General features: G+C 52.9%; 48 protein-coding genes (1 of these 48 only partly in view). 36 read left to right on the forward strand and 12 right to left on the reverse strand.

Features of this window, described 5'->3' with window-relative positions; translation table 11 throughout:
* From GX030_05020 to GX030_05080, 13 genes are all read left to right on the forward strand, one after another.
* Window positions 1–795: the 3' portion of a monovalent cation/H+ antiporter subunit D family protein gene (locus GX030_05020; protein ID NLV91742.1), read on the forward strand. The gene continues 699 nt to the left of window position 1, outside the view; only the last 795 of its 1,494 coding nucleotides appear in the window; the start codon falls outside the window, past its left edge; its stop codon occupies window positions 793–795.
* 23 nt (window positions 796–818) lie between these two features.
* The gene (locus GX030_05025) at window positions 819–2,264 is read left to right on the forward strand and encodes a monovalent cation/H+ antiporter subunit D family protein (GenBank protein ID NLV91743.1); all 1,446 of its coding nucleotides are present in this window, start codon (window positions 819–821) and stop codon (window positions 2,262–2,264) included.
* 19 nt (window positions 2,265–2,283) lie between these two features.
* The gene (locus GX030_05030; GenBank protein NLV91744.1) at window positions 2,284–4,209 is read left to right on the forward strand and encodes an NADH dehydrogenase; all 1,926 of its coding nucleotides are present in this window, start codon (window positions 2,284–2,286) and stop codon (window positions 4,207–4,209) included.
* A gap of 455 nt (window positions 4,210–4,664) precedes the next feature.
* Window positions 4,665–5,894: an MFS transporter gene (locus GX030_05035; GenBank protein NLV91745.1), complete on the forward strand. Its 1,230-nt coding sequence runs from the start codon at window positions 4,665–4,667 to the stop codon at window positions 5,892–5,894.
* A 52-nt stretch (window positions 5,895–5,946) separates the two neighbouring features.
* Window positions 5,947–6,378, forward strand: a complete 432-nt coding sequence (locus GX030_05040; GenBank protein NLV91746.1) for a GNAT family N-acetyltransferase — start codon at window positions 5,947–5,949, stop codon at window positions 6,376–6,378.
* A gap of 31 nt (window positions 6,379–6,409) precedes the next feature.
* Window positions 6,410–7,144 (forward strand): hypothetical protein, encoded by a 735-nt coding sequence (locus GX030_05045; protein ID NLV91747.1) that lies wholly within the window; start codon window positions 6,410–6,412, stop codon window positions 7,142–7,144.
* A 154-nt stretch (window positions 7,145–7,298) separates the two neighbouring features.
* Window positions 7,299–8,879 (forward strand): hypothetical protein, encoded by a 1,581-nt coding sequence (locus GX030_05050; GenBank protein ID NLV91748.1) that lies wholly within the window; start codon window positions 7,299–7,301, stop codon window positions 8,877–8,879.
* A gap of 230 nt (window positions 8,880–9,109) precedes the next feature.
* Complete coding sequence (locus GX030_05055; protein ID NLV91749.1) at window positions 9,110–9,934, forward strand: AAC(3) family N-acetyltransferase; 825 nt, start codon at window positions 9,110–9,112, stop codon at window positions 9,932–9,934.
* A gap of 33 nt (window positions 9,935–9,967) precedes the next feature.
* On the forward strand, window positions 9,968–10,348 hold the full coding sequence (locus tag GX030_05060; GenBank protein ID NLV91750.1) for an HIT domain-containing protein: 381 nt from the start codon (window positions 9,968–9,970) through the stop codon (window positions 10,346–10,348).
* Window positions 10,349–10,362: 14 nt separating this feature from the next.
* Window positions 10,363–11,421: a tartrate dehydrogenase gene (locus GX030_05065; protein NLV91751.1), complete on the forward strand. Its 1,059-nt coding sequence runs from the start codon at window positions 10,363–10,365 to the stop codon at window positions 11,419–11,421.
* A gap of 191 nt (window positions 11,422–11,612) precedes the next feature.
* Window positions 11,613–12,395, forward strand: a complete 783-nt coding sequence (locus GX030_05070; GenBank protein ID NLV91752.1) for a MerR family transcriptional regulator — start codon at window positions 11,613–11,615, stop codon at window positions 12,393–12,395.
* Window positions 12,388–13,323: an ATP-binding cassette domain-containing protein gene (locus tag GX030_05075; protein NLV91753.1), complete on the forward strand. Its 936-nt coding sequence runs from the start codon at window positions 12,388–12,390 to the stop codon at window positions 13,321–13,323. Before GX030_05070 ends, GX030_05075 begins: the two co-directional genes overlap by 8 nt.
* Window positions 13,320–14,090, forward strand: a complete 771-nt coding sequence (locus GX030_05080) for a hypothetical protein (protein NLV91754.1) — start codon at window positions 13,320–13,322, stop codon at window positions 14,088–14,090. The genes GX030_05075 and GX030_05080 overlap by 4 nt, the downstream gene beginning before the upstream one ends.
* A gap of 354 nt (window positions 14,091–14,444) precedes the next feature.
* Here GX030_05080 and GX030_05085 read toward each other — a convergent pair whose 3' ends face one another.
* The 5 genes from GX030_05085 to GX030_05105 all read right to left on the reverse strand — a co-directional run bounded on the left by GX030_05085 (window position 14,445) and on the right by GX030_05105 (window position 18,222).
* The gene (locus tag GX030_05085) at window positions 14,445–15,182 is read right to left on the reverse strand and encodes a type II toxin-antitoxin system prevent-host-death family antitoxin (protein ID NLV91755.1); all 738 of its coding nucleotides are present in this window, start codon (window positions 15,180–15,182) and stop codon (window positions 14,445–14,447) included.
* Window positions 15,183–15,350: 168 nt separating this feature from the next.
* Entirely contained in the window at window positions 15,351–16,412 is a 1,062-nt protein-coding gene (locus GX030_05090) for an undecaprenyldiphospho-muramoylpentapeptide beta-N-acetylglucosaminyltransferase (protein NLV91756.1), read from the reverse strand.
* A 158-nt stretch (window positions 16,413–16,570) separates the two neighbouring features.
* Window positions 16,571–17,407 (reverse strand): Mrp/NBP35 family ATP-binding protein, encoded by an 837-nt coding sequence (locus tag GX030_05095; GenBank protein NLV91757.1) that lies wholly within the window; start codon window positions 17,405–17,407, stop codon window positions 16,571–16,573.
* 90 nt (window positions 17,408–17,497) lie between these two features.
* Entirely contained in the window at window positions 17,498–17,839 is a 342-nt protein-coding gene (locus GX030_05100; GenBank protein ID NLV91758.1) for a dinitrogenase iron-molybdenum cofactor biosynthesis protein, read from the reverse strand.
* Window positions 17,840–17,871: 32 nt separating this feature from the next.
* The gene (locus tag GX030_05105) at window positions 17,872–18,222 is read right to left on the reverse strand and encodes a DUF134 domain-containing protein (GenBank protein ID NLV91759.1); all 351 of its coding nucleotides are present in this window, start codon (window positions 18,220–18,222) and stop codon (window positions 17,872–17,874) included.
* A gap of 371 nt (window positions 18,223–18,593) precedes the next feature.
* Here GX030_05105 and GX030_05110 point away from each other — a divergent pair, with 371 nt between their 5' ends.
* Together GX030_05110 and GX030_05115 are read left to right on the forward strand one after the other, a co-directional pair.
* Window positions 18,594–19,493, forward strand: coding sequence for a polysaccharide deacetylase family protein (locus GX030_05110; protein ID NLV91760.1), 900 nt, complete (start codon window positions 18,594–18,596; stop codon window positions 19,491–19,493).
* Window positions 19,494–19,518: 25 nt separating this feature from the next.
* Complete coding sequence (locus GX030_05115; protein ID NLV91761.1) at window positions 19,519–20,181, forward strand: GNAT family N-acetyltransferase; 663 nt, start codon at window positions 19,519–19,521, stop codon at window positions 20,179–20,181.
* A gap of 516 nt (window positions 20,182–20,697) precedes the next feature.
* Here the strand turns inward: GX030_05115 and GX030_05120 are convergent.
* Both GX030_05120 and GX030_05125 read right to left on the reverse strand, forming a co-directional pair.
* Complete coding sequence (locus GX030_05120; protein NLV91762.1) at window positions 20,698–22,410, reverse strand: dihydroxy-acid dehydratase; 1,713 nt, start codon at window positions 22,408–22,410, stop codon at window positions 20,698–20,700.
* Between the two features lie 127 nt (window positions 22,411–22,537).
* On the reverse strand, window positions 22,538–23,230 hold the full coding sequence (locus GX030_05125) for a M15 family metallopeptidase (protein ID NLV91763.1): 693 nt from the start codon (window positions 23,228–23,230) through the stop codon (window positions 22,538–22,540).
* 162 nt (window positions 23,231–23,392) lie between these two features.
* Between GX030_05125 and GX030_05130 the strand changes: the two genes are divergently transcribed.
* The 5 genes from GX030_05130 to GX030_05150 all read left to right on the forward strand — a co-directional run bounded on the left by GX030_05130 (window position 23,393) and on the right by GX030_05150 (window position 27,559).
* Complete coding sequence (locus GX030_05130; GenBank protein NLV91764.1) at window positions 23,393–24,313, forward strand: DUF1861 family protein; 921 nt, start codon at window positions 23,393–23,395, stop codon at window positions 24,311–24,313.
* 20 nt (window positions 24,314–24,333) lie between these two features.
* Window positions 24,334–24,903, forward strand: coding sequence for a GNAT family N-acetyltransferase (locus GX030_05135; GenBank protein ID NLV91765.1), 570 nt, complete (start codon window positions 24,334–24,336; stop codon window positions 24,901–24,903).
* A gap of 89 nt (window positions 24,904–24,992) precedes the next feature.
* The gene (locus GX030_05140; GenBank protein ID NLV91766.1) at window positions 24,993–25,829 is read left to right on the forward strand and encodes a DUF3298 and DUF4163 domain-containing protein; all 837 of its coding nucleotides are present in this window, start codon (window positions 24,993–24,995) and stop codon (window positions 25,827–25,829) included.
* A gap of 249 nt (window positions 25,830–26,078) precedes the next feature.
* The gene (locus GX030_05145) at window positions 26,079–26,918 is read left to right on the forward strand and encodes an AAA family ATPase (protein ID NLV91767.1); all 840 of its coding nucleotides are present in this window, start codon (window positions 26,079–26,081) and stop codon (window positions 26,916–26,918) included.
* Window positions 26,919–26,935: 17 nt separating this feature from the next.
* Entirely contained in the window at window positions 26,936–27,559 is a 624-nt protein-coding gene (locus GX030_05150; GenBank protein ID NLV91768.1) for a chloramphenicol phosphotransferase, read from the forward strand.
* 114 nt (window positions 27,560–27,673) lie between these two features.
* Here GX030_05150 and GX030_05155 read toward each other — a convergent pair whose 3' ends face one another.
* Together GX030_05155 and GX030_05160 are read right to left on the reverse strand one after the other, a co-directional pair.
* Entirely contained in the window at window positions 27,674–28,876 is a 1,203-nt protein-coding gene (locus GX030_05155) for a starvation-sensing protein RspA (protein ID NLV91769.1), read from the reverse strand.
* A 5-nt stretch (window positions 28,877–28,881) separates the two neighbouring features.
* On the reverse strand, window positions 28,882–29,703 hold the full coding sequence (locus tag GX030_05160; protein ID NLV91770.1) for an SDR family oxidoreductase: 822 nt from the start codon (window positions 29,701–29,703) through the stop codon (window positions 28,882–28,884).
* A gap of 129 nt (window positions 29,704–29,832) precedes the next feature.
* Between GX030_05160 and GX030_05165 the strand changes: the two genes are divergently transcribed.
* The 5 genes from GX030_05165 to hcp all read left to right on the forward strand — a co-directional run bounded on the left by GX030_05165 (window position 29,833) and on the right by hcp (window position 36,759).
* Complete coding sequence (locus GX030_05165; GenBank protein NLV91771.1) at window positions 29,833–32,136, forward strand: glycosyl hydrolase; 2,304 nt, start codon at window positions 29,833–29,835, stop codon at window positions 32,134–32,136.
* A gap of 145 nt (window positions 32,137–32,281) precedes the next feature.
* Complete coding sequence (locus tag GX030_05170; GenBank protein NLV91772.1) at window positions 32,282–33,529, forward strand: LysM peptidoglycan-binding domain-containing protein; 1,248 nt, start codon at window positions 32,282–32,284, stop codon at window positions 33,527–33,529.
* 146 nt (window positions 33,530–33,675) lie between these two features.
* The gene (locus GX030_05175; protein ID NLV91773.1) at window positions 33,676–33,951 is read left to right on the forward strand and encodes a TMEM165/GDT1 family protein; all 276 of its coding nucleotides are present in this window, start codon (window positions 33,676–33,678) and stop codon (window positions 33,949–33,951) included.
* Between the two features lie 18 nt (window positions 33,952–33,969).
* Window positions 33,970–34,791: a TMEM165/GDT1 family protein gene (locus GX030_05180; GenBank protein ID NLV91774.1), complete on the forward strand. Its 822-nt coding sequence runs from the start codon at window positions 33,970–33,972 to the stop codon at window positions 34,789–34,791.
* Window positions 34,792–35,109: 318 nt separating this feature from the next.
* Window positions 35,110–36,759 carry a hydroxylamine reductase gene (gene hcp, locus GX030_05185; GenBank protein NLV91775.1) on the forward strand — a complete coding sequence of 550 codons (1,650 nt, stop codon included), beginning with the start codon at window positions 35,110–35,112 and terminating at the stop codon, window positions 36,757–36,759.
* Window positions 36,760–36,994: 235 nt separating this feature from the next.
* Here the strand turns inward: hcp and GX030_05190 are convergent, their stop codons facing one another.
* The 3 genes from GX030_05190 to GX030_05200 all read right to left on the reverse strand — a co-directional run bounded on the left by GX030_05190 (window position 36,995) and on the right by GX030_05200 (window position 38,693).
* On the reverse strand, window positions 36,995–37,528 hold the full coding sequence (locus GX030_05190; GenBank protein NLV91776.1) for a hypothetical protein: 534 nt from the start codon (window positions 37,526–37,528) through the stop codon (window positions 36,995–36,997).
* A 270-nt stretch (window positions 37,529–37,798) separates the two neighbouring features.
* Window positions 37,799–38,302 (reverse strand): hypothetical protein, encoded by a 504-nt coding sequence (locus tag GX030_05195; protein ID NLV91777.1) that lies wholly within the window; start codon window positions 38,300–38,302, stop codon window positions 37,799–37,801.
* 52 nt (window positions 38,303–38,354) lie between these two features.
* Window positions 38,355–38,693 (reverse strand): MGMT family protein, encoded by a 339-nt coding sequence (locus GX030_05200; protein ID NLV91778.1) that lies wholly within the window; start codon window positions 38,691–38,693, stop codon window positions 38,355–38,357.
* Window positions 38,694–38,937: 244 nt separating this feature from the next.
* On the opposite strand from GX030_05200, the gene GX030_05205 reads away from it, so the two are divergent.
* From GX030_05205 to GX030_05255, 11 genes are read left to right on the forward strand one after another with little or no spacing between them, the layout of a single operon-like run.
* Window positions 38,938–39,525: an HAD family hydrolase gene (locus GX030_05205; protein NLV91779.1), complete on the forward strand. Its 588-nt coding sequence runs from the start codon at window positions 38,938–38,940 to the stop codon at window positions 39,523–39,525.
* The gene (locus GX030_05210) at window positions 39,522–40,544 is read left to right on the forward strand and encodes a carbohydrate kinase (protein NLV91780.1); all 1,023 of its coding nucleotides are present in this window, start codon (window positions 39,522–39,524) and stop codon (window positions 40,542–40,544) included. The genes GX030_05205 and GX030_05210 overlap by 4 nt, the downstream gene beginning before the upstream one ends.
* Before the next feature lie 17 nt (window positions 40,545–40,561).
* The gene (locus GX030_05215; GenBank protein ID NLV91781.1) at window positions 40,562–41,038 is read left to right on the forward strand and encodes an adenylyltransferase/cytidyltransferase family protein; all 477 of its coding nucleotides are present in this window, start codon (window positions 40,562–40,564) and stop codon (window positions 41,036–41,038) included.
* A 48-nt stretch (window positions 41,039–41,086) separates the two neighbouring features.
* Complete coding sequence (locus GX030_05220; GenBank protein NLV91782.1) at window positions 41,087–42,826, forward strand: ABC transporter ATP-binding protein; 1,740 nt, start codon at window positions 41,087–41,089, stop codon at window positions 42,824–42,826.
* A gap of 30 nt (window positions 42,827–42,856) precedes the next feature.
* A complete protein-coding gene (gene lpxK, locus GX030_05225; protein NLV91783.1) occupies window positions 42,857–44,002 on the forward strand; it encodes a tetraacyldisaccharide 4'-kinase in 1,146 nt (381 codons plus the stop codon).
* A gap of 51 nt (window positions 44,003–44,053) precedes the next feature.
* Entirely contained in the window at window positions 44,054–44,785 is a 732-nt protein-coding gene (gene kdsB, locus GX030_05230) for a 3-deoxy-manno-octulosonate cytidylyltransferase (protein ID NLV91784.1), read from the forward strand.
* A gap of 35 nt (window positions 44,786–44,820) precedes the next feature.
* Window positions 44,821–45,651 (forward strand): 3-deoxy-8-phosphooctulonate synthase, encoded by an 831-nt coding sequence (gene kdsA, locus GX030_05235; protein ID NLV91785.1) that lies wholly within the window; start codon window positions 44,821–44,823, stop codon window positions 45,649–45,651.
* Window positions 45,652–45,676: 25 nt separating this feature from the next.
* Window positions 45,677–46,672 (forward strand): KpsF/GutQ family sugar-phosphate isomerase, encoded by a 996-nt coding sequence (locus GX030_05240; protein ID NLV91786.1) that lies wholly within the window; start codon window positions 45,677–45,679, stop codon window positions 46,670–46,672.
* A gap of 30 nt (window positions 46,673–46,702) precedes the next feature.
* Window positions 46,703–47,188, forward strand: coding sequence for an HAD hydrolase family protein (locus GX030_05245; protein NLV91787.1), 486 nt, complete (start codon window positions 46,703–46,705; stop codon window positions 47,186–47,188).
* A 10-nt stretch (window positions 47,189–47,198) separates the two neighbouring features.
* Window positions 47,199–48,089: a lysophospholipid acyltransferase family protein gene (locus GX030_05250; protein NLV91788.1), complete on the forward strand. Its 891-nt coding sequence runs from the start codon at window positions 47,199–47,201 to the stop codon at window positions 48,087–48,089.
* Between the two features lie 55 nt (window positions 48,090–48,144).
* Entirely contained in the window at window positions 48,145–49,347 is a 1,203-nt protein-coding gene (locus tag GX030_05255; GenBank protein NLV91789.1) for a hypothetical protein, read from the forward strand.
* The last annotated feature ends 179 nt before the right edge of the window (window positions 49,348–49,526 follow it).

Raw genomic sequence — 49,526 nt, forward strand, 5'->3', positions numbered from 1 at the left:
GCGTTATTTCCTCTACATGTTTGGCTGCCTGACGCGCATTCCAGTGCGCCAACTCCTGCCAGTGCCATCCTCTCGGCTTTGGCCGTTAAGGGATATGCCCTATGTCTGATGAAAATCTTGTACGGTGTCTTCGGTGCTTCCTTGATTACCACCCTAGGGGTGAACCGGATTTTGGTTATCTTGGGGATGGTCGGAACTATGGCGGCATCGATTCTGGCCTTGGGCCAGGAAGAGCTCAAGCGTCGGTTGGCCTTTTCAACGGTGGCTCAAGTGGGTTATGTCTTCTTGGGTTTGGGACTGGTGAATGTCACCGGTCTGACCGGTACTCTCTATCACATGGCTAGTCACGCCATGATCAAGTCCAGTCTGTTCTTGGCGGCCGGAACGATAGTTACTACCACAGGGAAGACCCGAATTAGTGAGCTGGCGGGCATCGGCAAGAAGATGCCGGTCACAATGGCGGTTTTCACCATCGCTAGTCTTGGCCTCGTTGGCATACCCCTGTTTTCAGGTTTCGTAGGCAAATGGTATCTACTGCTGGGAAGTCTGGAAGTCGGGGGGGTCCTGGCAGCGGCGGTGATTATTCTTGGCAGCGTTCTCTGTGCCGCGTATCTCTTTCCCATTATTCGGGTGGCTTATTTTGAGCCTGCCCCTCAGGAAGATTGGCAGGATCCCGGTGTACTAGAGAAGATCGCTATGATTGGACTAGCCGTTGGAGTACTAGTCCTTGGCACTGTTCCAGGATCATATTTGGAGATGGCTGTACAAGCTGCTTCGGAACTACTGTTCAAATAAACCGGAAAGTGGAGGTGGGGTAGGTGAGCAACTTAACTTTGGCTCTGCTCAGTGGGGTCCTGGGAGCGGTGGTTTTGTCCTTCACGGACCGAGTCAGGAGCGGGATACGCAATACACTGACATTGGCCTTTGCACTTTCCGGCGCTTGGTTTACTTGGCAGGTGGCCCTAGCTGTAATGGCCGGGGAGTCGGTGGGTCTGACAATGAGGTTGGGTGGGCTGACCTGGAGTCTTCGGGCTGATCCACTGGGCGTAGTCTTTGGTCTTATAGTCTCATCCCTGTGGGTACTGGCTACCGTCTATTCCTTCGGATATATGAATGGCGAACCCAGGCAACGCACTTATTATACATTCTTCCTGTTATCCTTTGCTGTGACTTTGGGGGTGGCCTTTTCTGGCAACTTGTTGACTCTGTATTTGTGTTATGAGTTGTTAACCTTTGCCACCTATCCCTTGGTGATTCATCAGCGGGATGAGGAAGCGGTTAAGGCAGGATCCAAGTACATTATCTATAGTCTATCCGGTGCTGGAGCGATTTTGGTAGCGATGGTGGTTACCTATCTCTTGGCAGGTAGCCTAGAATTTACCGGTAGACCTCTATTGGCAGCGGTGGGATCCCGGCGGGGCCTGGGCTGGCTCTTGGCTCTGTTTGTCGCAGGATTTGGAGTTAAGGCTGCGCTGATGCCCTTGCATCGGTGGTTGCCCGCAGCCATGGTGGCTCCCACTCCAGTAAGCGCTTTGCTCCACGCCGTGGCTGTAGTTAACTCTGGGGTTTTTGGTCTACTGCGGGTAATCTATTCCATCTTTGGCCCTGAGCTGGTGTCACAGCTGGCCCTGGGACGATGGTTGCCCTGGATCGCGGCCTTTACAATCCTGGCCGGTTCTGTGATTGCCCTGCGGCAGGACGTTCTAAAGAGAAGACTGGCGTATTCCACCATCAGTCAACTGTCCTATATTCTCATGGGGGCCTTTATCCTACATCCCTGGGCTCTGGCTGGGGCTCTGATCCACATGGTGAGCCATTCTCTTTTGAAGATGGCACTGTTTTTTGGGGCAGGGATTGTCGCCAAGGGGACGGGCAGGGTGAATGTTAGCCAGATGCCGGGTGTCGGTTGGCAGTTTCCCTTGACCTTTGGTGCCTTTGGTGTGGCTTGTCTTGGTATGATCGGTATGCTGCCCCTTAACGCCTTCTGGGGCAAGTATTATCTGATGAAGGGCGGCATCGCCAGCGGAAGTTGGCCCCTAGCTTTGGTGTTGATTGTCAGTGGTCTATTGAACGCCTGCTACTTTGTCCCCATTGTGGTCTCAGCCTTTAGCGGCGAGGCTTCTGGTAGAAAGTTGGAAAGGGGCGGGCAGGTTGTTTGGATGTTGGCTCCGACCCTTGGTTTGGTGGTAGGGGCATTGGTCATGGGTGTAGCGCCAGGAATTGTCTGGCCGGCTATTACAGCTATCGTTGATGCTTTCTTCTAAAATAAAGGGGTGAAACAGCATGACTTGGATGGCTCTTCCCCTCATACCGGCCTTGGCAGCTGTCCTCTTGGCTCTGAGGCCAAGGGCGGGCAGGTATCTGCCCTTTGCAGCCAGTTCCTTGGTATTGCTTTTAAGTGGGTGGAAGTTAGGCGGCATTTTGGGTGGTGAAGTGTTCACATATCAATGGAATTTGGTGGGTCCCTTCAGCCCCAGCCTACGGGTTGACCCACTATCGGGGATTTTTCTCCTGGTGACGGCCTTTGTGTGGTGGGTGGCTTCCCTGTATGCACCGGAGTACATGAACCACGAGGGCAGGGAAGGGAGATTTACTCTCTGGCTGTTGCTGACTCAGACAGCGGTCCTCGGGGTATTTTTGGCTGGGGACCTTTTGACCCTGCTGCTTTGTTTTGAGTTAATGACCATTACTTCATGGTTTTGGGTAATTCATCGGGGTAATCAAGAGGCCCTGAGAGCCGGGTATTTCTACCTGTTCTTTAGTATAGCTGCCGGGTTATTTGTCGCCATTGGTGCTGTGCTCATTGGGCAAGCCGGTGGAACCCTGACCATCGGATTGGGTACCCTAGCTCAGTTACTTCCCAATACCCATGTGGTTTGGGGTCTGGTGGCTGTTGCCCTAGGGTTTGCAGTTAAAGCCGGGATGGTACCCCTGCATCTGTGGCTTCCTCATGCTCACTCGGTGGCTCCGACACCGGCCAGTGCTCTCCTTTCCGGTATCTTGATCAAGGCCGGGGCCTATGGTTTGCTTCGGGTGGGTCAGGTGGTGGGCTGGGATTCTGCGCTGCTTAGCGGCACCAAGGGATTGGGTCTTTGCCTTACAGTCTTGGGCGCGGCCACTATGCTGGTGGGCGTCGGTGCTGCCTTGCTGCAAAGTGATGCCAAGCGCCTATTGGCCTATCACAGCGTCAGCCAGATGGGATATATCCTCCTGGGATTAGGCGCAGCCTGGTTCCTCGGTCAATCCGGGGGGATGGCTCTGACGGGAGCGATTTATCATGTGATTAACCACGCCCTCTTTAAGGCCGCTTTGTTTCTCGGGGTTGGCGTTGTCTATGTGCGCACCAAGGAAACCAACCTATACAATCTCGGGGGTCTGTGGCGTTCCTTCCCGATTACCGCGGTGCTGATGTTTCTGGCGGTTTTGGGGATTACTGGGGCACCGGGACTTAATGGATACGCCAGTAAGACTTTGTTACATCATGGGATAAGTCAGGCTGCCGGTACCGGTTTGCCGTTAATGATTTGGATAGAAAGATGCTTCCTTCTGGTGGGAGTAGGTACTGCTGCTTCCTTTGCAAAGCTCTACTGCCTGATGTTTCTCAGAAAAGGGAAATCCACGGGTATTGTCCGGGGTGAGACTTGGCAGTTTAGCACCGCGATGGCTTCGCTGGCTGCGGTCATGCTTGTGATTGGATTACGGCCAGAGCTTGTTTTGAGAAGGTTTGCAATTCCGGCGGCTAGGGTGCTGGGGATAGAGCAGGTCGAAGGATTGATCATGGGCTTTTCCTTCTGGTCTGGGGCCGATGTCATGGGGATGGTAATTACTCTAGGCCTAGGGATAGTCGTAGCTTGGCTTGGCCTAACCACTGGAGCCTTCCACTGGCAGCCTCCCAAGGTGCTCACTTTGGAGGGCTTGATGGGAAGTATCCTCCGTGGGTTACTCATCCTGGGGCGAAAAGCCGAGGGTGTATACCACAGTGTGGTAGGCGCACTGTCTGGGCAGTTGAGGATGGGAGCCCGTAACCTGTGGGTTGCCTGTCAAAGGCTAGACCGATCCGGCGGAGTGACCATTGCCGGTGGGTTCCTCTCTGAACTGAGTGCCAATGTGGGTTTGATCGTGGTGGTTCTGATCACCCTACTTGTTGGTTATATCTGTGTCGAACTGATTACCCGTGGTCTGAGTGTACCACTGGTTATGATGAAGTAGGGAAAGAAGAGTTCAAATAGTAAGTCGTGTTTGCTTTCTGGCAAATGTAACTTGGCTCCTTAGGGTATCGCTCCCGGTGAATCAGCCTATCTATCCTCCTAGAAGCTGAATGATGTCGTACCAGTCCATCAAGCAGAGTCACATTAACCCGGGGGCGACGCCTTCACATATTTCCGTCAAGCAGAGGTAGATTTTGCTCTAGTGGATTACGTAGATCGATGGATCTAGCGAAATGTCTATTTAAACTAGCGATTAAATCTTGCTTGCTCCTCTTCCTTCAGCAGCAAGTGCCTAGGAAATCAGCCAGTCTGCCGCCTTGGGGCGGTGGGAGCTGGCTGATTTTCCATAAACAGGAAATTGTTAACCCTCGGTGAAGTCAAGAAGGGGAAGGGTTCACCTTCGCAATCAAGACCATGCTTAAGTATTAGCCTCAACAGGGATAGGAGGAATTATGGTTGTCATCGGATTCGAAACGGGTAGATGAACCAAGACGAGAGCAAGCCTTCACACTACTACTGATTTGTATCGGTTCAGCATTGGCCTTCGCCTCCTTGGGGATGACTCGCCCCTTGGTAGTATTGCTGGCCAACAATTTGGGTGCTTCGTCCCTTTGGATTGGGATTATCGTGGCCTCCTACGCCTTTATTCCCTTCTTTCTTGCCCTCCATGTGGGAGCAGCTACTGATCAGTATGGACCACGCCTGTTGATCATCATCGGCAGCCTGGGGTTTGCCGCAGCCATGGTGATTATCGCGGTTTTTCCCAGTGTGTCGGGAATTCTAATTTCGCAGACCCTCGCGGGTATCTGTCAGCTTTGTTCCGTCGTCGCCTTCCAAACCTATGCCTCATCCATTGGCAGCTCCCAGGACCTAGAGTCAAACTTTGGGTGGTATACCGCGGCCGGTAGTGTCGGACAACTGACCGGGCCTATCTTAGGTGGACTGATTGCAGACCACATCTCCTATCAGGCTACCTTCTGGATTAGTGCCTTGTTGAGCGTTGCTACCGCGGTGGTTATTAGCATCTTACCTAAGGTCAAACCGATAATGAGGGGCAACGAAGGGCTCTATATTGATAAGCCCCTGGTCAGGGATCTGCTTCGTCGGGGTGGCATCAAGGTCGCGATGTTGTCCAGCTTTGCGGTGTTGTTTGCCATGGGAGCCAGGGATGCCTTTTTTCCCCTGCTGCTCCAAAGTCTAGGTTACCAGGCAACCCAGGTGGGTCTGCTTAACTCCATTCAAGCGGGAGCAGGGCTTTTGGCTCGCCCCTTCATGGGACAAGCTGTTAAGCTCATCGGTAATCGGCTAAACACCCTAGTGGTGATGATTTCCTTTGCCGGAATCGGGTTGCTTCTCATTCCTGTCGGACAAAGTCTTCTTTTTTTCACCTTCGTATCCCTTCTAATCGGTGTTGGGACTGGACTTGCCCAGCCCCTTAGTATGCTGATCGTAGCCGACAACTCGGGATCCCAGGAGCGGGGTCTGGCCATGGGACTGCGCTTGATGGGCAATCGACTGGCGCAACTGGTCAATCCCTTGTTATTCGGGGTGATCACCAGCCTTAGTGGATTGGGTGCCGCCTTTGTTACCGGAGGTTCTATCCTGTTGGGTAGTGCCCTAGCTCTCAATCACTGGCGAGACAGAAAAGGCCCCAGGAAGTCTGTCAAAGAGGGTCTACCCTCATAGGGAGATTCCTTTCGTAGTTTTACTATGATACATGGGAGGATGGTGATGTAAGGTGGTCGTTACCATCAGATTAGCAACAGTCGAAGATGCCGCAGAGCTTGCCAGGCTGAACCAAGAATTTAACGGTGGGAAGTTAAGGGCTGAGGAGAAAGTACGGGCTAGGCTAGCTGGTAACCAGGAGCTGGTGGCGGTGGCAGAGGCTAAGGGTGGGCTGGTTGGCTTTGCCTGCGCCCAGAGTTTCTCCTCCTTTTGCTATGAGGAGCTGCAGGGGGAAATCACTGAGCTGTATGTCCAGCCCTCGGCTCGCAGGCAGGGAGTAGCCAAGGGCCTAATCTCGCTGCTGGAGACGCAGCTGCGGGAGCGTGGGGTCAATGAAGTGAAGGTACTGACCGGTCAGGACAATCACAAGGCCATAGGGTGTTATCAAAGCTGTGGGTATCAGCCCGACGATGAGCTGTTGCTGCGCAAGAATCTCAGGGACTAGTGAAGCTAGGGAAGGCTAAGGAGAGCAGCAGATGACGATCCAGGAGTATCAGACTAGATGCTATAGGGAATATAAGCAGGCTGTGGGTTTGCCAGAGGATTATCGTTTCATCTATGGAAACCCCGTGAATGTGCTGGTCCCCATTGAGACCAAGGTTGGCGGAGTAATGGTCGTTGGGGCCTATCCCTCCGCGAAGTTTGCCACCATCCAGGGAATTACCGATGTACCGGTGGCCAGCAACGATGCACCCTTTTCCTCGGAGATATACTTCGACGGCAGCAGGGTCAGGAGGATACCCTCCGGTGAGGAGTTGGAGGAAAACTATCTTCGCCCCTTGGGAATAAGCCGAGCCCAGTGTTGGATTACCAACTTGGTGAAGGTGTTCCTCTTTAAACCGGGACATGTCAACCGCTATCATCGGCTGGGAGTAAGGGCAATTGAGACAAGGTCCTGGTATCGGGAATTGGCCCAAAAAAGCCTGCCCTGGCTCTGGGAAGAGATCTCCTTGGCTCAACCCAAGCTGATTATTTTCCTTAGCGTTGACGTTGTTGCCACAGTATTTGGAGTTTCCCGCAACCAGGCAACGGAATATCTCGATGGACAGATTAGGCTCCTGCCTGGGACTACCGGTACATATCAAGCCCTGTGTTTGCCCCATCCTGGGATTCTCATGAAGCCCAGTGTGCGAAATCCGTGGCCTGAGCGGTTTCGTGAGGAGATTATTCCCCGGGCCATCGGGGAGATTCAAAAGATCCTTTGCCGTTAGCCGATAGTTTGGATATAATGTGTAAATCTGCAAAAGAAACCTCAAGGTAGTCGGTGTTTCGGTCGATATTCTCCTTATATAGTTGAGTCTCGTAAGGAATTTATCCTTTCGGGAACAAGATCGGACATTGATTGGCCATACGAGGTGATGCAGTATGAAGCGAAGATTTTCTGTCCGCATGAAGGTTGGCGCAGTGGTTCTGGTGGGAATGTTAATTCTATCGGGACTTATTTTCTACGCTAGTTATCGGAGCGTAAGTCGGTTATTGGATCAAGTCACTTCTCAGAGAATAGAGGCCAGCTTAACCAGTGGGTATGAACTGCTGGATAAGCAGTTTCGTGGAATGTGGATTGAACATGGCGACACCGATTTGATGAAGGGATTCATCGTCGTCAATGATCAATTGGTTAGCGACATCGGAGATGCCGTTGACGCGGTGGTCGCAGTCTACCGCGGTGAAGCTCTGTCCGTTTCCGGTTTTGACGCAGGGGCCGATGGGGCAGATCTGGGTGTTACCACCTTGCCGGACGATGTCGTCAGTGCCATCTATGACCAGGGACAAGAGGTTTATGTTCAGAATATCGTGATTGCCGGAGAGCCCTACAAGGCCGCCTATCAACCCATCAAGAACAGCCGGGGAGATGTGATTGGTGTTTGGAGCGTGGCTGCCTCCCAGGCAGCGGTGCGCCAAGGCCTCAATGGAGCTTTGGCTCAAATCGGTTGGATCTCTGGCATTGGCTTAGTTCTCACCATTGGAGCATTGCTGCTGGCCCTGCAAAGGATGGTTATTGCGCCAGTCATTTTTCTGGTTCGGCGGATTGAGGCCATGGCCGCGGGGGATTTTTCCGTTGACTTGAACTACAAGTTTGGCAACGATGAAATCGGTGCTCTGGGCAGCTTGATGGTCCGGTTGCGGGATGATGTGGGAGCGATAGTGGGGCGGGTGGCAGAGGCAGCCAAGGGGTTATATGATTCCAGCTACCAGTTGTCGGAGACGATGCAGCAAACGGAAAGCGCTATCGAAGATGAGGCCAATTTGGCCAGCCAGTTTGCTATCACCGTTGAAGCAATGGACAAGAATACCGACCAGATGGCCACAGCCTCGGCGGAGATTTCCCGGATGGCGGCTGAGGGCGATGCTTCGATCGTAGGTGCCGTGGAGCAGACCAATGCCCTGCGGGATATCATCGAGGGCCTGGCGGATTCCGTGGAGGGCCTGGGAACTCGCTCCAAGGAGATCGGAAGAATTGTCGATGTGATCAGGGATATTGCATCACAAACGGACTTGCTGGCCCTCAATGCGGCCATTGAGGCAGCTCGAGCCGGGGAATACGGTAGAGGTTTCGCCGTTGTTGCCGACGAAGTGCGCCAGCTGGCTGAGCAATCAGCTGATGCTGCCAAGGATATCACTCAATTGGTGGCGGAGATCCAAGAGGAAACGGCAGAGGCCGTTAAGTCTATGAATCAGGGTGCAGCAGGCGCGGCCCGCAGTGTGGAAGTGGTGCAGGAGAGCGGCGTCCGGATGCGGAAAATCCTGGAGGCAGTGAATGGGATTACCGCGCAGATCCAAGAGGTCAGTTCCGGAATTGGACAGATTGCCAGCGGCAGTCAGCAGATGGCTGCTACCACCGAGGAGCAATCGGCTTCCATTCGAGAGGTGGCACTATCGGCACAGAAACTGACGGAGATGGCCCAGGAGCTGGAGGCCTTGGTGGGCCGCATCAAGCTCGCCTAGGATCAAGAGACCATGGGTTGCCAGCGGTGGTGATTTTCAATTAGAGTGCCCGATGCCAGCTAGGCTGTGCCGAGGCACTCTTTTCTTTACTCGGTGATCCTGTCTGTGGGAAGGAATTGCTCGATGAGGCAGGAAGATTGAGGGGTTACAGGGTTTTGGTCAATTGCACCCCGATGGGAAACAATCGGATTCTCTATGGGTTAGCTTCAATGGGAAGGGGAAGCGCTTTGATGGTAACTAAGCAAGATATAATCGATGGCATTAGGTCCTTGGGTCTTAGCAGTTCAATAGTATGTCTGCATTCCTCCTTGAAGTCCTTTGGGCATGTCGAAGGTGGAGCGGATACCGTTGTGCAAGCCTTTGTCCAGGAGGGATGTACCTTAGTGGTTCCTACCTTCCTCTTCGACTCCCAGGTGCCAGCGCCGGCGGGAAGAGTCGTCGCCAGAAACGGGGGAGAGGCTGAAGAGACGAAGGGAAGAAGTCTTCAGGATGCTGCGTCATGGAATCCCAGCAGCAAGAAGATCGCTGCCGGCATGGGTGCGATTCCCCAGGCAGTCCTTAACACCCCTGGAGCGGTGAGGGGAGATCATCCGCTAAATTCCATTTCAGCCCTTGGACCTGAAGCGAAGGAGCTAATCGCTGCGCAAGAGCCCCTTGATGTGTATGGACCCTATCGTCGGGCCTATGAAAGAGGCGGCTATTTGCTCTTGATCGGGGTGGACTTGACCAAGGCCACACCCCTTCACTTTTCAGAGCAGGTGGCTGGGAGAAATTCCTTTCGCCGCTGGGCCCTAGGGGAAGACGGCGAGATTCTGGAGGTTGAGATCGGCAGCTGTTCCAATGGCTTTGGGAAATTCGACGGGGTAGTGGCGGATATAGAGGCGCGGGTCAGGGTAGGGGAGAGTCTGTGGCGCATGTTCCCCCTGCAGGAGTTTATTGACAGAACCAGTAGGGAAATTGTGGAAAATCCCCAGATCACCCACTGCCATAGACCAACTTGTTTGCGCTGTGATGACGCGGTGGTCGGCGGCCCAATCCTTCCCGGCAAACATTGAGAGCCAAAGGCCTGTTGCTAAGGAGGCGTCCTTATGCAGTGTCCCTTCTGTTATCCGGAATCGGATCCAGAGCAAAGTATAGTTCTGGCCAATGAGTTGTGCTATTTCCTGCAAAGGCCCCAGCCAGTCCTGGTTGGTTCCGGGGTGATTGTACCGAAAAAACATCGGGAAACGGTCTTTGACTTGACGAAGGATGAGTGGGAGGCAACCTTTCGCCTGCTGCAAGAGGCAAAGGCACTGCTGGATAGTCAATACCAGCCCGATGGGTACAACATCGGGTGGAACTGCGGGCCGGTTGGTGGGCAGGAGATATTTCATGCCCATTTGCATGTAATCCCCCGCTTTGCTGACGAGCCCTTGGCGGGAAAGGGGATTCGTTATTGGCTGAAGCAACCATGTAATCAACGACTGTGAGAGGAGATGGGCTGGTGAAAAGATTTGAAATTGCTGTGATTCCCGGCGATGGCATTGGTAGGGAAGTAGTCCCTGTGGCATTGCAGGTGCTCGATACCGTGGCCGAGGTCCATGGTGGACTGAAGTTTGAATACGAGACCTTTCCCTGGAGTTGTGAGTACTACCTCGAGCATGGCCGCATGATGCCGGAGGATGGTATCGACACTCTGAAGGATTTTGACGCCATTTTCCTCGGGGCCGTAGGCAATCCCAAGCTGGTACCGGATCACATTTCCCTGTGGGGGCTTCTAATCAAGATTCGAAGGGAGTGCGAGCAGGCGATTAACATCCGGCCTGCCAAGTACTTTAAGGGCCTGAGCTCTCCCTTGGTGAACCCCAATGGTTTTGACCTGATCGTAGTTCGGGAAAACAGTGAAGGCGAGTACAGCGAGGTCGGCGGAAGGATTCACAGTGGTGAAGATGAGATGGCGATTCAAAACGCAATCTTCACCAGGAAGGGTACCGAGCGAGCGATGCGCTACGCCTTCGAACTAGCCAGAAAAAGGAGAGGGCATGTCACGTCAGCCACCAAGTCCAACGGTATCTTTCATTCGATGCCCTTCTGGGATGAGGTTTTCAATTCCGTCAAAAAGGATTACCCCGATGTAGAGACGGCATCCTATCATATTGATGCCCTGGCTTCATATTTTGTTACCCGGCCGCAGATCTTCGATGTGATTGTAGCCAGTAACCTATTTGGAGATATCTTGACGGATATTGGGGGAGCCATCATGGGAAGTGTCGGAATAGCCCCTGCCGCTAACATTAATGTCAGCGGGAAGTATCCCTCGATGTTTGAACCGGTACACGGTTCCGCACTGGATATTGTCGGCAAGGGAATTGCCAATCCCATCGGTCAAATTTGGACAGCGAAAATGATGCTTGATCATTTCGGTGAGGAAGAAGCCGGTCAGAGGCTGTTAGATGTCCTAGAGGAGGTAACCCGCGATGGCATCAAGACCCCTGACATTGGCGGATCGGCAACTACCAGTGAGGTAGGAGATGAGATCTGTAGGAGACTGAAGCAAGGTTAGGTTTGAACATGGTGTTTGCACCTCCTGGAGCAGCAGCCGTTCCCTACGGACGGCTGCTGTTTCTATGCCTATCCGTGTCAGTGACTATATGACGAAAGCCGGAAAGGGTAGCAGATAAATACACACTTTGATTATCATTGACTTGATCATGACGATACGTAATGTGGTTAAATACAGTGGGAGGGATGGCAATGTCAAAACGGTACTCCATAGGGGAGGTTGCCAAGCTTTCCGGTGTTACCATTCGTACTTTACAGTACTACGACAATATTGGTCTCCTTCCAGTAGATAAGGACGCCAGTGGGCGAAGATACTATAGTTCAAGGGATGTTGCAAAACTTCAGCAGGTATTGTTTTACCGTTCCCTAGGCTTGCCATTGAAGGAGATTCGGGAGCTGGTAGTGGAGGCGGTTACTCCGGAACAGATTGCTGCAGTGTTAATGGAGCAAAGGGGAATGTTTTCTCACAAGCTGAATTATATATATGCCCACATATCCGCGATTGACGCCATCCTAGCTGGCGTTAGGGCTGGAGGTACGTTTCAGTCCGATGAACTGCTGCAGTTGATCACTACTCTAAATAGGAATGCCGTTTTTGAGTACCGGAACGTGAATTATGACAAGGACACGGAAGAAGTTCTGATGCGGCAGTATCCCGACGATATATCTGCACTATCAGTCTATTGGCAATGGAAGGCTACTATCTTGGAGTGCGTATCTCTCATTCTGAGTGGTATTGAGCCCAGAAGCGAAGCAGGAAAAGAGTTGGGTCAAAAGTGGCTGACCATGATTGACCAGATTACTCAAGGCCGTAGCGAACTGCTGGACGCGCATAGGGAATCCTACGATAACCGGACCCAGTGGCCGGAGGAAGACCGCAGGCTGATGGAATTAGCCGATGATTTCATTGATGCAGCCGTTGCATATTACTTTGAGTCCATGGATTTAGAAGAGGTGGAAGAAGGTAGTGATTGAACTCAGAAACCTCACCAAGAAGTTTGGTCAAAAAACTGCAGTTGATGACTTGTCTTTGGTGATTCGGCCCGGCGTAGTTACTGGTTTTTTGGGCCCCAACGGTGCTGGCAAGTCAACGACAATGAAAATGATTCTGGGGTTAGTTAAGCCCACCAGTGGAGAAGTGCTCGTCCATGGTGTCCATTACGAAAGGCTTCCCGATCCCATCAAGGAAATAGGTGCCTTAATTGACAGCGAGGCTGCAAATCCAAAGTTTACGGCCAGGCAGCACCTGGAGTTGATGGCTACTGCAGGTGGAATACCTCTTCACCGGGTAACTCTTCTTCTCCGACAGACAGGGCTTCAGCAGGTTCAACATCGCCAAATCGGCGAGTTTTCTATGGGGATGCGGCAGCGATTGGGAATAGCTGCCGCCCTATTGGGTGATCCAAAGACCGTAATTCTGGATGAGCCCTTTAATGGTCTTGATGTCGATGGGATCAAATGGCTTCGGTCCCTAGCCAAGGAGTTAGCAAGTCAAAACAAGGCTGTGTTTATCTCTAGTCACTTGATGAGTGAAGTAGAGGCCATTGCCGACCGGGTTATTGTTCTGGCTCAAGGCAGACTCATTGCCGACATGACCATCTCTGAGCTAGTCCAGAGGAGTCTCGGTTCCTTCCTACGAGTTAGAAGTGAGGATAATGAAACACTGAGTGCGGTTATCACAAAGATAGGCGGAGTGGTGCAAGGACGAACCGATGGGTTTCTGCTGGTTAGAGGTGTTGAAGCCGAGGAAATCGGCTGGATTGCCAAGAGGAGCAATTTGGCTATCTTTGAACTAACGGGTATCCGCCCATCGCTAGAAGATCTGTTTGTGGAGTTGACCGCCGGAAGGGTAGAATTCAAGGGACAAGCAGCCTTGGATGATGGGGGTGAGGGGTTACAATGAGAAGGTTGATCCTAGCAGAATATAAGAAGATCTTTTTTCTCAAGTTCTCCAGAAGTTATCTTGGTGTCATAGTTATTGCCAGCATGGCCTTTGGGATTTTGCTATCGGTGACAACCCCAGTCACAACTGGTCGCTATTTTAGGGAGCTACTTCCCAAGGAGGTGCTCTCTATGAACCTGTTGGGGGTGGACTTGGTCAACATTATGTTAATCGTCTTTACAGCAATGTCCATCCATAGAGAATTTTCCACCAGGTTTATTCAGGTATCCCTTTCCCTAACCCCGGCAAGGATGCGTTATTTTGCAGCGAAGTTGCTGACATACCTTGGATTGTCGCTAATTCTGAGTGTTGTCACTGTTTTCCTTGCGTATTGCATCAGTCAACTTCTTTTACTGATTAACGGTATGCCTTCCCTCTCCCTTACGGAGGCGACTACAATGCGGATGTTGGTAGGAGTAATGATCATGCCAGTATTCTACTGCCTGCTCACCGGAGCCGCAACCTTCATCTTTTGGAGTAGCGCGGGGGCCGTCACTTTTGCGCTTGGAGTCCTTGCTACACACACAATTGTTCGGCTTCTTCCAGAAGGCGTGCAGTTGATACTCCTGCCACTTACACCGCAGTCCGCCATTCACAACCTGGCAGGGATGAGTCAGCCTGGCTCTGCTGAAGCTGTCGGCTTACCGGTAAGTGCGGCTGTTCTAATTGTCTGGGTTGTGGTCACGGCCGTAACCGGTGGCTGGAAACTCCAAGGGAAGGATGTCTAATAACCACCAGTTAAGGCACATTTCCTGACGAGGGTATGGGAAGTCCCTGGAATAAATTGTAAGCTTCATGTGAACAATAGGGCCAAGCTTGAAGTCACTTAACTGTGGAGTACCGCGCAAGTCCCAAGGGACATCCTTCGCCTAAGTAAGAACCCACAGTTCATTGCTATCGTCATGATGGCATTCCACTATATCCCATACAGTGACTGCATGCTCTGCAATTGATGTGACTGAAGCACTGGTGAGCATGGATAAGGGGCCTCATACATGCTCTAGATGTTACAGAAGAGTCCTCCGCGGGAAAGGCAGAGGGCTTTCGCCATTTCTGTACAGCTGCGAAAGAAAGGAACTTGCTTAGCCAAGTACCGCAAATAGCTCCTTTGTGTCTAGCTCCAGACCGGCAAATCGAGTGGAATTGATTCTGTCTCCATCTGCGTAGGTTGCAACACCATTTAGCTCTCTGTCTTCTGTAAAGAAGTACTGGGTGATAGTCCTACTATCCATATCTACAATCCAGTATTCTGGAACACCGCTTTTCATGTACAGATTCAGTTTTGTGATCGTATCTTTGCTCCTAGTTGAGGGGGAGACCACTTCAACGATGAGACTGGGGACGCCTTGGTACTGACCGGCCTCATTGACATTGTCTTCGTCACAGATGACGACAATATCCGGCTGGACTATATTGGGATCTTCTTCAAATTTGAGGGCATATCCCTGCAGTCTTACATCTAGCGGAGCGGTGAGGGAGCGGCAGGGCTTTCCGCGAAAGTAGTTGTGGAAATGCCATGCTATCTCGTTCACCACTACTTGATGGCTAAAACTCGGTGAGGCTAATAGGTAGACCACGCCGTCAATCAGCTCGTATCTTTGGTCAGAGGACTTGGTGAGTTCAAGATACTCCTCATAGCTGATTCTCCGCATGGTCTTATACTCCTTAGCTTCTTCGCGGAGGACAACGTATTCTGGGACGCTGTAGGGAATCAGTTTCGCGACGGTTTTTCCGTTCTTGACGACAATGATGTCTTCCTTTTCTACCAATGCCAGGTACTTCCCAAAGGAATTCTGCAGATCCGTACTGCTTACCCGCATGGTTTCACCCCCACTGCCAAGTTCGCTATTACCATACCATTTGTTGGCTAGCCGATCAATAAAGAATAGCTAAAATATACAGAGAATTCTCTGGAGTTGTCCTGTCTGACAGGTCGGGGTATGGCCGGAGTTCCCCGGCAGAGGGAGGGGAGGACGGATGAAGTGGCCCTAACGGGCCACTTCCTTGATCAGCCTAACCACCTTTGTGATCGCATCCCCTTGATCGATGCGCCGCATGTTGGCAATGATATCTCGGCGATTAGCGAAGACTTCATCGATGGCAGCGATCAGGGTGTCTTCTGTCATTTTGCTTTCATCTAGCACTTGACACAGCCCGGACTTGGCAAAGGAGCGGGCATTGAGGATTTGGTCGCCTCGGCTTTGCTCCTTAGGCAAGGGGATCAAGAGCATCGGTTTACGTAAGTACAAGAACTCAAAGATGGAGTTCGATCCGGCTCGAGATACCACGAGATCGGCTGCAGCCAGAACATCAGGCAGCTCCTCAGAGAGATACTCGTATTGCCGATAGTGGGGCGAGGAGACCTTAGGATCGGTATTGCCCTTACCGCAGAGGTGGACAATACTAAAGCGCTGGGTCAAAGAAGCCAAGGAGGCTCGGACGGTTTCGTTGATCCTTCGTGCTCCTTGACTTCCCCCCATCACCAGCAAAATGGGTCGACTGTCGGGGAAGTTGCAGAAAGCCTTTCCTTTAGTGGCGTTCCCGGACTTGATCTCCTCTCGCACGATGGCGCCGACATAGCGGACTTTGTCTGCCGGCAGATGCTCCTCTGACTCCGGGAAAGTGGTGCAGATAAACTTAGCGAAGGGCATTGACAACCGATTAGCTAATCCCGGAGTTAGATCCGACTCGTGGATAATGACCGGTACCTTGTTGAGCCAGGCACCAAGGACAACGGGAACGGAGACAAATCCGCCCTTTGAGAAAAGAACGTTGGGTTTTTCCCGTCGGATTATCCGGTAGGCTTGAATTGATCCTTTGAGAACCCGAAAGGGATCGGAGAAGTTTTTCAGATCGAAGTATCGCCGCAGCTTGCCGGAGTCAATTCCGATGTAGCGCCATCCCTTAGCTTCGATCAGTTGCTTTTCAATACCATTCTTGGACCCGATATAGACAACGGACCATCCGTCCTTGAGGAAGCGGGGGATCAGGGCGATATTTGCCGTCACGTGTCCAGCTGTACCGCCGCCGGTAAACAGGATCTTTTTCATCGCCGACTCCCTTTCTATCGTAGTAATCTTCGCTCATTATATCATACAAAACCTGTACCACGATTAGTCTTGTGAGCTAGGAGAGTCTGGATGTTATGAGTCCATTGGCCCCATCCCTCATGATGCCCATGCTTTCCGCAAAATAAGTTCGGTAGAATCTAGCGAACCATTTTCTCCAATATCTCACCGACGGGGTCAAACCAAGGGCCATCGATAAGTTCTATCATACCCTTGTCACAGGCCTCTGCGATTTTGGGATCGATGGGTAATTTGGCCAGAACCTCAAGGTTGTGCTTTTCGGCTATTTCATCAATGTGACTGTCACCGAAAATCTGGTAGTCTTTGCCGTTGTCGGGACATCTAAAATAGGACATGTTTTCTACCAAACCCAGGATCGGGATGTTCATCATTTCCGCCATTTTAACGGCCTTCGATACAATCATGGAAACAAGCTCCTGGGGAGAGGTCACCACTATGATCCCATCAACGGCAATGGATTGAAAGACGGTAAGGGGAACATCCCCAGTGCCCGGCGGCATATCAATGAACATGAAATCCACGTCACTCCAGATAACATCGGTCCAAAATTGCTTGACCACTCCCGCAATAATAGGTCCTCTCCAGATAACTGGATCCGTATCCCTTTCCAGGAGTAAATTGACAGACATAATGTCAATGCCGGTCTTGGTCTTCACCGGTAATAGTCCAGCTTCGTTGCCAATAGCCTTTTCCTTGATACCAAAGGCCTTTGGAATAGAAGGTCCAGTCACATCCGCGTCAAGTATAGCGGTGTGGTAGCCTAATCTGTTCATGGTAACGGCAAGCATAGAGGTAACCAGTGACTTGCCAACCCCGCCTTTGCCGCTGACTACGCCAATGACCTTCTTGATGGAGCTCAGCTCGTGGGGTTTCTCTAAGAAATCCGCTGGCTGTTCTCTTCTTTCTCCGCAGTCCTCGGAGCAACTGCTGCAGCTTTGATTGCAATTTTCGCTCATGACCTTAACTCCTTTGCTTTGGTTTGTTGTTTCTGGAACTTCAATATTTTTCCGGTGCCGCCGCTATCGCTGAGCAAGGCTGTTCTCAGATCACTTTTCGGCTTTGAGAACGGGAAGGTCCCCAGCAGTAAAGGCAGCAATACTATTCTTCGCTGGAACTGCTTGCGTTCGATAGATTTCAATGCCTGCGGCTTTGAGCACGTCCGCGGAATTTCTCCCTAGGCTGGGGGAAAGTAAGACCTTAACTTCATTATCTACTATCCCTTGCGCGGCTTTGATTCCGGCGCCCTCGGTACCTGCTGCGGTGGCGTTGTCAAGAAATACAGCCTCCTTGGTATCGGTATCAAAGATCAGGAAATAGGGAGCGCATCCGAAGGATGTACATACCTCCGAGTCCATGCTTTTCACATTAACAGGAACTGCTATCTTCATAGAAATCTTCCCTTTCACTAGGAATTCCTTGATTACGGCCTTGTTCTCCGATATCTACGGCAACCTCGGCCGCATCCATTGCCCAGTTCCCGACACAGCCGATACTTGCCCCCTTCAATCAGCAGCACCTTGCCCTCGACCAATGCCTTCGCGATCTTCCTTCTCGCTTCAGCGTAAATGCCTTGGACGGTGGTGCGAGCGATATTCATCTGTGCGGCGCACTCTTCTTGGGTAAAACCCTCTAAGTCAATCAGCCTGATAGTTTCATACTCGTCAACGGTCATTCTTACGTAACTTCTTTCGCCGGCACCTCGATCAAGGGGTCCAAACCTGCTGCACTGCGGGAGACTGCAGACCTTTCTCCATTTCATTGGCCTTGGCATGATCAGTACCTCACTGTGACTAGAGATAAACGGAAGCTTTGGCCCAGCTTTCATCTCCGATAGTTTGTGACATATGTCATTTATGATTCTAACTATAGCCTATTTGATGATATATGTCAACAATTAATTGGGTATCGGTGCGTATTGCTCCCTTGCCATTGGCGTGATAAAATCTGAAGGTATCGTAAGTGTGCTAAGAACCCGAAAGGGTATGAAATCCCGCGCTGCCAGGACATCTGCCCGGGACGCTTTCCACTGCTGACAGAAACCCCGGAGAACTTTAGTCTTTTCCGTGGGTGAGAGTTGGTAAGTAAGCGGCATATAATACAGAAATTGTGCAACTATCCTAAGCATCCTGAGGGGGAAAACCTATGTTTTCCATTTTTCCGCAGTACGGTCGCCTGATTGTCGCCCTAGGTCTGATCCTTGGATTGTCCTTTGTTTTCTTTCGTCTCCTGCGTCCACTGCTGGCTCAGGTACCTTGGTTGCAGGCGCGACTTGGAATTAACAGCATCTTGTCCCTTGTGCTTGGGCTAGCCTTTAGTGTTTCGACGCTGTTGGCCCTGGCTTACTTGTATGTCTATTACGGATTTGATCACCAGCCAGACATTTACCGTCACGGCCCTCGGGATCTACCCATAGTGGCCCTTACCTTTGATGACGGTCCCAGCCCGGAGTTTACACCACCGATTCTTGATATTCTGCGGGAGTACGGCGTCCCGGCCACATTTTTCATGGTTGGCAGCCACGTCGAGAAGTACCCCGAAATTGCCCAACGGATCGTTGATGAAGGTCACGAAATTGGGAACCATACCCTTAATCACCGTAATGTCCCGACGTTGAGCACCCTTGATTTGCATGAAGAGGTTGTCGGAGCAACAACGATTATTACCGAGGTCACCGGTGAGTATCCGACCTATATTAGACCTCCAAGGGGATTCTACGACGGACGATTTCGGCGGTTGGCGGCAGTTCTGGGGCAGCAGACGGTGCTTTGGACCATCTCTTCCCGGGATTGGCGATACGGAACTACCGCCGATGCCATTGTGAAAAACGTGATGGGCCGAGTGCGCAATGGGGATATTATTCTCTTTCACGACAGTGGGGCATTGGTGAAGAACGAGGGAGGAGACCGGTCGGCAACGGTTAAGGCCTTACCGATAATTATCGAGCGGCTTCAGGCCCGGGGACTGCAGATTGTACCCTTGCGGGTCCTGCTCTATGGTGAAGAACCGCAGGAGAAGTTTCCCTCCGTCGACATGCAGGAATAACGTGACTTGAAGGAGTGATATCGCCATGCATGCCGGGGACCTAGTCACAGATGCTCGGGATATCGGGGCTTTGTATCTACAAAGCTTTCCCGAGAGTATTGATTTCTTTTTCCCCGGGCGGGATCCCGATACACTCCTTCCGATGATCGGCTGGGGTTTTGAACTGCTGCTTCGCACCGGTTGCCACCGGATCGTGATTCGCGATTGCGATGGCAGCCTCCTTGGTTACTGCTTGGTATCGACGACTAAGACCGTGCCCTTTTACCGGCTGCTGTGGCCTAACCGGATCCTACGGACGGTGGTCCTGGGGATCAGGGCTGCCAGGCAGATTCAGGTTCGAGAGCTCCCCTTGCTAGTTCGCAATGGACTAGCCTTGCTAAGGATAAGTCTAGGTTCTGGTAAGGACACTTTGGCCTTGCCTGGGGGACGAATCGTCTCTATCGCCGTTTCTCCCAAGGCCCGAGGTCGGGGTATTGGCACTACGCTGCTCACTATGGCTTTGCAGTTCCTTGAAAGCAGACAAGTTCCCTACACCTACCTTGAGGTACGACCAGGTAACCAAGCGGCTCGCAAGCTCTACGAGGGGTTTGGTTTCCAAGAGATCGGACGCAGCCAAGACGTCCAGGGCCCCTGGATACAAATGCGGCGGGCAAACAAGATCGACCGGGATCTCAGAGAGTTCCAGTGAGGGACAGTAGCAGAATCGTACGGTTGCTGCAGTTATCGTGGCAATGAGTGGTGTAAAACCATCCGCCATGCTATGAGCTGGGCGGAGGGGATCCTATGCAGGGCAAGAAAACAAGCGGGGGACTGTCATCACGGACGAAAAATGGGAAAAGGATAGCCCGTTTGACCCCTACGTGAGCGATATTGAACATTACTTCACTGTGCGGGAGAATGCTTCGGATGACCAGTGGGTCGGTAAGAAGGTCTTTTGTGAAGAGCTTAGAGCGATCTCCGAGAAGAGGTGTTTCAAGGAGCCCGATGTGATGCAACCGGATTTAATCGGTTGCCCGTGATCTCGCCGGCGCAGATAACGAGCAATCCAGTATCATGATTTACACCTTCTGGAGAGACATGGCCCCTTCAGTGGTTCTTCAAGGATTGCAGATTAATGTTTAGGCTCTGTTCAACGACTTATTCTGATACGTAAGAAGGAGAGCATTCCCGCGAGCTGGCGAATGCTCTCCTTTTTTTCTTGCAGCTACTTCCCCTGGGCGGTAAATTTGGCCATCACACCCCGGGAGAATCTGGGAAGAGGCGGTTGCCACCGGCTGCGCCGCGACTGGAGTTCTGCGGCGATGACTTCCGGGGTGGCAGGAACCCCGTTGATTCCTATAATCTCTAGTCGGCGATTGGGGATGTCGATTTCTATTAAGTCCCCTTCTTGGACCAGGGCAATGGGACCGCCCTCGGCGGCTTCTGGAGCTACGTGTCCGATGCAGGGGCCTCGGGTACCCCCGGAGAATCTACCATCGGTGACCAGGACGGTGGTGTCCGCCAGGGATTCGATTTCCATCAGGGCTTCAGTGGTCATCAGCATTTCCGGCATTCCACTGCCTCTAGGTCCTTCATAGCGCAGGACCAACACATCTCCGGGACGAATCTGACCAGCGGTGATTGCCTGACAACAGTCCTCTTCACTATCAAAGACCCGGGCCGGACCGGTATGCTGCATCATCTTTTCTGAGACTGCCGAATACTTCACCACGGCTCCTTGGGGAGCTAGATTGCCCTTGAGGATGGCAATGGACCCCATGGCACTGGATTTTGTGACCCCCTTGGATGGTTTACTGATCACACTATCCCTGGCTATCCCGTAGTTGTCTAGGAATCCCACATACTGCTCAAAGTATCCCGACCGGTGTAGCTCCTCAAGGTTTTCTCCTAAGGTCTTGCCAGTCACGGTCAAAGCGTCTAAATGGAGGAAATCCCTTAGATACCATTGGACTAGGGGAACGCCGCCGGCATACCAGAACAGTTCACTGGGATACTGGCCGCTGGGCTGAACCCAGGCCAGGTGGGGTACCTCCTTGTTGTATCGATCGAAGGTGTCCAGAGAAGCTTCGATCCCAAGTTCTGCCAAGATAGCCGGTAGGTGAAGGGTGGCATTGGTGGAGCCACCGATGGCGGCATGAAGGATCACGGCATTCTCAAAGGCCTTGGGGGTGAGGATGTCCGAGGGTCTGATGTCTTCTGCAACCAGGCGAGCCACCATTTTACCCGCCCGTCTGGCTTGCCTGGTGATAAAGGACATCGTTGCCGGGGCCACGGCACTTCCCGGTAGGGCTAACCCCAGGGCTTCGGACATGCACTGCATGGTACTGGCAGTGCCCATAAACTGGCAGGCCCCGCAGGAAGTAGCCGCCGCCAACTGGCGCCTTCTCACCTCTTGGTCGGTGATGGTTCCTGCCTTCTTAGCGGTGGAAACGTCTCCTAAAATGGTATTGATAAATCCAGGACCGGGGCGCATGGATCCGCCAGGGACATGGATGGCCGGAAGATTGAGCCTGGCGATGGCCATCAAGTGGGCTGGAATGGATTTGTCGGAGGCCGAGACCACCACAACGCCATCCCAGGGCCACACGGAGCCGTGGAGTTCAACCATGTCGGCCATGGTGTCCCGGGAAGCTAGGATGTAATTCATCCCTTCATGCCCTTGAGCCCATCCGTCACAGATATCGGTGACATGAAATTGGGCCGGGCGATATCCCGCTTCCCAAACTCCGATGGCAACCTCTTGGCTTAGAGTGTTTAGATGTACACTACAGGGGTGACTTTCGCCCCAAGCATCATCGATTAGGATCTGAGGTTTATCAAGATCCTCTTCCGACCAGTTCATCCCAAGACGCAGGACATCGGATTGGGGCCAGAGTTCTCGGGCCTTCCGAGATCGTTGGGCTGTGTGATCTACCATATGAGTCCCTCCCTCTTCATCGCTAGGGAGGTTTTCTTGCTCTAAGGCTTGGTACCTTCTAATATATAACTACAGGCAAGGTGCAATAGGACCTTGCCTGTAAGGATGGGCTGATGCCTCTATAGGTTTAGGCTCGTTGGTTGCCTTGGGAGAGAAATTCTTCTAAAGTCAAAGCTTTGTTTGCGATGGTTTGCGCAGCACTAGAACCGACATATCGCAGGTGCCAAGGTTCATACTGATAGCCGGTGACATGCTCCTTTTCCTTGGGATAACGGATAATGAAGCCAAACCTAGCGGCGTTGTTCTGCAGCCACCGGCCTTCCTCGGTGCTGCCGAACTCCTCTGTCAATCGATAATCCACACTGGCTGCGGAAACGTCCATTGCCAGTCCCGTCTGATGTTCACTTTCTCCGGGACGGGCACTGACCCGATTGGCTTCGGCTTCCCCCATCTGAGAGGCGTTGCGCTGGAAAATTGCCTCCTGGCGTTCATAGGAGCGAAAACCAGAAACGGCAACCAGATGGATGCCGTCCTTGGCTGCCGCAGCAAAGAGATTTTCCAGTGCCTCTGCGGCCTCCTGCCGCATTTGTTTCTTGGGATGGTCCTCGGCGAAGGAAAAGGGGACATTGGGGACAACTAGGTCAGATGGGACATATTCCGGTGGCAGAGGATGTTCCTTGTTGACCAGTGTCAACTCATCGCTTGCTTCGGTTTCCCCCAGTTCTCCCTGTACCAGGGGAGTCGACTTGTATCCCAATGCAATTGCTAGAATGAGTAATAGTGCGATGAAAAGCTTCTTTCTAATGGTCCTCACCACCAATTCATAGGTTTCTTATATATAAAGAGTTGCATGCCCATGCATATGGGCTTTGGCACCTAATCTGATCTTATGGGCATCTGCCGGGAGGCGGCAAGCCTCAGTCTTTGGCTGTGCTGGAATAGGTTAGAGTACTAATCGTTAGAGGAAGGAAGGTGGCAGGGAATGAAGCAAACCTGTGCACAATTGCTGGCGGAGTTCACCGAGCAGTGTCCCCGGCTGCAGTCGGAGAAACTGGAATTTACCGGAGTCGGTAACGATGATGTGTATAACATTACTGCACCCTTTATGGATGACGAATTGGTTATTGCCGGTCGAGTGGAACCTCGGGAATCGGAACGGTCCCGGGTGGTGTTTTTTGTCGCCCGGCAAGGCCAGTGGGTACCAAAGCCGGGGGCCCCAACCTATGATCTGCAGGACCCCTTTGTGGCCCGTATTCGCGGGGAGCTGATTTTTGGTGGGGTGGAGGTTTTTCCCCATCCGACGGTGGAGAATGCCCTGCATTGGCGCACCCGTTTCTATCGGGGGGACAGCATCAAGAACCTGGTTCCCTTTGCCCAGGGACCCGATGGAATGAAGGATATTCGCTTGGTTGAGCTTCCCGATGGAGATATCGGAGTGTTTACTCGGCCCCAGGGTGAGGTGGGAGGTCGGGGTACCATAGGTTGGCTGCGAATCAGAGATTTCAATGAGCTTACTCCCGAAAAAATCCAATCGGCCCAGCTCCTCGATCAGTTCATTGAGTCTGAGTGGGGAGGGGTCAATGAGGTGCATCTCTTGAAGGGAGGGCTCCTTGGGGCCTTAGGGCATATCGCCTGTTTCGACGACGAAGGCAATCGCCATTACTATCCGATGACCTTTGCCCTTGATCCCGATACCGGTCGGCAGGTCTCCCCGATGAAGATTATCGCGGCTCGCAGGTACCTGGCGCCCGGCGCCGCGAAACGGCCTGATCTGGAGGATGTGCTCTTTAGTGGAGGATTGGTCCGACAGGATCACGATACCGCGACCTTGTACGTTGGGGTCAGCGATGCTGAGGCCCACAGGGTGATGATTCCCGACCCCTTTCAAGAGTATGAGGTCTAATGGGGAAGGAGAGAGGGGTGTTGGCGATTAAACCGGTGCGGGTCAGGATGGTTGCCGATCCAATCAGTCCCGTGGAAGAGCTTAGATTTCCGGCGGGATACCATTTGCGGTACTTTCGGCCTGGAGAAGAGGGAGACTGGGCGGAGATCGAGACCGCGGCCGGAGAGTTTGCCTCCGTAGACGAGGCCTTGGCCCGCTTCAACTCAGAGTTTGCTCCTCACCTAGAGCAGATGCAATCTCGGTGTCTCTTTTTGGTTGGGCCCGACGGACGGTTGATTGGTACTGCTACGGCCTGGTGGAATGACGAATTTCGCGGTGGAGGTTGGGGTCGCTTGCACTGGGTGGGAATTCATCGGGACTTTCAGGGTCTAGGTCTGGCCCGCCCCTTGGTGGTGGCCGCGGTTAATCGACTGGCACAGCTTCATGAGCGGGCATACCTGACCAGTAAGACCACCAGTCTTAAGGCGATCAAGCTGTACCTAGATTACGGGTTCTCGCCGGATCTGTCCCTTGAGGGAAGTGGCGAGGGCTGGCAGATCCTAGCGGATCTGCTGCAGCACCCTAAGTTGCAGGCAACTACTGGTAAGTAAGAAGGGCACTGGCAGGAGTATGTGCTGGCCTCGTCAAATTGATATAGTCTAGTTCGTTGTCCAAAACGAGGGTGAGGGGAAGTGAAGCTGTGAAGTCAACTAAGGTCTCAAGCCCCTTTCGGTGGCTGCTGATCAGCATGATATTTCTAGTAGTAGGCATTCTGTTTGTAAATGGTAGCTCCGGCAGGGTAGAGGCTGTCAGCCTTGATCGGAGGCAAGTTCTTCCTTCCGGTACGGCAAGGCCCACCGGTGATCAGGATAGCCTGATCTACACTGCACATCGCCAACCCTCACTTAGTCTAGGCTCATCGGTTTTGGTGCTCAAAATCAAGACTACGACCAAGACTGCATTCTTTGAAATGGAGCGGGAGACTCCTGTTTTGTACGGATTGAAGGATCCCAATGTGCAAAATTGGCTCAACTCACGAATTCGGGCTCCCTTGATCGCCTTCACCGACAATCTGCGAAAGCAAGCGGAAAGGGACTACAGACAGTGGCCCCAGGATCAGGAGTTTCGCACTTATATTGCCCATGTCAGCTATGATGTGACCTTGAACAATGACCGGTTGTTGAGCATGGTGGCGACGATGTATCAGTATACAGGTGGGGCCCATGGGTTATCCTTCTTGGAGCCCTTCAATTTTGATCTACATACCGGGAAGGCGCTGCGGCTGGCGGATCTCTTTGCTCCCGGAGTTGATTACCAGGGCCTGATTCGGGCTGAGATCAACCGACAAATGGCCCAGAATCCTGAGAGGTTCTTCGAACCTCGCTTGCCGGAGAATTGGGTGCCCGGTGAACATCGCTTCTATTTGACGGAGGATGCAGTGGTGGTGTTTTTTGATCTGTATGAGATTGCTCCCTATGCCTCGGGCATTCCGCAATTTGCGATTCCCTACAGCTTGTTAGGAGATCTACTGCCATAGGCTAGAGATAAGTTGTGGGACTGAGGTTCCGGCGGCCTGCGATTGGTTACCGGCTCCTCAGTCCTTTTCTTTAGCCAGCGGCAGACAAAAAATGGGCCCTCGAGGGCCCCAGCTTCTACCATCAGTATAACATGCCAAGCCAGATATTTGCAGACTGTTTTGGCTGGTTAGTCTTCGATACAATAGAAAAGCAGTGAAAGGCTAAGGGATTTTCCTAAACAATGGGGCAGAGGAGGTTAACAAATCCCAGTGATCACACATGCTCTTTTTATCGGAGGACCGCCGGGTTCAGGAAAAACTACCATCGCACAACGCCTCGCCCGTCGGCATGGACTTCGCTGGTACAATGCCGACACCAAGACCTGGGAGCATCGAGATCGAGCCCTCCAGGCCGGGCATCCCGCGGCAGAACGATGGGAAAGGTTAACCCCTGAAGAGCGGTGGATAACGGCCTCAGATGAGGAAATCAAGCAGATTACCCTGAAGGTAGAAAGAGGCTTTATGATTCTCGATGACGTCAGGATGCTGCCACCATCACCCCTGGTAGTGGCCGAGGGCTCACCTCTACGCCCGGGACCGGTGGCTCGGGAACTAGCCGATCCCTCTCGGGCCGTCTGGCTGATCCCCACCCCGGAGGTACATAGGGCCCGTTTGGAGGCCCGCACCTATCGCCCTCCCGGTAAGAAACCGGGATACATCAGAAGAGCCCTCATCGAAGCCGGTGAGATCGAGGCGGAGGCCAGGAAATATGGGATGCCGGTTATCAAGGTAGACGGTTCCCAGGGAATTGAGGCGATGGTTCACCAGGTTGAGGAGATCTTTGCTGCGGCCTTGGCGGAGGGACCCAGGGCCAAGACCAATGGGGAGCGGAGAGCTCTCCTGCGCTATGCCAACGAGGCCTTTGTGGCCCAGTGCTTAGGTTATTTGGCCCGTCCCTGGACCAGCGGAGATCCCAAGTCCTCCATTCTGTCCTTTGTCTGTGAGTGCGACGATATCTACTGCGATGCCACGGTACGGATGCCGGTGGCGGATTTCCCTCTTGATTCACCGCCGGGGACGGTGCTGGCGCCGGGACATCGCACAGAATGAAACTGGGAGTGAAGAGGATGCCAACACAGGATTTAGGCCAGATTGTGATTCTTAATGGTACCCCTCGGTCCGGTAAGTCTAGTATTGCTGCAGTTATTCAGGACCAATTTGCCGGTGTTTGGATGAACCTAGGGGTTGACCGATTTATGGCAATGATCCCAAAGCGCTACCATCCGGGCATTGGCCTGCGGCCTGGGGGTGAACGACCGGATCTGGAGCCGATTTTAACAAAGATGTACAGTGCGATGTATGAGTCCATCGCGGCCCACAGCCGCATGGGCCTGAATGTGGTAACGGACGTGGGTCATCATGATTGGTACAGCCGGCCCCGGGGTATCCTGCAGGATGCTGCTCTGCGGTTACAGGGTTTGCCGGTGTTGTTTGTGGGAGTGCGTTGCCCCCTGGACGTAATTATGGATCGCCGTCGAGCCACTGGCTGGCAGGACAAGGACGACATGTCGATTCCGGAACCGGTACTACGCTGGCAGCAGGCCGTTCATGAGCCGGGGATCTATGATCTCGAGGTAGATACCTCGCTGCTGACGCCCCAGGAATGCGCCGCTTTGATTCAAGACAAGCTGGCCAATCCCCCGAGCCCCTCGGCCTTTCAGCAGATTGCGGCCCAGGCCCAGGGAAAGTAGCGGCCCTTAGGCACCAAGGTTTGGGGCAGGATAAGTGGTTTCATTGAGAACGATAAACCGCCGGGGTTATCCCTCCGGCGGTTTACTAGATCCGGTGAATACTGCTTTTTTTGCCTAGGGCCTGACCGCAGTTCCATCGGGAGTGCGGGCCAAGGGCCATTGGGGCGCTTTGTTCAAAAGAGGGTATTTGGCCGCCTTGGCTTCATCGATGTCGATCCCCAAGCCTGGCTGGTCATTTAAGTAGGCGTATCCCCCTCTTACCTCGGGACATCCCGGGAATACCTCCCGCAGTGCATCGTTTAATCCCGCCCATTCCTGGATCCCAAAGTTCGGGGAACTGATGTCTAGGTGAAGATTGGCCACATGACCCACGGGAGATACGTCTCCCGGTCCGTGCCAGGCGGTACGAATGCTGAAGCTTTCACAGAGTGCTGCCAGCTTTTTCGCCGGGGTAATTCCACCGATTTGGCTGATATGGACCCGAATGAAGTCAATTAACTGCTCGGTGATTAGGATCTTCCACTCGTTGGGATTGTTAAAGAGCTCACCCATTGCGATGGGTGTGGCACTTTGGCTTCGGATCATGCGAAACCATTCCAATTGCTCCGGGGCCAAGGGATCTTCAAGGAAGAACAAGCGATAGGGCTCCACCTGCTTGGCAAGGCGCACCGCTTCGATGGGGGTGAGGCGTTCATGGACGTCATGGAGCAGCTCGACACCAAAGCCGATGGTCTTTCTCAGATGGGCAAACATCTGGGGCACGCTTTGGGCGTAGGCATCGGGATCAAAATAGGCTCCCGGCACCTGGGGAGTGGGCCCAGGGCGCATCCCATCACTCCAACCGTAGGCTCCCATTTGGCAGCGAATAAAATGATAGCCTTCCTCCATGTACTCTCTAACTTTGTCCTCCAGGGCAACGGGATCGGATCCGCTGGCATGACGATAGAGCGCCACACCCTCCCGGCACTTCCCGCCCAAGAGCTCATAGACCGGCATCCCGGCGAGTTTCCCCTTAATGTCCCACAGGGCCATATCAATGCCTGACAAGGCATTGTTTAGTACTGGACCGTTTCGCCAGTAACCGCTGACATTGGCTGACTGCCAGATGTCTTCTATGCGGCGGGGGTCTTTGCCAATTAGAAAGGGCCTTAGGTAATCATCGACCGCGGACTTGACCGCCAAGGCCCGTTGGGTAAAGGTGGCACACCCCAAACCATATAGTCCCGGCTCTGATGTTTCCACCTTAACTACAACTAAGTCGATTCCCGCCGGTGCCGTCAGGATGGTCTTGACATCTGTCACAACCAGTTTTGACACTTTTTTCACTCCTCCTCAGTATGAACAAATCCCCAGCCTTGATCCACGTGTTGGCCGGGATGCTCCGGCATTCCCGGTAGGATCAATCCGCCATCGACCTTGAGGGTAATTCCCGTGATATAGGAAGCTTTTTCCGAACAGAGCCAGGCCACGGCATTGCCAATGTCCTGGGGCGTCCCCTTTCGCCCCAAGGGGATTCGCTTCGCTAGATAGTCCACGTATGGGGCTCCAGGCTGAGGCTCCCTGATTTGGGTTGCGCCTGGTGCTACGCTGTTTACCCGGATCCCATGGGGAGCCAAATCCAGAGCGATGGCCTGGGTGGCCCGATTGATGGCGGCTTTTAGTCCTCCATAGAGCCAATCCCTGGGGTAAGCCCTTTCCCCGCGGGTGGAGGAGATAAAGATGATATTTCCCGGAATCCCGTGGGCAATCATATGTTTAGCTGCCTCTTGGGCTGCCAGGAGATAGGCCTTGAAATTCAGGTTGATTAGGTAGTCCATCTTCTCCGGTTCCATTTCCGTGATGGAGCCCAGGATAGTGACGCCGGCGTTGTTGACCAGGACGTCCAAGTGCCCCAGACTCTCGATGGCCCATTGGACTACTTGGGCTGGAATCCTGGGATCTTCGAGGCTAGCCTGCATCACATAGCATTCACGGTCGTACTCGTCTTGGATTAATCGGGCAACTTCCAGGGCACTGTCTCGGGCCGTGGCATAGGTGAGGGCTACATCATACCCCTTTTGGGCTAGGGTGAGGGCGATGCCTCTTCCGATACCGCGACTTCCTCCCGTTACCAGGGCAGTTCTGTGACCTCGACTGGTTGTCATCGCAATATACCTCCCTCCAAAGGACCGGTCAATGTTTTGGTTAGCAGTACTTACTACATAACTTATCGATCCCCTTGAGGACTGGGATGATTTTGTCCAGGAACTCACCGACCCTGCGCCGAAGAAAAAATGGAAACTATCAGAATTGCGCGAGAGGAAAGGAGATGCATAGCGGTGACGGTACAGGAGAAGATTGCCAAGTTGATCTCTGAGATGACCCTAGAGGAGAAGGCGGCCCTGTGTTCTGGCCAAGGACCCTGGCATACCCAGGCCATCCAGCGATTGGGCTTGCCCGCGATGTTAGTAACCGATGGACCCCACGGGGTTCGTTTGGCAGAGAAGCCGGAAACCTTGGAGTGGAACAATCGACCGGCCACCTGCTTTCCCACCAATGCCGCGGTGGCTTCATCCTGGGATCCCCAGCTGGTGAAGGAGATCGGGCAGGCCCTTGCAGCTGAATGTAAGGAAATGGGGGTTCATGTTCTCCTGGGACCGGGCATTAATTTGAAACGCTCACCCCTGGGAGGAAGAAACTTTGAATATTATTCTGAAGACCCCTATTTGACGGGGCAGATGGGAACGGCTTTCGTGCAAGGATTACAGGAACGAGGGGTGGGTGCCTCCCTGAAACACTTTGCCGCGAATAATCAGGAGTTTGAGCGGATGACCATCGATGCCCACATCGACGAGCGCACGCTGCGGGAAATCTACTTATCGGGATTTGAGCAAGTGGTAAAAGAAGCCAAACCCTGGACGGTGATGTGTGCCTACAACCGGATCAACGGTGTCTATGGATCGGAAAACTCCTATCTCCTGACGGATATTCTCCGGGAGGAGTGGGGTTTTGAAGGATTTGTGGTCTCCGATTGGGGTGCGACGGAGGATCGAGTTGTCGGTCTCAAGGCCGGTCTAGATTTAGAAATGCCGGGGCCGGCACCGGCCAATGATCGCCGAATTGTCGAGGCAGTGCAGCGGGGAGAATTGGACGAAGCTGTTCTCGATGAGACGGTACGGCGGTATCTGACGGTGCTGTTTCAGGCTCTTGAGGGGCAGAAAACCAAGGAGCCTGTGGACTGGGATGCTCATCATGCTCTGGCTCGAAGGGCCGCGGCCGAAAGTATGGTCCTGTTGAAAAACTATGACCAAACCTTGCCCCTGCAGATTGACCAATTAGAGGAGTTGGCGGTGATCGGGCATTTTGCCATGACGCCTCGATTCCAGGGTGGCGGTAGCTCTAAAGTTAATCCCCGTCGACTGGACATTCCCTTAGAGGAGATTAGGGCAGCTGCTGCACCCGCGGTGCGGGTAACCTACGCTCCAGGTTATCTGGAAAGCGGTGAAGCGGATCCCCAACTAATTGCCGAGGCAGTGGACAATGCCCGACGGGCTTCGGTGGCGGTGGTGTTTGCTGGCTTGCCGGATCGCATTGAATCGGAGGGTTACGATCGCCCCCATATCAATTTGCCGGAAAATCAGGTTCAGCTCATTGAAGCTGTGGCCCGAGTTCAGCCACGGACGGTGGTTGTACTCAACAACGGCTCTGCCGTGGCGATGACTCCCTGGATTGGGTCCGTGCCGGCGGTCCTGGAGGCTTGGCTGCCGGGACAGGCCGGGGGAGGGGCAATCGCCGACATTCTCTTTGGCAAAGTTAACCCTTCCGGTCGGTTGGCGGAAACCTTCCCCATGACCCTGCGGGATAATCCTTCCTACCTCAACTTCCCAGGGGAGAATGGGGTAGTACGGTATGGAGAAGGCCTGTTCGTGGGCTACCGCTACTATGACAAAAAGGGCATCAGACCGCTGTTTCCCTTTGGCTACGGCTTGTCCTACACCAAGTTTGCCTACGAAGGTCTAGAGCTTAGCTGCCAGGAGCTCAAAGATACCGACAGTTTGACGGTCTCCCTAACAGTCACCAACGTCGGTGAGGTTGCCGGCAAGGAAGTGGTGCAGCTCTATGTTCGCCCCCATCAGTCGAGGTTGGTTCGTCCCGAGAAGGAACTAAAGGCCTTTGCCAAGGTCTATCTCGAACCTGGGCAGGCAAAACAGGTACAACTGCAGCTGCAGCCTCGGGATTTTGCCTATTATGATCCTGCCTACCGCGATTGGGTGGTGGAGGAGGGGGACTACGACATCCTGGTTGCCAAGTCGGCTGCGGAAACTGTGTTGTCGGCTGCAGTGCACATCGAAGCCACCCGCCAATGGCGCCGGCCCTTAACCCGAGATTCCTCCATCAAGGACTGGATGAACGATGAGAAGGGACGGCAGGTTCTCCAGTCGGTACTGCCACCAGAGCAGCTGGAGATGTTTATGAGCAGTGATAGTGAGCTGGCGGCGATGTTTTCGGCGATGCCCATCAAGAAATTAGTCTCCTTTAGCCAGGGACGATTAACGGAGGAACATTTGGAGCAAATGATTGCTGCCGCTAATTCCTAGGACTAAGAAGCGGGCACGGGCGCTACCCTTTGGTGGCGCCCTTTGTCTGAGTCCAGGAGGGAGCACCATCCTATCTTGAGGCATACACTGTAGGAGCCAAGTAAGTAGTTGGAGGTCAAGGACTTCCAGGAGAGTGGTGACAGTGATGACCTATGTGGTTCGATATGGTGACACTTTGACTTTAATCGCCCGCCGCTTTGGGTTGACGGTCCAGGACTTGGTGAGGGTCAATCCCGGAATCCATCTCCACCAACTTCAGGTGGGACAGGTGATTCAACTCCCTACGGGAAGGGTTCATGGGAGGACTTCCCCATCCCTTCGGCCCGCGCAGCAGCAGTACACTGTCCAGCCGGGGGATACCATGTGGAGTATTGCTCAACGCTTCGGCGTTGATCTGGGAGAGCTAATTAGGGCAAATCCCCAGTTAGATCCCACCAATCTGCAGGTAGGTCAGGTGGTGAATATTCCCCAGACGCCGACACCGGCGCCGGCCCAAGGAATTGTTCGCACCGATATTCCCTACGATTACGATGTGATGCAGGAGGATCTCCAAAGGCTAAGACAGCAATATCCTTTTCTTCAGGTTTCTTCCATTGGCTCTTCGGTGTTGGGTCGGGACCTTACCATGATTAGATTGGGCCAAGGCCCGAGAGAGTACCATTACAACGGTTCCCATCATGCCAGGGAATGGATTACCACTCCTTTGCTGATGAAGTTTATTGAAGAGTATGCCCGGGCTTATCAAAGTGGAGGGTCCTTGGCGGGTCACAACGTACGGGAACTTTACAACGCTGCCAGCATTTATATTGTTCCGATGGTGAATCCCGATGGGGTAGACATCGTGATCAACGGAGTAGGACCGGATAATCCCTTCCGTTCCCAGCTAATCCAATGGAACGGCGGATCGACTAACTTTACTATGTGGAAAGCCAATATCAGGGGCGTTGACCTCAATCGGCAGTACCAGGCCAACTGGGAGTTAGCCAGACAACAGGGACCTCCAGGCCCGGCTCCGGAAGATTACGCGGGACCTGCTCCGGAGTCAGAGCCGGAGTCCAGGGCCATCGCCAATCTCACTAGGTCCCATGATTTCCGACTGGTGCTGGCCTATCATACCCGTGGAGAGGTGATCTATTGGAACTATCTGGGGTTGGCACCGCCGGAATCCAGGCAGATAGTGCAGCAATTTCAGCGGTTGTCGGGCTATACCCCTTTAGATGAACCGGGAGAGTACAGCAGCAATGCCGGTTACAAGGATTGGTTCATCCTGGCCTATCGGCGACCGGGATTCACCATTGAAGTTGCTCGAGGGGAGAATCCTTCGCCCCTTTGGCAACTGCCGGAGATCTGGAACGACAATGTGGGGATCTTGATGTACGCGGCAACGGTGTAAGGGTGTAAGCTTAGTGGGTACAGGAGACTGCCTTTGCTGGCAAAGTCGACTGTACCCTTATTTCGGCGGTAATAACTGATTTTAGCGGCAGGGGACTGTGTCCTTTTCTCGAAACTCTTCTTATTTGGGGCTAGAGGAGAGAGACAATGATTCAAGACTATTTGCGCGCTACCTTCTTGATTTTCATGGCTGAAATGGGCGACAAGACCCAGATCCTGGCGATGACCTTTGCCACTCGATTTGCTGTGGGGCAAGTACTCCTGGGCGTTGGCATCGGTTCCCTGCTCAATCACGGTTTGGCGGTATTGTTAGGAACCCTGTTGGCTACAGTGATTCCCCTGACGATGCTGCGCCTGGTTGCTGCCATCTCCTTCCTGGGATTTGGCCTTTGGACCTTGACTGCTTCCGCTGACGATGAGTAAGAGGAAGCTCGCAAAGGGTTGAGTCCTTTGTGGACGGTGGCCTTGGCCTTTTTTGTTGGGGAGTTAGGGGACAAGACCCAGCTGACGGCGATTACCCTAGCCACCGCGTCCACTTATCCTATTTTCACCCTGCTGGGGACCGTTAGTGGGATGGTGTTAACCAGCAGTGTCGGGATTTTTATCGGTACTAAACTAGGGGACAGGATTCCCGATCTGGCGATTAAATTGGCTTCCTCGGCCGTGTTCACTGTTTTTGGGTTGGTGGCTCTGTATGACGTTGTCCCAGGGGAATACCTCTCACTGCCGACGGTGGCAGTTGCGCTGAGTATCATTCTGGGTGCAAACATCTTGTTGATGCGGCGGACCATAAGGCAGCATCGGCTCCAAGGCATTAGTCCCCTCCGCCAGGCGGCCCGGGAAATCAAGGCCAGGGCCGAATTAGTGCGGGGGGCCGTATCTGAGGTCTGCTTGGGCTCAAAGGCTTGCGGTGGTTGTGAAAGTACTGACTGCCTGATTGGCTATGCCAAAGCCGCGCTAGATGCCGTTGCCAGTGATGGAGCCAGGGGTTTTGCCGGTGACCTGCCGTTGCCTAAGGATTTCGATAAGCCCTTCGAGCGCAAGAAGGTGGGACAAGCTCTGCAAATTGCGGCCATGGAGTGCTTCAATTGTCGAGGAAACCATTTGCCCAGTTGTGCCTTTCATCGGGCGCGACAGGCTCTAGAGCTGATCTACTTTGGTGAGATCCTGCCCTTTGATGGCAACCAAGCTAAGTATTTGGCCCTATTGCGAAAAAAGGATCGCCCTTTGGCTGAGGCTCTGGAACAAAGGGTGTCGGCTTAAGAAAAGTTGCCGTTGGCTTGTGGCTGGCGGCAGCTTTTTTGTTTCCGGGTTTTTCCAAGGCTTGTCCCGGGTAAAGATACGGTGTCGTTACTGCAAGGCTGCGGCCTAGCCCGTGGAGGTAGATCGGAAGGTAGAGATAAGGACTGAAAGCGTCAGGATAGAGGTCAGTTTACGGAAGAGTAACAAAACCTTACCACTCTGGAAAAACATATCCGATAAATTCACTTGGAATTTGATCTAGATCAAAGATTTCACCTCGAACCTTCTGATATGCTAGCAATGCGAATGATAGAACAACATACGGAGGTAGGTAAGAGGATGAGCATGTTTTGTTTTCAGTGCCAAGAAGCGGCTAAAGGTACCGGTTGTACCGTACGGGGAGTCTGTGGTAAGACCAGCGATGTAGCGAATTTGCAGGATCTTCTCATTTTCACCCTGAAGGGTATTTCCTTTTACTCCACTAAGGCTCGGGAGTTGGGAGTAGATCTGGGCAAGGTCGACAGGTTCATTATTGAGAGCCTCTTTGCAACGATTACCAATGCCAACTTCGATCGGACCTATTTTGTCAAACAGGTGCGCGAGGCCTTGCAGCTGCGAGACGAAGTTAAAGCCGCAGTGGTTAAGGCTGGCGGTTCGTTGCCGGAGAAGCTACCCGAGGCAGCCACTTGGACCGCAGAATCCGTTGAAGACTTCGAAGCTAAGGGAGCCCAGGTGGGTATCCTGGCCACGGAAAACGAGGATGTTCGTTCCTTGCGCGAGCTAATTACCTACGGCCTCAAGGGAATGGCTGCTTATGCAGAGCACGCTTTGGTCCTAGGTTACAGCAATGATGAACTGGCAGCCTTTATGCAACGGGCTTTGGCAGCAACCCTGGATCATTCCCTCAACGTTGACGATTTGATCGCCTTGACTATGGAAACCGGTAAGCATGGCGTCGATGTGATGGCATTACTGGATGAAGCCAATACATCTACCTATGGCAATCCGGAGGTTACCAAGGTCAATATTGGTGTGCGCGACAACCCTGGCATTTTGATCAGCGGACATGACTTGAAGGATCTGGAGGAGCTTCTGGAGCAGACCGAGGGTACCGGTGTTGACGTGTATACCCATGGTGAGATGCTTCCTGCTAACTACTATCCGGCATTTAAGAAGTACTCCCATTTCGTCGGTAACTACGGTAACGCCTGGTGGAAGCAAACGGAAGAGTTTGAGAAGTTTAATGGTCCCATCTTGATGACCACCAACTGCCTGGTTCCGCCCAAGGACTCTTACAAGGATCGGGTTTACACCACCGGTGTTGTTGGTTTTGACGGTTTGAAGCATATCGGACCACGGCCGGAAGGCGGTAAGAAGGACTTCTCTGAGATCATTGAGCACGCTAAGAAGTGCGCCCCGCCAACAGAACTGGAAACCGGGGAGATCGTCGGTGGATTTGCTCACAATACCGTGATCAGTTTGGCTGACAAGGTGGTTGAGGCAGTTAAGTCCGGCGCAATTAAGCGCTTCTTCGTGATGGCTGGTTGTGACGGCCGAATGAAGAGTAGAGAATACTACAGCCAGTTTGCCGAAACGCTGCCCCAGGATACTGTGATTTTGACTGCCGGATGTGCTAAGTATCGGTATAATAAGCTGGATCTCGGGGACATCGGCGGTATTCCTCGGGTACTTGATGCTGGTCAATGTAATGACTCCTACTCCTTGGCAGTCATCGCCTTGAAGCTGAAGGAAGTCTTTGAGCTAGAGGATATTAACGAGCTTCCAATTTCCTACAACATCGCCAGGTATGAGCAGAAGGCCGTCATCGTATTGCTGGCTCTGCTGTATTTGGGAGTGAAGAACATCCATCTTGGCCCGACCCTACCGGCCTTCCTGTCGCCAAACGTAGCCAAGGTCTTGGTGGAGAACTTCGGTATCGGTGGGATCACCAACGTCGAAGACGACTTGAAGATGTTTATGGCTTCCTAATCAGTAACTGCAAATATCTGAATCGACACGGTAGCGGGACATTCCCGTTGCCGTGTTTTGCTATTGACCAGAGCTTGGCGATAACGGTGCTTTACCGAGGAAAGTCTAGGTATCTGAATCGGAGCAATAGGAAGCGACCTGACTTAGCATTAAGTCAGGTCGCCCAAGGAATTAGGTGAAGGTATATCTCAGGATACAGTGGCTATCTTTTAACGGGATGTCCGAGAATTTAAGGTTAGAGCTCCAATGCAGAAACAGTAGCGAGGATCACGCCCTTAATCACGCCGTCTCCCGCGGGGAGTCTAGTCCAATCCTTGTTTTTGTTTACCGTTGCTTCTACCCAAAATTCTACTTCATGTCTACCGGGGTTAGAGAACACAAAGGGTTCAATTGGGGCGTAACCACCAAAGGCATTTCCGTTATCGGTGATGATATTAGGTGAAATCAACCAATCATCTTTGTCTCCGTCCCATCCCCAGAGATCCTTCTCATATACCCCTTCTGGTAACTCCCACTTGTTGTGATCGAAACCCAGTTCCACCTTGACAGGCATATTGGCAGCCACCTTGATCTTGTGCGGGTTATCGTTGCCGTTTCGGTCAGCTACACCTGGCTTACTAATGGTGAGCTCGAGGCTTTCGGGCGCGGTAACTTCGGAATAGGGCAGAATATTGATCACCAATTCCGTCTCCGCAGAAGAGCCTCCAGATGCAAAGGCCAGACTTGAAAGGACTAACACCATCGCCAAAGCTAACATCAGTTTTTTCACTCAAATACCTGCTTGGTTTTTCGATCTCAGACATACAATAGCTTGGCCCAGTCAAAATGGGCTAAAATCCGAGGCAGAGTTTTATCAAATTTAGCTGATTATATTGCTATAAGTACCTTTTGGCCCTAGTAGTTGTGAGCATATTTTTAGCACTAATGGGTAGGGTTTTGGAATCTTTAGACTGTGGTCGCACGTAACTGCCATAGACTGTAGAAGGAAAAGACCCCACACGCCGTAAGGCGGTGGGGTCTGAGCAATTGTCCTGACCAATTATTCCAGATCAATGTGATCCCTAAAGGGATCCGCAGTTGCTGGGTTATATTTCATCAATTGCCCGAGCTTGCGCCCGGCAAAGGGCAAGAGAATCAGCTGAGCTCCAAAGAGTCCCAAGGGGGCATCCATGGCCAGCAGCAAGATGAAGTGTTCGATGGCACCGTATCCAAGGGCGCCGCCGATAATGCCCAGGATGATGAATAGGACTCTGAGTACATACCAGGCGGGCTTTGGCATGCGATAGCGGTATTTACGAAACCAGCGATCAATATTGTAAGCTCCCCAAAATCCCGTGACCCCTAGATAACCAAAGATAACGGTAACAGCTATGATTGACAAAGCATCGGTGCCGGTGGGAATACTGAGGATCAGCCCTAGGGCTAATCCGAATAAGCCAAAACCCGTTGCCAGGCGGCCCGTGGACAATAGGTATTCATTGGGATCAAACATTCCGTAGGCTCCCATGCCTCGTCTAGTTAGTCTCTTAAGTCTCTTAAACACAAAAAACCCCCCTAGTTTGATCGGTGGGACGACATGATTGCTTCTTCTTTGACTATAGGTGCTTTTTAGGGTCTGTGTCAAGACAGGAGCAGTCCCACAGATGTTGGGATAAATCGATTTTGCCGTTGGGCAGGAAGGAAACCCCTTCCTCGGCTAAAATCGCCCGCTGAATCGCCGTGCCTCCAAAGACAAATCCCGGGGCTAGGCCCCCATCCTGGCGGACAACCCGATGGCAGGGAAGATTTTGCTCCTGGGGAGCGGCTCGCATCGCCCAGCCCACGGCTCGAGCGCTGCGGGGATTGCCTAACAAAGCGGCAATTTGGCCATAGGTAGCCACCTGCCCCGGGGGAATTTGTGCCACCAATCGATATACTTTTTGGAAGAACCTCATCGGATCACCTGCTCATTCATCGTAACGTCCCCAATGCGTCAAACTAAGGACAATGGGTAATGCTCTGAGGTGATTGTAACAAAAGTTGGGAAATCAGCCAAATTTGTTCTACTGGAAAAGACTGCAGGTGGTTTTGTGGGTGGAGGCAGGATTTTGTTGGGAAAGAACCCAATATTGCTTTGAACAAGGTAATTTGATGGGAGTAATTAGTGACGCCAGGAAGGCTTTGGGAAGGGTGTCTAACATGCAGCGAGCAGTTTTCATGGATAGAGATGGGACAATCACGAAGGAAGTGGGCTATGTCAATCATCCCAGTCGTCTGGAGTTGCTGCCCAACAGTGCCGAGGCGATTAGGCTGCTGAATCAGCATGGGCTTTTGGCCATCGTGGCTACCAACCAAGCCGGAGTAGCTCGGGGATATTTTCCTGAGGAACGCATCCACCAGACTCATCAGCGGTTGGAGGATTTGCTCGCGGCAGAGGGCGCTAAACTCGATGCTATCTATTACTGTCCTCACCATCCTCGGGTAGGGGAAGGAAGCTACCGGCAGGAATGCCAATGCCGAAAGCCCAATCCCGGGATGCTGCTTCAGGCTCAAGAGGAATTGGATGTGGACTTATCTCGTTCCTATATGATTGGAGACAAGATCACTGATGTCGAGGTAGCCCATCGGGTGGGAGCCAAGGGAATTTTCGTATTAACGGGGTATGGCTTGGGCAGCTATGAATACGAACGGGACAGCTGGACGGTGAAGCCAGATTACATCTGTGACGATCTCTTGGCTGCGGTGCAGTGGATTCTTCAAGACAGCGAGGAAGGAGGACAAGCGTGATCTCACCTCAAATCTTGCAGAATCTGAAGCAGGCCAAAGTGATGGTAATCGGAGATATGATCGCAGACCAGTTTGTCAGCGGGATTCCCACTCGCATTTCCCGGGAGGCACCGGTGTTGATCTTGGAGCACGAAGAGACGAAGATTCTCGCCGGAGGTGCGGCCAACACCATTGCTAATCTAGTGGATATGGGAGTTAAGGCCTATGCAGTGGGGGTAGTGGGCAACGATGCCACCGGTAAAGGACTGCGCAGCCTCTTGGAGGACAAGGGTGTCTGTACCGAAGGCCTGATCGTCCATCCCGAACGCCCCACCATCACCAAGACCAGGGTCTGGGCTGGGGAGCCGGGATCCATCAAGCAGCAGGTGGTTAGGATTGACCAGGGGATCAAGACAGAGATTGAGCCAGGGATCGCAGAGCAACTCTTGGTCTACGTACGGGAGACCATCGGTGAGATCGACGCGGTGTTGTTTTCCGATTATGGCTATGGGCTGTTCCCGGCGACGTTAGCCAAAGCCTTGGTGGATGAGGCAAATCGCCGGGGAATCGTTTCAGCCGCGGATTCTCGATATGATCTGCCGAGGTTTTCCGGGGCGACGGTGGCTACTCCCAACAAACCGGAGAGTGAAGCCCTCACCGGCAGAAGGTTAGTCACGGACCGGGACGCGGAGATGATAGCCCAAAGCCTGCAGCGGCAACTGCAGTTACAGGCAGCGGTGGTCACTCGGGGAGAGGATGGTATGACCATTGCCCAGTCCGACGATCTGGTCTACCACATTCCTGCCTTCAATCGCAGTGAAGTCTATGATGTGACAGGAGCGGGCGACACTGTGATCGCGGGCTTGACCGCGGGGTTGGCCGCTGGAGCTTCCATCCGGGAGGCGGCGCTGTTGGCAAACATCGCGGCCAGTATCGTGATTCGCCGGATCGGCACCGTCACCGTCAAATTCGATGAATTGCAGAGGGCAGTGGAAGAATACAATCGCAGTCAATCCAAGGATCCTGTGATCACCAGCTAGGGAAGGTAGGGAGAAAAGTGGGAGTAGTCAGCACATCTGAGCTGCGGGAAATTGTGGCGCAGCTGCGAGAAAAGGGAGAACGCATCGTCTTTACCAACGGCCGGTTCGATTTGGTTCACGTCGGTCATGTCCGTTATCTACAGCGGGCCAAAAGCTTTGGCACTGTATTAATAGTGGGAATTAACTCCGATGCCGCGGTCAGGAAAATCTCGGATCCGGGGCGTCCCATCAATCCGGCGGAGTATCGGATGGAAGTGATTGCTGCCCTTAAGCCGGTGGATTATGTGGTGGAGTTTGATGAACCAACGGCTAACTCACTGCTGGAGTTAATCCGCCCCGACGTCTATGTCAAGGGTGGGGACTATCGCAGCAAGCCTCTACCAGAAGCGGAAACGGCTCGCCGGGTGGGGGCTAGGCTGGAGCTGGTGGATCTAGAGGCAGGACAGTCAACCACCGGGATCATCGAGCGCATTGTCAGTAGGTATGGCCGGTAGCAGGACCCATTGCCACAGGAACCAAGCCGCCGGGAAAGGGGACTAGACTTGAGGAACATTGATCTATTGCGCTTTATCCGCCCGTACAAGACTCGGTTGGTAGCTGGGATTGGGGCAACAATTTCTCATTCTTTAGTTACTGTTTTTTTCTTTAAGCTCTTCAAGGACTTCTTGGATACGATGATTGACAGTATCGCTACCTCCCGACATTCCTTGAGACCGTTGACCCTAATCTCGCTGACCTTGGTGGGGATGTTTCTCTTCAAGGGCATTGCCTACTATGGACAACGATACTTAACCACCTATGTGGCGCAGCGAACGATGAAGGATCTGCGGGAAGCTTTGTACCGGCACCTACAGTCGATGTCCATGGAGTTTTTCGACAAGAACAAAGTGGGGCAGATCATGTCCCGAACAGTCAACGATGTCGCCATCTTGGAAGGCGCCATCGTCTCCGGGGCCATTAATGTGTTTTATAACTTGATTACCCTGGTGGTGGGAATGGGGTATTTGTTGTACCTCAATCCGAAGTTGACGGTGTTAATTCTGGCAGTCTTTCCCAGCATTGTTTATGTCTATCGCAAGTACAGTCGCCGGATTCGGGGGATGAGTCGGCGGATCCAGGAAAGCGTTGCCGACATTAACGATGTTCTCCACGAAGGGCTGGTGGGAATTCGGATCGTCAAGTCCTTTGTTAGAGAGGACTATGAGTTCAATCGCTTTGTACGGGAAAACGAGGCCAACTTTGCCGCTCATCGGAAGAACGCCCAGTTGACCGCCACTTTGTCTCCCATGGTGGAGCTGTTGGCTTCACTGGGTTTCACTCTGGTGTTGTGGTTTGGAGGGTATGAGGTAATCCGGGGCACCATGACCCCGGGGGAGTTGATCGCCTTCTTCACTCTGGCCCTGATGATTATCAATCCCCTTAAGGCTCTCAGCGGCTTGTCCCATACGGTGCAAAATGCCTTGGCGGCCGCAGATCGCATAGTCGATTTACTCAATCAAAGGCCGGCCATCACTGAGATTGCCAATCCCAAGGAGCTGCCATCGGATACCCCAGGCAGGGTTGAACTAAGAAATGTCAGCTTTGGCTACCATCCTGGGGAATTGGTGCTTCGAGATATCAACCTGGAGATCGAGCCCGGTGAAACCGTGGCCTTAGTGGGCCCCAGTGGAGCCGGCAAGTCGACTCTAGCAGATCTTATTCCCCGGTTCTATGAAGTTACCTCTGGCGAAATCTTAGTTGATGGGCATGACATCAAAACCTTGAGTCTTGCCTCCCTAAGGCAGGCCATCGCCGTTGTGCCCCAGGAAACGGTGCTCTTTGCCGGTTCTATTTACGATAATATTCTCTATGGAAATCTCGGGGCTGATCGGGAGGAAGTAGTCGCCGCCGCCCAGGCCGCCAATGCCCATGGTTTTATCAGCGCCTTGGAGCATGGGTATGACACCATCATCGGCGAGAAGGGTGTGGGTCTGTCAGGGGGGCAGCGTCAGCGCATCGCCATTGCCCGAGCGCTCTTGAAAAACCCCCGCATCTTAATTCTCGATGAGGCGACCTCCGCCCTGGACACCCAATCCGAGGCTTTGGTCCAGGAGGCTCTGGAAAATCTAATGCGGGATCGCACCACCTTGGTGATTGCCCATCGATTATCTACCATTGTGGAAGCTGACAAGATCGTTGTGCTTGACCGGGGGCAAATCGTAGAGGTGGGGACCCATCAGGAGCTGCTGGCCAAAGGGGGATTCTATCACCGACTCTATGAGGGCCAGTGGCAAGAGCAGTAGGTTGTTAATATCTCTTGGGTGGAATGGAGTATGGGCGAAGGACTGCAGCAGTACTTAATAGATTTAGTTTCAAATCCGACTCCAAAGAAGCCGGCCGAGAGGATGACACTGGCCGGCTTGACGGGACTATCCTGGGTGTATCAGTCGGTGATTTCCCTGCGGGATCTGGCCTACCGGCAGCGGTGGGTGACTTCTACCCGCTTGCCTTGCCTTGTGGTCAGCGTGGGCAACATTACTGCAGGGGGAACGGGAAAAACTCCAGTGGTGCAGTACCTGGCCCGTTTCTGGCATGCCATGGGATACCGCATTTGCATTCTTACCCGGGGGTACCAGGCTACGGAGAAGCTACCGGAGGACGGGGTGATCGTCTCCGATTACCAATCGGTACGGCAGGAGGTAGCCGGCGCCGGGGACGAGGCGATGCTTTTAGCCAAAAGCCTGCCGGGAGTTGCGGTCATTTCCGGTAAGAAACGAGCCTTGACCGGGGCCAAGGCCATTGACACCCTGGCTCCCGATATTATAATTCTCGATGATGGGTTTCAGCACCGGCAGGTGGAGCGGGATGTTGACATTGTGGTGATAGACGGGACAAGTCCCTTTGGAAATGGACGAGTCCTGCCCCGGGGATGGCTGCGGGAACCGGTATCTGCCCTGTCCCGGGCCGATAGTATCATCATCACTCGCACCGACCAGATCGACCAAGTTCAGCTTCGGCAGCTGGAGTCGCAGCTGGCTGATTTGGCGCCCCAGGCACCGATCTTTGCCAGTGTCCATCGGCCCAAGGCCCTTCTTAAGTTAGCGGAGACCGGAATAGATAGAGGAAATCCCTTGCCGGTAGATTCCTTAGCGGGCCGATCCGTTGTCGCTGCCTGTGGAATCGGCAATCCTGCGGCCTTCGCTCAGACCTTGAACTCCGTGGGAGCCGAGGTGATTAGGCGTCTGGATTTTCCCGATCATCACAGTTATACCCGGCAAGACATTGCCAAGATGGCCGACGCCGCTCAGAGTTGTCAGGCGGCAGGGGTAGTGGTGACGGAAAAGGATGCCGTTAAGTTTACGCCGGAGATTGCAGCGGAGATTGCCCGGTCCGGCGTTGATTTTTGGGTATTAACTATTGGGCTGGAGCCCGTGGACCCGGGGAAGTTTTCCCGCTATTTAAGAGGCATAGCCCCTTAAGCTGATTCCTTTGGAAGGGAATCAGCTGGAGGAGAAGATGAGGTGTGGAAGATGAAAATAACCGGTATTATTCCGGCTCGATACAGCTCAACTCGGTTTCCTGGAAAGCCCCTGGCGGAGTTAGCGGGCAAGCCGATGATTCAGCACGTATATGAACGGGCTGCCAGTGCCACTACGCTCAGCGAAGTGATAGTGGCCACCGATGATGCCAGAATCATGGCTGCCGTGGAGAAGTTTGGGGGACGGGCAGTGATGACCTCTCCGGAGCATCCCACGGGTACCGATCGGTTAGCAGAAGTGGCGGCCAATCTTGACAGTGACTTGATTGTGAATATTCAGGGCGATGAACCACTGTTAGCCTCTGAGGCCATCGATGCGGCGGTGCAGCCGTTGATGGCCGATCCTGATCTGCCCATGGGAACCTTGAAGCATCGGATTGAAGATCCCAGTGAAGTTACCAATCCCAACGTTGTTAAAGTGGTTACCGATCAGAAGGGTCTGGCCTTGTATTTTTCCCGAGCTCCGATTCCCTACAATCGGGATAGCGATGGTTCCCCGGTGTATTATAAACACATTGGGTTGTATGTGTACCGCCGGGAATTTCTCTTGACCTTTGCTCGGTTGGCACCGACTCCTTTGGAAACCTCGGAAAAGCTGGAGCAATTGCGGGCCTTGGAGAATGGATACAAGATTATGGTGGTGGAAACCACCCACCAGTCCATCGGTGTCGATACCGTAGAGGATTTAGAGCGAGTAAGACAAATTCTAGCGACTGCCCAATGAAATCGAGAAAGGGATCCGTACAGGGAGGTACTACGATGGTTAAAGAAGTAGTCGTTAACGATGCCGTCAAGATCGGTGGTAATCGTCCCTTTGTCCTAATCGCCGGCCCTTGTGTCATCGAGGACAAGGATCAGGTCGAAACCACTGCTCAACGGATTCAGGAGATTGCTGGCCGGGTAGGGGTACCCTACGTCTTTAAAGCTTCCTTTGACAAAGCCAATCGCTCTTCTCTGCAGGGTTTTCGGGGCCCAGGTCTGGAGGAAGGATTACGCATCTTGCAGGGGATCAAAGAGAAATTCTCCCTCCCCGTGTTGACGGATATTCACACCGAAGAGCAGGCCAAGGTCGCCGGAGAAGTGGTGGACATTATCCAAATTCCCGCCTTTTTGTGTCGGCAAACGGATTTGCTTCTCGCCGCGGGCAGGACCCAGGCGGTGGTTAATGTCAAGAAGGGGCAGTTTCTGGCTCCTTGGGATATCGATAATGTCGTGGAGAAGATTGTCCAGGGTACTGGAAATGAAAGGATTCTCCTTACGGAACGGGGAGTGACCTTTGGCTACAATAACCTGGTGGTGGACATGACGGCTTTGCCTCGGATGAGAGCTACCGGATACCCTGTGGTCTTTGATGCCACCCATAGTGTTCAACTCCCGGGAGGGGCCGGTACTTCCTCCGCGGGCCGAAGGGAATTTGTGCCGACTCTGGCCAGGGCTGCCGCCGCGGTGGGTATCGATGCCCTGTTCTTGGAGGTCCATGAGTGTCCGGATAAGGCCAAGAGTGACGGACCCAACATGGTTCCCTTAGATCAGCTAGAGGATCTGCTGCGTCAGGTAAAGGAAATCGATACCCTAGTTAAGTCGTGGTAAGACTTGGACAAAGGATGACTAGAAGATGGCAACGCGACAAACAACCATTGACAAAGAGGTAATTCTTTCGGAAGCTAGAAGAGTCCTGAAGATGGAGGGAGAGGCAATTCTTTCCCTGCAGTCAAGAATTGGGGAGGAATTCTTGACTGTTGTCCAGTTGATTCTCAATTGTCCCGGGCGTTTGGTGGTAACGGGAATCGGCAAGACGGGGCACATTGCCAACAAACTGGCCGCAACCTTTGCCAGTACTGGAACTCCGTCTTTTTTCCTCCATCCCGCGGAAGGTGTCCACGGGGACCTGGGGATGGTCACCGGTGATGACATAGTCTTGATGCTGTCTAACAGCGGAGAGACCAGTGAGGTCTTGGCGCTGCTTCCCAGCATTCGGCGAATTGGAGCGACGGTGGTGGCGATGACGGGTAATCGCCATTCCACCCTGGCTGAGTTGGCGGATTACATTCTTGAATGTCGGGTGGAGCGGGAGGCCTGTCCCTTGGGGTTGGCACCGACTTCAAGTTCCACGGCCACCTTGGCCTACGGCGATGCCTTGGCTATGGCCCTGTTGCGGGCCAGGGATTTTCGTCCCGAGGACTTCGCGGTTTATCACCCTGGGGGAAGTCTTGGGCGGCGTTTGCTGCTGCGGATCCGGGATGTGATGCAGGTCCGGTCGGCTAATCCCATTGTGTCCCAGGATATTACAGTTCAGCAGGCCCTTTTTGCGATGACCTCCAGTCGAATGGGTGCGGTCAGTGTGGTGGATGAAGACGGGATCTTGCTGGGGATTATCACCGATGGCGACATTCGTCGAGGATTGGAAGCTGCTACTGATAACATCCTCAACAATCCCGCAACATCGGTGATGACCAGTAATCCCATCACCATTACCGAGGATGAGCTGGCAACCACAGCAGTGAGGATTATGGAAGATAAGGAGATTACCCATCTACCGGTAATCGATGGCCAAGGCCGTCCCACCGGCATGGTTAATATTCAAGACTTACTGAAGGCTGGGGTGATCTAGATTAAGTACGCAAAAGCCCGTCAAATCAAGATGGTTGTATCCGATGTCGATGGAGTACTCACCGATGGGCGGATTATTCTTGGTAACGATGGAGAAGAGCTGAAATGCTTCCATCCCCGGGATGGCCTTGGGATTCGTTTGGCCCAAAGGGCAGGGATCGTCTTTGCGATTATTACCGGTCGGGAGTCGCAGATAGTCACCATCAGAGCTAGGGAGTTGGGGATCGAGGAGGTTCATCAGGGCATTGATGATAAGTGGGCGGTGATGGCACAGCTGTTGGAGAAGTATCAGCTGGAGCCCAGTCAAGTGGCCTATATCGGAGACGACCTTAATGATCTGGCGATTATCCGTCGGGTGGGGCTGGGAGCTACAGTGGCCGATGGGGTGGCGGAGGTCAAGAGGTATGCCGATGTAGTTACCAAAGCGAAGGGCGGGGAAGGTGCCGTTCGGGAACTGATCGAGTTGATACTGAAGTCTCAGCATCGCTGGAAGGACCTTCTTCGCAGCATGATATGAGGAATTTACTATGAACAAGTGGATGAATCTGTTTCTCTGGATCAGGGCCAATGTCTTTGTGCATTTACCCTACGGGCTTGTGCTCAAGGTGGGCAAAGTTCTGGGTTGGCTCTTGTACCATGGTCTAAAGAGTCGACGCCAAGTAGCTGAAAGTAACATCAAAAAGGCTTTGCAGCTTGGTTCCGATGAGGCGAGGAAACTGGCCCGCAGCTGTTTTACTCACCTGGGCCTTACCACAGCAGAAATCCTGCTGATTCCCAGGGTCACTAAGAAATTTGTCCATCGGCATGTTGAAATCGAGGGCATCGAGCATTTAGAACAGGCTCTGGCAGAGGGAAAGGGAGTAGTGGTCTTCACCGGTCATTTTGGCAATTGGGAGCTGATGGGGGCAGTCGTGGCTAGCTTGGGCTATCCTGTGGATGCAGTAGCCCGCAAGCAGAATAGTTCGGGGGCAGACGAGTTCATGGCTGAAGTTCGACGCCAATACGGCCTTCGGATTCACGAGCGTGGTTTTTCCCTGCGAGCAGCCTTTCGGGCCTTGAAGCAGGGACGGATGTTGGCCCTGTTGGCGGACCAGGATGCCAGAGGCAGGGGATGGTTTGTCGACTTTTTCAATCAGCCTTCGTCGACCTTTTCTGGACCGGTGCAGCTGGCCCAGCGCTTGGGAGCTCCGATCGTGCCCGCCTTTTTCGTTCGCACTGGTCGTCCCGGTTACAGACTGGTATTTTGTCCACCGCGACAGGTTGCGCCCGATGCTTCGATTGAGGAGATGCAGAACCAGCTGCAAGAGTTGACTACAACCCTAGAGGATACTATTCGCCAGTATCCAGAGCAGTGGTTCTGGATCCATCGCCGGTGGAAGACAAAGCCGCTCTCCGCAGAGGAATCGAGGGAAACATAGAAGGAGTTTTCTCTAGTACTTGCCTTGTGCAGTGATGTAGAAAGGTAGGAATCTTATGCAACAACGGACCCTTGATATTTTGGATAAGGTTTTGTATGGACTGATCATTGCTTTGTTTGTTGTAATTCCTTTTTCAGAAGCCGGTATTAACATCTTTGCAGGACTGATTCTGATTGTTCTTGTTGCGACTTTTGTCATCACCCGTAGTGTCAGGGGCCTCGATCGGGGTATCTGGCAACCTATCCTGGCCCTATTGATTGCAGGACTTCTCTCGCTGTTCTTTGCAGCTGACAAAGGAAGGGGTCTGCACAAATTTCTTAGCCCCTTGGTTAAGTATGTGACGGTGTTTGTGGCTGTAGCATTGACGGCACGGACCGACTCACGGCGGCGATGGCTGACTGCAATCATGCTGGTTACTGGTCTTATCTCAGCCGGATACGGAATTTATCAGTATGGCTGGCTCTCGATCCGACGAGTGTATTCGTTTTCCTATAATCCCAATGTTGTTGCAGGATATTTTGCTGTACTCACAGCACTGAGTGTGGGATTACTGACCGGTGTCAAGAGTCGGTTGTGGCAGTTCGTTTTCTCTTGTACCACGTTGCTAGGGCTTGGTGCAACTGTGGTAACTTTTTCTCGGGGTGCTATTATCGGATTAGTGGCATCTGGATTTGTCCTGTTCACGATGCTTATGAGCAAAGCCAAGAACAAGAAAGCGGTGCTAGTAGTTAGCTTAATCATTTGTGTTGTACTGGTTGCACTCACCCCCGACATGTTATTTCAGCGTTTCCGGCAGATCGCTGATCTCGAAAACAGTTCCAATCGGCAACGAATTCTACTGTGGCAAACAGCCTGGGATATGTTTCTCGATAGCCCAATAGTGGGTCAAGGGCCTGGGGGATTTTCTGCTCAATATGAGAAGTTTCGCTTGCCTGGTGCCGGAGATTTCGTGAGTGCCCACAGTGTATTCCTTCAGGTTCTTGCGGAATTGGGCTTGCTGGGTTTTGGTGCTTGTCTTTGGTTAGGCGTATTGATATGTAGGGTGATCTATGCGCAGCTTAGCACGTCAGATCAGGACTTAGAATTCGGGATTTCTCTAGGTACCCTACTCGCTGCTGTAACTGTCCTGATTCATGGGCTGGTTGATACCGCCTTCTTACGTACTTTAGTGGGAACGTCCATGTGTTGCCTAGCTGGACTAGCATATTCCATCGGTTTGCATCACAAAGACGAGAGTAGCGAAACAGTGAGTCCATAGCGTAAGTCACGGGTCGAATTCTCCTTTCACTGCTACACACCGTTGGATCAGAGGAGGAAGTGTGGGTATTGGGACCTGTTTCTGCGTCCTGTCATTGACTTTCTGAAGTTCTATGTACTGAAGGGTGGCGTGTTTGACGGGATTCCAGGATTGGTCTTTGCTGGGGTCCATGCCCATTA

The organism is Bacillota bacterium, from assembly GCA_012727955.1.
In the GTDB taxonomy this organism is placed as follows: domain Bacteria; phylum Bacillota; class Limnochordia; order DTU087; family JAAYGB01; genus JAAYGB01.

Coding starts and splice junctions, on each gene's coding strand:
- GX030_05060 (NLV91750.1), top strand. CDS start 9,968: ATGCAGTGTCCCTTCTGTTATCCGGAATCGGATCCAGAGCAAAGTATA.
- kdsA (NLV91785.1), top strand. CDS start 44,821: ATGGTTAAAGAAGTAGTCGTTAACGATGCCGTCAAGATCGGTGGTAAT.
- GX030_05240 (NLV91786.1), top strand. CDS start 45,677: ATGGCAACGCGACAAACAACCATTGACAAAGAGGTAATTCTTTCGGAA.
- kdsB (NLV91784.1), top strand. CDS start 44,054: ATGAAAATAACCGGTATTATTCCGGCTCGATACAGCTCAACTCGGTTT.
- lpxK (NLV91783.1), top strand. CDS start 42,857: ATGGGCGAAGGACTGCAGCAGTACTTAATAGATTTAGTTTCAAATCCG.
- GX030_05130 (NLV91764.1), top strand. CDS start 23,393: ATGAAGCAAACCTGTGCACAATTGCTGGCGGAGTTCACCGAGCAGTGT.
- GX030_05115 (NLV91761.1), top strand. CDS start 19,519: ATGCATGCCGGGGACCTAGTCACAGATGCTCGGGATATCGGGGCTTTG.
- GX030_05200 (NLV91778.1), bottom strand. CDS start 38,693: ATGAGGTTCTTCCAAAAAGTATATCGATTGGTGGCACAAATTCCCCCG.
- GX030_05100 (NLV91758.1), bottom strand. CDS start 17,839: ATGAAGATAGCAGTTCCTGTTAATGTGAAAAGCATGGACTCGGAGGTA.
- GX030_05170 (NLV91772.1), top strand. CDS start 32,282: ATGACCTATGTGGTTCGATATGGTGACACTTTGACTTTAATCGCCCGC.
- GX030_05095 (NLV91757.1), bottom strand. CDS start 17,407: ATGAGCGAAAATTGCAATCAAAGCTGCAGCAGTTGCTCCGAGGACTGC.
- GX030_05165 (NLV91771.1), top strand. CDS start 29,833: ATGGAAACTATCAGAATTGCGCGAGAGGAAAGGAGATGCATAGCGGTG.
- GX030_05050 (NLV91748.1), top strand. CDS start 7,299: ATGAAGCGAAGATTTTCTGTCCGCATGAAGGTTGGCGCAGTGGTTCTG.
- GX030_05045 (NLV91747.1), top strand. CDS start 6,410: ATGACGATCCAGGAGTATCAGACTAGATGCTATAGGGAATATAAGCAG.
- GX030_05175 (NLV91773.1), top strand. CDS start 33,676: ATGATTCAAGACTATTTGCGCGCTACCTTCTTGATTTTCATGGCTGAA.
- GX030_05245 (NLV91787.1), top strand. CDS start 46,703: ATGGTTGTATCCGATGTCGATGGAGTACTCACCGATGGGCGGATTATT.
- GX030_05160 (NLV91770.1), bottom strand. CDS start 29,703: ATGACAACCAGTCGAGGTCACAGAACTGCCCTGGTAACGGGAGGAAGT.
- GX030_05105 (NLV91759.1), bottom strand. CDS start 18,222: ATGCCAAGGCCAATGAAATGGAGAAAGGTCTGCAGTCTCCCGCAGTGC.
- GX030_05205 (NLV91779.1), top strand. CDS start 38,938: ATGCAGCGAGCAGTTTTCATGGATAGAGATGGGACAATCACGAAGGAA.
- GX030_05255 (NLV91789.1), top strand. CDS start 48,145: ATGCAACAACGGACCCTTGATATTTTGGATAAGGTTTTGTATGGACTG.
- GX030_05090 (NLV91756.1), bottom strand. CDS start 16,412: ATGAAAAAGATCCTGTTTACCGGCGGCGGTACAGCTGGACACGTGACG.
- GX030_05150 (NLV91768.1), top strand. CDS start 26,936: ATGCCAACACAGGATTTAGGCCAGATTGTGATTCTTAATGGTACCCCT.
- GX030_05030 (NLV91744.1), top strand. CDS start 2,284: ATGACTTGGATGGCTCTTCCCCTCATACCGGCCTTGGCAGCTGTCCTC.
- GX030_05085 (NLV91755.1), bottom strand. CDS start 15,182: ATGCGGGTAAGCAGTACGGATCTGCAGAATTCCTTTGGGAAGTACCTG.
- GX030_05080 (NLV91754.1), top strand. CDS start 13,320: ATGAGAAGGTTGATCCTAGCAGAATATAAGAAGATCTTTTTTCTCAAG.
- GX030_05070 (NLV91752.1), top strand. CDS start 11,613: ATGTCAAAACGGTACTCCATAGGGGAGGTTGCCAAGCTTTCCGGTGTT.
- GX030_05055 (NLV91749.1), top strand. CDS start 9,110: ATGGTAACTAAGCAAGATATAATCGATGGCATTAGGTCCTTGGGTCTT.
- GX030_05120 (NLV91762.1), bottom strand. CDS start 22,410: ATGGTAGATCACACAGCCCAACGATCTCGGAAGGCCCGAGAACTCTGG.
- hcp (NLV91775.1), top strand. CDS start 35,110: ATGAGCATGTTTTGTTTTCAGTGCCAAGAAGCGGCTAAAGGTACCGGT.
- GX030_05250 (NLV91788.1), top strand. CDS start 47,199: ATGAACAAGTGGATGAATCTGTTTCTCTGGATCAGGGCCAATGTCTTT.
- GX030_05110 (NLV91760.1), top strand. CDS start 18,594: ATGTTTTCCATTTTTCCGCAGTACGGTCGCCTGATTGTCGCCCTAGGT.